Raw genomic sequence first — 46,059 nt, forward strand, 5'->3', positions numbered from 1 at the left:
ACTCAAGGGAAAATGTAGTAATAACCACAACATTTTCGCAGAATACTCAATCCGAGTGGTGGTCGCCCGGACGCATCAGTAGGATAGGCCACCGTCACGGGCCATATCAAAGGCCCAATTTGCATAGCCCGACGCAACTCTGCGTCGGTGAATCAGGAATTCCATATGGACCGCGTGCGAAATTTACTGGAACAGATCCAGAGTCGCCTTGCAGAGCTGAACAAGGCCGAACGTAAGGTCGCCGAGGTGATCCTGCTCAACCCGCAGCAGGCCACCCGCTTCAGCATCGCCGCCCTCGCCCAGGCCGCCTCGGTGAGCGAGCCGACGGTCAACCGTTTCTGCCGTTCGTTCGGTGTCAGCGGTTACCCCGAACTCAAGCTGCAATTGGCCCAGAGCCTGGCCAGCGGCGCGGCGTATGTCAGCCGCGCGGTCGAAGCCGATGACAATCCCGAGGCGTACACGCAGAAAATTTTCGGCAGCGCCATCGCCTCGCTGGACAGCGCTTGCCAGGCGCTGGACCCGAACCTGATCAGCCGCGCCGTCGACCTGTTGATCCAGGCCCGACAGATCCACTTCTTCGGCCTCGGCGCTTCAGCCCCGGTGGCACTGGATGCGCAGCACAAGTTCTTCCGCTTCAACCTCGCGGTGACTGCGCATGCCGATGTGCTGATGCAGCGGATGATTGCTTCGGTGGCGCACACCGGTGAGCTGTTCGTGATCATTTCCTACACCGGGCGTACCCGTGAGCTGGTGGAAGTGGCGCGGATCGCCCGGGAGAACGGTGCTTCGGTGCTGGGCCTGACCGCGGAGAACTCACCGCTGGCCAAGGCCAGCACCCTGAGCCTGAACATTCCGCTGCCCGAAGACACCGACATCTATATGCCGATGACCTCGCGGATCATTCAGTTGACGGTGCTGGATGTCCTGGCAACGGGGATGACTTTACGCCGTGGCGTGGATTTCCAGCCGCATCTGCGCAAGATCAAAGAAAGCTTGAACGCCAGCCGGTACCCGGTGGGTGACGAGTTCAATTGATCAAGAATCTCGGCTGACTGGTCCGCCCTTTTCGCGAGCAAGCCCGCTCCCACAGAAGATCTGTTTTGAACATAAATTCAATGTTCACTGAAGATCCAGTGTGGGAGCGGGCTTGCTCGCGAAGGCATCAGCCGACTCACCACCCAACTAGGCCGCCGCCCACGCCTGCAAACTCAAATGCGCCTTCTCCCCCGGCGCCAAGTGCAAGCTGTCGGTGCCACCCGCCGCTGCTTCTACGCAGACGAACTCGGAAATCTCGTCCCAGCTCACCCCGAGCAACGGCCGCGCGCCGGGATGCCACACGACGGTGTCGCCACTGTCGCCGGTATCGATGCACAACTCGCGCTGCCAGGCGTGATCCTTGAGCTGCAATTCGCCGTCATGCTGGAACACCCGCTGACAACCGCCCTCCACGCGCAATTCACCTTCCTGCTGGCAAGCCTGGCGATTCAACTGATCATAACCCTGCGCGCCTTCGAGCCCAGACAGCGCTATCTCACCGACGTCGCCAATACGCCAATAAGCATGCAAAGCCTGGCTCAACTGGCATGGCATGTCGTCCTGATGCTCGGTGCTCAGGCGTAATTCCATGCGCTCGCCCAAGTGCGCGTGCAGATCAACCTGCCAGTCGCACAGCTGCAATCGCCAATGCAGACGCACGCCATCCTCGGCGCTGCTGCTGTCGAGCAGTTTCCAGTCAAGCAACCGTGCCCAGCCGTGCGACGGCCAGGCGTTTTCGCTCGGATGACGGCCGTACCACGGCCAGCACACCGGCACACCACCACGGATCGCTCCGACATGCGGCCACTTTGCCGCGCACCACAACCACGGCTTCTGCCCACGGGGCTGGAAATGCAGCAACTGCGCGCCCTGCCGACTGAACACCGCCTGACACAGCGGATGATCGATCACCAACACGTCGCGCATCTGATAGCGCTCCCAAGCGAACACCGGTCGCTCGCGCAGGGATTTGAAGAAGCGTTGCAGCGGATGCTCAGGCATTGGCCACGGTCCAAAAATTACGGGCTGCGCCAGCCCTGCAAAAAAAAGCGGACAGCCTGGGCTGCCCGCAAATATGCGCACATAGAGAGGAGCTTATCGCAGACGCGTCAGAACGTAGACTGAATTTTCAGACCAGCGACCAAAGCGTTATCGACTTCATCCACACCGCCCGGATGGGTGATGTATTGCAGGTTGGGACGTACGGTCAGCCAGTTGGTGACATGGATGCCGTAGTTGAGTTCGTAGTTGTATTCGGTTTCACGAATCGGCGAGAACGCGGCGTTGTCGTAATCGGACACACCGTTGGCAGCGTTCAGCAGTTCAGCATTGCGCTTGACGTCCTTGTTGACGTGGATACGCGCAGCGCCAATACCGATGTCATCTTTCGGACGCGCATCGAACGGGCCTTTGTAGACAAACATCACCGACTGGTAGTTGTCGATGAAGTTGGTGTCCTTGTCGTGGAAAGTCGCGTTGGCAGCGATGTTCAGACCGCGAGTCGCATCACCGTTGTGGCTGGTGAGTTGCTGTTGCGCAACGAACCAGTAACCGCTTTTGCTGTTGTGCGACTTGTAGTCATCACCGGTGGTTGCCGCATCGAGACCGTTGACGTCTTCGCGAACGTCGTCGGCATCGGCCGTGCTCTTGTAGTAACCGACGCGGTATTCGCCCGGCAGGCTGTTGACCTTCGGCGACCAGACCAATTCAACCGGCAGCACGGTACCTTTGGTGCCGCTGCCGCTGAGCTTGAAGCCGTTGCCGTGTTCCAGTTGCGACGGGTTCTGGTTGTACGCACCGATTTGCGCGTAGAGCTCGTCGTTGATGTTGTACTTCACACGGATCGCGGCCTGGCTGACGGGCCAGTTGTACCAGATGTTGGTCGCCCAGTTACCCACTTGCGAACCGCAGAACGCCAGGTTCTGGAAGTCGCACGGGAAGGTGTTGAAGTCTTCGCCTTCGCCGAAGTAACCGGCCTTGACGTCGAGCTTGTTGTCGAAGAACTGGTGCTGGATCCACAACTGGGTCAGACGCACCATGTGGCCACGGCCGTAGACTTCCTGCGAGGAGCTGAGGGTGCCGGCACGCGGATCGCCAACGCGGTCGTTGGAGATGTTGTAGCCGTTACGGTTGGTCAGCTGGATCTTCGCTTGGGTGTTATCCCAGCCCCACAGTTTCTGCAGGTCGAGGGCCACGCCCAGACCGAACTGGTCGGCGTAACGCGCGGTCTTGTCGTCGTTGTAGCCACCGTTCAGGTTGGCGCCCATCTCGCCAACGTAGTCGGCCTTGATGTCGATACCCTGCTCGATCAGCTTGGTGCGCTCACCGCCCCAGTCGCCGGTCATCCACTTGGAGTCGGAGCTGAACGCATCCGCCGCCATCGCATTACCGGCCAGCACCAGTGCAGCTGCCGCAGAAACCTGGCAGATCAACCGGGCATTGACGTGTTTCTTTTTCATCCCTACATCCTCGTCTTTATTGTTATTAACTGTTTTTATCTAACGCGGTTTACATAAAGTGCGACGAATGACAGGCCATTCACCGCGTTTGCCCTTGTGGGAGCGGGCTTGCTCGCGAAGGCGTCGTGTCAGTCAATACATGTGTTGCCTGACACTCCGCATTCGCGAGCAAGCCCGCTCCCACATTTGTTCTTCAGCGGCCTTTGAACTGCGCCACATTCGCCGACCGGGTTTCTGTCTGCACCTGGCCCGCAACGCCCAGACGCTCACCGGTATTGGCATCGAACAACAACACTTTCGATGGATCGAACTGCAGCGTCAGGCTTTCGCCTACCTGCGGTGCCACGTCCGGCGCCAGTCGGCAGCAGACCTTGGTGTCGTTCAAGTTGACGAACACCAGGGTGTCCGGACCGGTCGGTTCAGTGACCTGCACTTCAGCACGAATGCTCGGCAGGCCATTGCCCTCGCCGTTCGCCAGCACAATCTGCTCCGGGCGCAGGCCGAGGATCACTTCGCGGTCTTCAAGACCGGCGTCCTGCATGCTCATCGGCAACTCGCAACGCGCCTGGCCGCTGTCGAGCAGCGCCAGCAGGCGCCCGTCCTTGCGCTGCAAGCGCAGCGGAATGAAGTTCATCGGCGGCGAGCCGATGAAGCTGGCGACGAACAGGTTGGCCGGATCGTTGTAGATATCCTTAGGTGTGCCGAACTGCTGAATGATTCCGTCTTTCATCACCGCGACTTTATCGCCCAGGGTCATCGCTTCGATCTGGTCGTGGGTCACGTAAACCGTGGTGGTTTTCAGACGCTGATGCATCAGCTTCATTTCGGTGCGCATCTCGACACGCAGCTTGGCGTCGAGGTTGGACAGCGGTTCGTCGAACAGGTAGATCTTCGGCCGCCGCGCCAGCGCACGGCCCATCGCCACGCGCTGTTGCTGCCCGCCGGAGAGCTGGCCCGGCTTGCGATTGAGCAAGTGTTCGATCTGCAGCAGCTTGGCCACGCGCGCGACTTCTTCGTCGATCGCTGCCTGCGGCATCTTGCGGATCTTCAGACCGAACTCGATGTTCTCGCGCACGCTCATGGTCGGGTACAGCGCGTAGGACTGGAACACCATGGCGATGTCACGATCCTTGGGGCTCATACCGCTGACGTCCTGATCGCCGATCATGATCGCGCCGCCGGTGATGGTTTCCAGGCCGGCGATGCAGTTCATCAAAGTCGATTTGCCGCAACCCGACGGGCCGACGAGAATCAGGAATTCGCCGTCCTTGATCGACAGTTCGATGTTCTTCAGGGTGTCCGGCAGGCCGGCCCCGTAGGTCTTGTTTACGTTGCGAAGTTCAAGCGTAGCCATGATTACCCCTTGACCGCGCCGGCCGTCAGCCCGCGCACGAAATACTTGCCTGCGACCACATAGACCAGCAGGGTCGGCAAGCCGGCGATCATCGCCGCTGCCATGTCCACGTTGTATTCCTTGGCGCCGGTACTGGTGTTGACCAGGTTGTTCAGCGCCACGGTGATCGGTTGCGAATCACCGCTGGAGAACACCACACCGAAGAGGAAGTCGTTCCAGATCTGGGTGAACTGCCAGATCAGGCAGACCATGATGATCGGCGTCGACATCGGCAGGATGATCCGGCGGAAAATCGTGAAGAAACCGGCACCGTCCAGACGCGCAGCCTTGACCAGCGCATCGGGAATGCTCACGTAGTAGTTGCGGAAGAACAGCGTGGTGAACGCCAGCCCGTAAACCACGTGCACGAACACCAGGCCGGTGGTGGTGCTCGCCAGGCCCATCTTGCCGAGGGTGAACGAGGCCGGCAGCAGCACGGTCTGGAACGGCAGGAAGCAGCCGAACAGCAGCAGACCGAAGAACAACTGCGAACCACGGAAGCGCCACATCGACAGCACATAACCGTTCAACGCACCGATGGCGGTCGAGATGATCACGGCCGGAACGGTGATCTTGATCGAGTTCCAGAAGTAGCCGTCAACCGTAGCCCAGGCCTTGACCCAGCCGATGCCGCTGACCACGGTCGGCCAGCTCAGCAGGTTGCCGGTGCTGATGTCTTCCGGGGTCTTGAAGCTGGTGAGCAACATGACCACCAGCGGTACCAGATACAGAATCACCGCGAAAATCAGCACCGCGTAGATCGCGATGCGGCTGAAGCTGATCGCAGGTTTGGCAGCGAGACTAGTCATTGCGCTTGGTCCTCAGCTCGGAATACAGGTAAGGCACGATGATCGCGAGGATCGCACCGAGCATCAGAATCGCACTGGCCGAGCCCATGCCCATCTGGCCGCGACTGAAGGTGAACGAATACATGAACATCGCTGGCAGGTCGGAGGAATAACCCGGGCCACCGGCGGTCATCGCAGCAACCAGGTCGAAGCTCTTGATCGCAATGTGCGCCAGAATCATTACCGCACTGAAGAACACCGGACGCAGGCTTGGCAGCACCACTTTCCAGTAGATGCGCGGCATGCTCGCGCCGTCGATCTGCGCGGCACGAATGATCGACTGATCAACGCCACGCAGGCCGGCGAGGAACATCGCCATGATGAAGCCCGAGGCTTGCCAGACAGCGGCGATCACCAGGCAGTAGACCACGCGATCGGGGTCGATCAGCCAGTCGAGACGGAAGCCTTCCCAGCCCCAGTCACGCAACAATTTGTCCAGGCCCATGCCCGGGTTGAGCAGCCATTTCCATGCGGTACCGGTAACGATCATCGAGAGCGCCATCGGGTACAGGTAAATGGTGCGGATAAAGCCTTCGCGACGGATGCGCTGGTCGAGAAACACTGCCAGCAACACACCGATTACCAACGTGATGCCGATGAACATGCCGCCGAACACGGCGAGGTTCTTGCTCGCCACCCACCAGCGATCGTTGTCGAACAACCGCGCGTATTGCGCCAGACCGGCCCATTTGTAGTTGGGCAGGAAGGTCGAGGTGGTGAACGACAGAATGAACGTCCAAAGGATGTAGCCATAGAAGCCCACCAGCACGATGAACATGCTCGGCGCCAGCACCAGTTTCGGTAGCCAGCGCTGCAATGCATCGAACGGCGAGGCCTTGCTGAACACAGCAACAGAACTCATGGGGAAATCCAGTACGAAGATAGAAAATTCACACGCACTCCCCTTGTGGGAGTGAGCTTGCTCGCTCCCACAAGGGCTGCGGTGTTGATGCTTATTTAGCTGACTGCACCGCCGCGCCGAGTTTCTTCGCTGCATCGGCCGGGTCGGCTTTCGGGTCGTTGATGTAGTTGGTCACGACATCAAAGAACGCGCCTTGCACCGCCAGCGTGGTCGCCATGTTGTGCGCCATGCTTGGTTGCAGGCCGCCGGACTTGGCGTCCGCGAGGAAGTCCTTGGCAGCGGTCTGTGCGCAGGAATCGAAGCCGAGCTTGTCCATGTTGTTCAACATGTCGTTGCGCACCGGGATCGAGCCTTTGTTGATGCTGAAGACCTTCTGGAAGTTCTCACCCAGCACGACTTTGGCGATGTCCTGCTGACCGGCCGCAGTGCCCGCGTCCTTCTGCTTGAACACGGCCAGCGAGTCGATGTTGTAGGTGAACGCTTTGTCGGTGCCCGGGAACGCTACGCACTCGTAGTCCTTGCCGGCGACTTTCTTGGCCGCGGTCCATTCGGACTTGGCCCAGTCACCCATGATCTGCATGCCGGCCTTGCCGTTGATGACCTTGGCCGCTTCGAGGTTCCAGTCCTGACCTTTGCCGTCAGCGTCCATGTAGGTCGCGACTTTCTTCAGTTCGGTCAGCGCCTTGACCATTTCCGGGCCGGTCAGCGCTTTGTTGTCGAGGTCGACCAGGGCTTTCTTGTAGCCGTCGACACCCATGACCGAAAGCACCACGGCTTCGAACACGGTGCTGTCCTGCCAAGGCTGACCGCCGTGAGCCAGCGGAATGAAGCCCGCAGCTTTCAGCTTGTCGCCGGCTGCGTAGAACTCTTCGAGGGTGGTTGGATTCTTGGTGATCCCGGCTTTCTTGAAGACTTCCGGGTTGATCCACAGCCAGTTCACACGGTGAATGTTCACCGGAACCGCCACGTAATCACCTTCGTACTTCACGGTGTCGGAGACTTTCTTGTCGAGCAGGCTGTCCCACTTTTCCGACTTGGCGACGTCTTTCAACACGTCGGTATCGAGCAGGCCGGTCGACGCCCATTCCTGGATATCCGGGCCTTTGATTTGCGCAACGCCCGGCGGGTTACCGGCAACGGCGCGGCTTTTCAGCACGGTCATGGCAGTTGCCCCGCCACCACCGGCGACAGCGCCGTCCTTCCAGGTGAAACCGTCTTTTTCAACTTGAGCCTTGAGCACATCGACGGCGGCTTTTTCGCCACCGGAGGTCCACCAGTGCACGACTTCGACCGAACCTTTGGATTCGGCAGCGGAAACACTGAGCGGCAGGATTGCGAGCGGGAACAGGGAGGCGACAGAAATGACAGTAGCGAGGCGAGAAATCGCATTCATTCGAGATGTACCTTTCTTGTTGTTATGCATTGCAAGTCTGGTGCTTGCGCTGCACGGAGTTTAAACAGAGCGTTTCCGTTCGCAGGTAACGAAGGGACGCGTAAATGTCACGACATGGTTACACAGGACTGCCGCAGGATAACTGCGCCAAAGCCTTGGCCATGCTTGGCGCAAGCGGCAATCGTGGAATCAGTACCGCTTGCCAGGCGTGATACAGGTCAGGCTTGCCCGGCCAGATATCGGCACTTGGCTGGTTTTGCGGATCGAGTTCGTGATGCCAGCTGCCGTTGCAGCGGTCGATGAAATTCGTCTCACAGAATTCCCAAAACAGTCGGTACCAGGTTTCGTACTGCGCATCGCCGGTGCGTTTGAGCAAAGCGCTGGCGGCGGCGCTGGCTTCGGCATGCGTCCAGTGCAGGCGATGGCGGACGACGGCCTGGTTATCCCAGTCGAGGGTGTAGACGATGCCTGGCGCGCCATCGACGTTCCAGCCGTGGCGGCAATTGTTGTCGAACAGTTTTTGCGCATCAATGGCCAACCAGCCCGGTGTGAGCATGCCGGCCTGCACCCGCGCTGCTTCAAGATGCAGCAGCAATCGGGCCCATTCGAAACCATGGCCCGGCGTGGTGCCGTACGGACGGAAACCGTCGGCAGGATTATCCTGGTTGTACTCGCGCAGCGGCTGCCAGTCACGATCGAAGTGTTCGATGACCCTGTAATCATTGGCCGCAGCGTGGCCGTGAATCACTCGCTCGACGATGCGCTGGGCGCGCACCAGCCAGCGTGGGTCTTCGGTGACATCTGCCAGCGCAAGGAAAGCTTCAGTGGCGTGCATGTTGCTGTTGGCGCCGCGGTAGGCTTCTTCTTCGCTCCAGTCCTGGTTGAAGAATTCGCGCATGGCGCCCTCTTCTTCGCTCCAGAAATACGTGTCGATAATGTCGATCGCGTCATCGAGCAAGGCTTGGGCATCGGGCCGTTGTGCGACCACGGCGGAACTGGCGGCGAGTGCGACAAAGGCATGCAGGTAGGCGTTCTTGCCAGTGTTGCCATCGCGATGCCCGGCAACTGCGAACCAGCCGCCGTGCAGCGCATCACGCAGCGGCCCGCGCAGGGCGGCGATGCCGTGATCGACCAGTTCGGCAAACCCTGGCAGGCCCTGGATATGGGCCATGGCGAAGCTGTGGGTCATTCGCGCGGTGTTCATGGTTTCGGCTTGCGCGTGCGCCGGCAGATGGCCGCGTTCGTCGAGATTGCCAAAGCCTTCGGGCAGTTTCGCAGCCTTGGCAAAGTCCAGCAGACGCAGGCCTTCGGCGGCGAGCCATTGCTGGTGGGCAGGGGCATTCAGCCAACTGCTGAAGTCTGGGTGAAAGGTGTCCATGCAATGACCCTTTTTTGTTGTTAGGACTGCGGGCAGTCTAAACAACAGGCCGGGGTGGGCTTGTAACGAAGGGGACGGGGTTTGTCACTGACCCGTGACATTTGTATTGATGCATCTGACGCCTTCGCGAGCAAGCCCGCTCCCACACTCGATTGCATTCCATCAGGCGGAGTGCGGGCGAATGTGGGAGCGGGCTTGCTCGCGAAGAACGATACCGCGATCTAACTAATCAGCGCTGCGCGGCAACTGCAGGGTCACCCGCAACCCACCCTCACGCAGGTTCTGCAACGTCACTTCGCCGCCATGGCTATGGGCAATATTGCGCGCAATGCCAAGGCCCAACCCATAGCCCTGCTGCTGCCCCGCCAGGCGGAAGTGCGGTTCGAACACTTGCTCCAACCGTTGCTGCGGCACGCCCGGCCCCTCATCGTCGACATGCAAAACAAACGCGCTGTCATCGTCATCGATGTGCAGGTGCGCGTTCTGTCCATACTTCAAGGCGTTGTCGATCAGATTGCCGATGCAGCGCTTGAGCGCCAGTGGTTTGCCCGGATACGCCGACAGCGCGCGGCCATGCTGAGTGACGCGGCCATTGCCGTTTGGCGCCAGATACGGCTCGACCAGGCAATTGAGCACATGGTTGAGATCCACCGGCTCGATGTTCTCGTGGATGTCTGTGTCTTTCACGCATTGCAGCGCGCCTTTGACCAGCAGCTCCAGCTCATCCAGATCACGGCCGAACTTGGCTTGCAGCGTTTCGTCTTCGAGCAGTTCGACGCGCAAGCGCAAGCGCGTGATCGGCGTGCGCAGGTCATGGGAAATCGCGCTGAACAACTGGCTGCGCTCGGTCAGGTAACGGCTGATGCGTTCGCGCATGGTGTTGAACGCACGGCCCACTTCGACCACTTCACTACCGCCACCCTCGGCGACGGGTTCAACGTCGGCGCCCAGCGACAGATCCCGCGCTGCTCGCGCCAGACGCTTGAGCGGCCGGCTCTGCCAGTGCACCAGCAAACCGATGAACAACAACAGAAAGCCGCTGGTCAGGACGATAAACCACACCTGCTGCGCTGGCAGGCCTTGCTCTTCCAGACTGGTGTAGGGCTCCGGCAGCAGCGAGGCGATGTACAGCCATTCCCCCGGTGCCATTTGAATCTGCGTCACCAGTACCGGCGGATTGACCGGCTCGAGCGTCAGCGCGTAATGCGCCCACGAGCGCGGCAATTCATCAAGTTTCAGCCCGGCGTTGAAAATCCGCAGGTCTTCGGGGCTGACGAAGGTCACCGAAATATCCGTGTCATGGCCGAGGGTCTGGCGCAGCACTTCATCCACCGCTTGCATCACCGCTGCTTTACGCGGCGTCACCGGCAGCACGTCCATGCCCAGCGGTTTGTCATTCAGTGTCACGACAAATCGGGTGCCGCCCATGCTGCGCAATTGATCAAGTACCAGCGGCCGGTAGGCCACCGGCAGGGAGCGAAAATAGCTGACGCTGGCGGTCATCGAATGCGCCAGGCTGCGGGCGCTGGTGACCAGACCTTCCAGCTGCGTCGCGCGCAGTTGCGAGACCCAGATCACGCTCGACAGCGTCTGCGCGAACAGCACCGCCAACAGGGTCAGCAGTAACATCCGCCCGAGCAGGGAACGCGGTACCGGAATGCGCCTGACGAACTTGCGCAGCGACTCAGTGAGCATTGCCGGCAACCACATTGGCTGCCAACTGATAACCGCTGCCACGCACGGTACGAATCAGCCGTGGCGGTTTTTCGGTGTCGCGCAGGCGCTGGCGCAAACGGCTGACGGCCATGTCGACGATGCGATCAAGCGGCATCAGATCGCGGCCACGGGTGGCGTTGCCGATGGTGTCCCGGTCGAGGATTTGCTGCGGGTGGTCGAGAAACAATTTCAGCAGGGCGAAATCGGCACCGGAGAGGATCACTTCCTCGCCGTCGGTGTGGAACAGCCGATGACTGACCGTGTCCAGACGCCAGTCGTCGAAGACCAGCACTTCGCTGCCGCTGCGTTCGTGTGCGAACTGTGCGCGGCGCAGCAGGGCCTTGATCCGCGCTTGCAGTTCACGCGGGCTGAACGGTTTGCCAAGGTAATCGTCAGCACCGAGCTCCAGACCGATCACCCGGTCGGCCTCGTCGGAGCTGGCGGTCAGCATGATGATCGGCACCTGCGCCTGACGCGGATGTTGGCGCACCCAGCGGCACAGGCTGAAGCCGTCTTCGTCGGGCAGCATGACGTCGAGAATCACCAGATCGCTCGGCGCCTCGTTGAGCGCCTGACGAAAACCGGCGCCATCGGCGGTGGCCCGCACCTGAAACCCGGCGCGGGTCAGGTAGGTTTCCAGCAACTCGCGTATTTCCTGGTCGTCATCGACCAACAATATCGACTTGTTGACTGAGCTCACTTCGAAGGCATCCTTGTTGTTGGAGTTGGGGCGGATTATGCCTTAAGCGCTGATTTTACAAACACCACAAAACCACTGTGGGAGCGGGCTTGCTCGCGAACGCGGTGTGTCAGGCACCTTGAATGTCTCTGACGCACCGCTTTCGCGAGCAAGCCCGCTCCCACAATTCAGACCGTATTTCAGGCCCGGATTGCCTGATCCAGAGCCACACCCGCGCCCATTAGGCCGGAGTACGGCGCCGTCACCAGCCACACCGGGATGCCTTTGAAGTAATCGCTCATGCAGCCCTTGTCGGCGAAACAGCGGGCAAAGCCGCTTTCGAGGAAAAAATCGGCGAAGCGTGGAATCACCCCGCCGACAATAAACACCCCGCCGCGCGCGCCGGTGGTGAGCACGTTGTTGCCGGCAACGCGGCCGAGCCAGCAGCAGAACTGCTCGAGCACCTCCAGGGCAATCGGGTCACCGGCAAGGCCTGCTGCGGTGATCGCTTCCGGCGTTTCAAGCGTCGGCTCATGGCCATCCACCGCACAGATCGCCCGGTACAGCCGAGGCAGGCCGCCGCCGCTCAACGCAGTTTCCGCGCTGACATGGCCGATCTCGTTGTAGATGTGTTGCCACAGCTGCGTTTCGCGCGGGCTGCTCAGCGGCAGGTCGACGTGGCCGCCCTCGCCCGGCAATGCCGCGAAGCGACCTTCGCCGAGGTCGAGCAGGGTGCCAACCCCCAGGCCGGTGCCCGGGCCGATCACCACCGCCGGGCGCAACGCCTCCGGCGTGCCTTCGCAGACCACGCGGAATTCGCCCGGCTGCAAACGGGTCATGCCCAGCGCCATCGCCGAGAAGTCGTTGGTCAGCAACAACTGCTCGACCTGCAAGGTCTTGCAGAACGCGCTGCGACTGAGCCGCCAGTGATTGTTGGTGAATTTGAATTCATCGCCGCTCACGGGGCCTGCCACCGACAGGCACACCGAACCGATCGAACCCGGCGCCAGACCCAGCCCGCTCAGATACAAGGCGATTGCCTCTTCCGGGCTGGCAAAGTCGGCCGTGGCCAGCACCTGAACCGATTGCAGTTGCTGGTTTTGCCACAACGCGAATCGCGCGTTGGTGCCTCCGATGTCACCGACCAAAGCCAGTTTCAATTAAGCGTCTCCAGGGCAGAAGTGAAGGCGCTGGCGCCCTGCTCCGCCGAGCTGAAGGCCATGCGCATGAAGCCGAACAGTTCGCGACCGCTGCCGATGTTGTTGCCCAACAGGCCCTTGGCAGGTTCGCGTGCTGCAAATTCGGCGGCGTCGACCTTCAGTTCCAAGGTGCCTTTGACGCCATCGACGCGGATGATATCGCCCTCTTGCACTCGCGCCAAAGCACCACCGACATAAGCTTCGGGGCTGACGTGAATCGCCGCCGGGATTTTCCCCGACGCGCCGGACATGCGCCCGTCAGTCACCAGCGCCACTTTGAAGCCGCGATCCTGCAGCACGCCGAGGAACGGCGTCATCTTGTGCAGCTCGGGCATGCCGTTGGAGCGCGGGCCCTGGAAGCGCATCACCGCGACGAAATCCTTTTCCAGCAGACCGGCCTTGAACGCATCGGCCAGATCCTGCTGATCCTGGAACACCATCGCCGGTGCTTCGACGATCTGGTTTTCCAGTGCCACCGCCGAAACTTTCATTACGCCGCGACCGAGGTTGCCTTCCATCACCCGCAAGCCGCCCTCTTGCGAAAACGCACGGGACACCGGACGCAGAATGTTTTCGTCGAGGCTGTCGGTCGGGCCTTCGCGCCAGACCAGCTCACCGTTATCAAGGAACGGTTCTTTGGTGTATTTGCTCAAACCGTGGCCGAGCACGGTGTTGACGTCTTCATGCAGCAGGCCGGCGCCGAGCAGTTCGCGGATCAGGAACGACATGCCGCCTGCGGCCTGGAAGTGGTTGATGTCGGCTTTGCCGTTCGGGTAGACGTGGCTCAGGGTCGGCACGACTTCGGAGAGGTCGGCCATGTCCTGCCAGGTCAGCTGAATGCCCGCCGCCATGGCGATGGCCGGCATGTGCAGGGTGTGGTTGGTCGAGCCGCCGGTGGCGTGCAGGGCAACGATGGAGTTGACCAGCGCCTTCTCGTCGACGATTTCGCCGATCGGCATGAAGTTGCCATTCTGCTTGGTCAGGCGCGTGACCTGATGCGCGGCTTCGCGGGTCAGGGCGTCGCGCAGCGGCGTGTTCGGGTTGACGAAAGAGGCGCCCGGCAAGTGCAGGCCCATGACTTCCATCAGCAACTGGTTGGTGTTGGCGGTGCCGTAGAAGGTGCAGGTGCCCGGGCTGTGGTAGGACTTCATCTCCGATTCCAGCAACTCTTCGCGGGTTGCCTTGCCTTCGGCGTATTTCTGGCGGACGTCGGCTTTTTCCTTGTTGGAAATCCCCGAAACCATCGGCCCGCCCGGGACGAAAATGGTCGGCAGATGACCGAAGCGCAACGAGCCCATCATCAGCCCCGGCACGATCTTGTCGCAGATGCCGAGCATCAGCGCACCGTCGAACATATTGTGCGACAGCGCCACCGCAGTCGACATGGCAATCACTTCGCGGCTCGGCAGGCTCAGTTCCATGCCCGGCTCGCCCTGGGTCACGCCGTCGCACATCGCCGGGGTGCCACCAGCGAACTGGCCGACCGAGCCGATCTCGCGCAGGGCGTTCTTGATCTGTTGGGGGAACACTTCGTACGGCTGGTGCGCCGAAAGCATGTCGTTATACGAAGACACAATGGCGATGTTCGCCGAGTTCATCATCCGCAGGCTGTGCTTGTCTTCGCTGCCGCAACCGGCCACGCCATGGGCGAAGTTGGCGCATTGCAGCTTGCCGCGCATCGGCCCGTCGCTGGCGGCGCCGCGAATCAGTGCAAGGTAAGCCTGACGCGTGGCGCGGCTGCGGGCGATAAGCCGTTCGGTGACCTCAAGAACGCGGGGATGCATGTGTAGAACTCCAGGCTAACGGATGTGGCGACCTGATTGTCTATGCTGATCAAACGCCGTTGTGGTTGGAATGACAGACGGTTTTTTTGACCATTCGGACCAGTTGATTCAGGTCACTCGTTGTAGATAAAACAAAATATTGCCACTAAAAAGGCTTGTTTTCTATTTTTATGCGAATAATCTTGTAATTCCAACAACAAAACGACGGCGGCGCTGTTCCATGACTCTTCGAATCGCAATCAATGGTTTTGGCCGCATCGGCCGTAATGTCCTGCGCGCACTGTATACCCAAGGCTATCGTCAAGACCTGCAGATCGTCGCGATCAACGATCTGGGTGACAGTTCGATCAATGCCCACCTGCTCAAATACGACACCGTCCATGGCACTTTCGACGCCGAAGTAGCGCACGATAATGAAAGCCTGACGGTCAATGGCGACCGCATCGCGGTCAGCGCCATTCGCAACCCGGCCGACCTGCCATGGGCCGCAGAAAAAATCGACGTGGTGTTCGAATGCACCGGTCTGTTCACCGACCGTGCCAAAGCCGCCGCGCATATCAGCGCCGGCGCGCGCAAGGTGATCATTTCAGCACCGGCCAAAGGCGCCGATGCCACTGTGGTTTATGGTGTCAACCACGACATCCTGCGCCAGTCGCACCAGATCATTTCCAATGCATCGTGCACCACCAACTGCCTGGCGCCGGTCGCGCAAGTGCTGCACCGCGAGCTGGGCATCGAAAGCGGTCTGATGACCACCATCCACGCCTACACCAACGACCAGAATCTCACCGACGTTTATCACAGCGACCCGTATCGCGCCCGTTCCGCCACGCAGAACATGATCCCGAGCAAGACCGGCGCGGCCGAGGCGGTAGGCCTGGTACTGCCGGAACTGGCCGGTAAACTGACCGGCATGGCTGTGCGCGTCCCGGTGATCAACGTGTCGCTGGTCGACCTCACCGTGCAACTGAAGAAAGAAGCCAGCGCCGACGAAGTCAACGCGCTGCTGAAAGCGGCGAGCCAGCATTCGAAAATTTTGGGTTACAACACGTTGCCGCTGGTTTCCAGCGACTTCAACCACAACCCGCTGTCGTCGATCTTCGACGCCAACCACACCAAAGTCAGCGGCAAGTTGCTCAAAGTGCTGGCCTGGTACGACAACGAATGGGGCTTCTCCAACCGCATGCTGGATAACTGCCTGGCGTTGTGCAACGCGGAATAAGCGGGCGCTCCTTGATTTGAGGCACATCCCCGTAGGAGCTGCCGAAGGCTGCGATCTTTGCTTTTGACTTTCTAAAAACAAGAGCAAAAGATCGCAGCCTGCGGCAGCTCCTACAGGGGGCCGGTTCGATCCTGAGCTTACCGTTCTCTGACAAATCAGCACTTGACCATTCAGCTGGATGATAAGCATTATCATTCGCTCGAAATGGATCAGGTTCTCCCGTGAGTCAACTGCGCTTCAACCACGTCTTCCTCGCCCAGCGCACTTCCCTGCTGCGCACGCTGGAACGGATGGTCAACAATCACAGCACCGCTGAAGACCTGTTGCAGGAGACCTACCTGCGCGTGACCCGGGCGTTGAGCGAGCGGACCATTGATCACCTTGAACCCTTTGTTTTCCAGACCGCGCGCAATCTGGCGCTGGACCATTTGCGTGCGCGCAGGATTCACGCGCGGACCATGGTCGATGACGTGCCGCAAGAGGTGGTGCAAAGCATCGCCGCGCCGGCCAGCAGCGCCGAAGACGCCGCCCACGCGGAACAACTGCTGGAGCGCCTGAACGTGAGCCTCAGTCAACTCAGCCCGCGCCAACAGCAGATCTTCATCCTCAGCCGCCTGCACGGGCACAGCTATCAGGAAATCGCTGATGAACTGCATGTTTCACTGAGCACTGTGCAGAAAGAATTGAAACTGATCATGTCGATCTGCATCGGCGTTGCCGAACGACATAACAGCAGCGGCAAGCTTTGAGCTGCAAGCAAGTAAAAACAAAAAGCAGCAAAGCATCCGGCTTGCAGCTGGCAGCCTGAAGCTGGAAACTGCTTCGCCAGAAGCCCTGAGGAAACACCGTGACGGACACCCATCGCTCGCCTTCGCCTGATCCGGCGCGGGACGCTGCAGCTGCAATGGACCAGGCGCTGGACTGGCTCATCGTGCTCGGCAGCCCGGACGAGGAACAGACTCGGCAATTTCATGCCTGGCTGGCGGCTGATCCGTTGAATGCCGAAGCGTTCGCCAAGGCTCAGGCCATCTGGGACGGCCCGCAGGTTGCGCTGTGCGCCGAAGCCCTGGCGGCAAAACCGGCGAGAGTCAGCTTTCTCCAACGCCTGCGCCCGCACTGGAAACCGCTGGCCACGGCGGCGGTGCTGGTGCTCGGCCTGTTCAGCTTCAGCAACCTGCCGATGCGCCTGCAGGCCGATCATCTGACCGTGGTCGGCGAACGCCAGCGCCTGCAATTGGAAGACGGCTCGAAGGTTCTGCTCAACACCAATTCGGCTTTTTCCAGCACCATCAACGATCAGCAACGCGTGGCCCGGTTGTTTCAGGGCGAAGCGTTTTTCGAAATAGCCAGCGGGCGCAATCAACCTTTGGAGATCGACGCCGGCCCGGTAACCGCCAGCGTTCATGACACCGCATTCGCCGTGCGTTATCTGGACGGCGTCGCGCAGGTCAACGTGCAGCGCGGCGATGTCGATCTGCGCGCTACCCACGACGATGCCCGCGTGCGCCTGCGCGCCGGGGAAAGCATCCGCATCGGCCCCAACGGCTTTGATCGCCCGGCCAAGCTCGACGTCAACGCCGATCTGGCCTGGGTTGAGGGCCGCCTGGTGTTCGAGAACTGCCCGCTGAATCAGGTGCTGGCCGAGCTGCGCCGCTACTACCCGGGCTGGATCATCAACAACAACGAGCAACTGGCCGACGTCGCCGTCACCGGCAATTATCGTCTCGACCAGCCGCTCGACGTGGTCCGTTCCCTCGCCCACATCACCTCGGCGCGCCTGCAGGAATTCCCCGCGCTGGTGATCCTGAACTAAATGAGAATTATTTTTACTCGATAGCCAACGGCAGTTCGTCTCGTTATAGCCAATGCAATTGATTCGCATCTAATCATGCCGATCAGCACCTATAAAGATTCGTGCGACACGGAGCGCTATCGATGTCCTCACGCCTTACCCGCCAGACCGCTTCCCCTTCCCGCGTCCTCTCGCTACTGACGGCGGCCATCCTCATGGCCGGCACCGCACCGCTGCTGGCGGCCACCGAGCAACCGGCGCGCAACATGGGCGATTACGCGTTCGCCATCAATCAGCAACCGCTGGTTTCCGCGCTGAATGCCTTCACCGCTGTGACCGGTTGGCAGGTCGGCTTGCCGGCAGAATTGGGCCGGAACGTTTCGTCGCCGGGCGTGCGTGGTTCGCTGCCGCCGGAAAAAGCCCTCGAGCGCCTGTTGGTGGGGACCAACCTGAGCTTTCGCAAGCTGAGCAACAACAATGTCGTGCTGGAAAAACGCAACGGCAGCGGCACGCTGAATCTGGATCAGGTGACCATCAGCGCCACCCGCCAGGAGCAGTCGGTCAACAGCGTGCCTTCGACGGTCAGCGTGCATGATCGCCAAGAACTCGACCGCAACAACGTCAACACCATCAAGGATCTGGTGCGCTATGAACCGGGTGTTTCCGTTGGCGGCGCCGGTCAGCGCGGCGGCATCAGCGGCTACAACATTCGCGGTATCGACGGCGACTGCATCCTGACCCAGGTTGATGGCGTGGAAATCCCCAATGGTTTCTTCAGCGGCCCGTACGCCAAGAGCCAGCGCAATTACGTCGACCCGGAAATCGTCAAACGCGTGGAAATCCTCCGTGGCCCGGCTTCGGTGCTGTACGGCAGCAACGCCATTGGCGGCGCAGTCAGCTATTACACGCTGGACGCCGACGACATCATCAAGCCGGGCAAGGACGTCGGCGCACGTCTGAAAAGTGGTTACAGCTCTGCCGATGACAGCTGGCTGAAATCCGCCACCGTCGCCGGGCGCAGCGGTGAGTTCGACGGTTTGCTGCATTACAGCCAGCGCGACGGTCACGAAACCGAATCCTTCGGCGGCAACAACGGTACCGGTCTGGAACGTACCGCCGCCAACCCGGAAGATGTGCGCGCGACCAACGTCCTGGCCAAGCTCGGCTGGAACTACAACGACGATTCGCGCCTTGGCCTGACCTACGAAAAGTACAAGGACGATCGTGACACCGATCAGAAAAGCGCGTACGGCGGACCGTATGCCGACGGCGGCCCGACTATTCCGACCAGCATGCTGCCCGGCGGCATGTATCAGTGGCGCACCGGAAACGACACCGTCACCCGCGAACGCTTCGGCATCGAACATGCGTTCGCTCTCGACAGTCTGCTCGTCGACAACGTGAAGTGGAGCCTCAACCACCAGATCGCCAAAACCGACCAGAGCACAGAAGAGTATTACTACCCGATCATCCGTCAGGTATTGCGTACTCGCGACACACTCTACGAAGAAAAACAGTGGGTGTTCGACGCGCAACTCGACAAGGCTTTCGCCATCGGTGACACCGATCACCTGCTGACCTACGGCACCACCATCAAGCAGCAGAAAGTCACCGGTTCACGCAGCGGCGATGGTAAATGCCTGGCGGTCGGTGCTGGCTGCAGGGCGATTGGCGCGACCAGTGCGGCCGATGTATTGGCCAAGGCCAGCGATTTCCCCGATCCGACCATCAACACTTACAGCCTGTTCGCTCAGGACCAGATCAGTTGGAACGACTGGACCTTCCTGCCGGGCCTGCGCTACGACTACACCCAGCTCAAGCCGCACATCACCCAGCAATTCCTCAACACCGTGAACGCCGACGGCAAAGGTACGGTCAGCGACAAGAACAAGACCTGGCACAAAGTCTCGCCGAAATTCGGCCTGACCTATGCCCTGACGGAGAATTACACCTGGTACGGCCAGTACGCCGAGGGTTTCCGTACGCCCACGGCCAAAGCGCTTTACGGGCGTTTCGAAAACAGCGTCACCGGCTACACCGTTGCGCCAAATTCCGGCCTTGAGCCGGAGAAAAGCAAAGGCTTCGAAACCGGCCTGCGTGGCAACTTCGAGCAGGGTTCCTTCGACGTCGCGGTGTTCTATAACAAGTACCGCGACTTCATCAATGAGGACGCGGTCAAGCCGGGCGACGATCAGTTGAAGTTCCAGAGCAACAACATCAAGCGCGCCACCATCAAGGGCGCGGAAGTCAAAGGACGCTTGAACCTGGATGCGTTCGGCGCGCCGCAAGGCCTGTACACCCAGGGCTCGATCGCCTACGCCTACGGGCGCAACAATGACACCGGCGAGCCGATCAACAGCGTCAACCCGCTGACCGGCGTGTTCGGCCTCGGTTACGACCAGGACAACTACGGCGGCCTGCTGAGCTGGACAGTGGTGAAGAAAAAGGACCGCGTCGACGACAGCAACTTCAAGTCCCCGGACGGCGTCAGCAGCCAGTTCAAGAGCCCGGGCTTCGGCGTTCTCGACCTGGCCGGCTATTACAAAGTCAGCGACGACGTCACCGTCAGCGGCGGCATCTACAACCTGAGCGACAAGAAATACTGGCTGTGGGATGACGTGCGCGGTTACGACAGCGTCGGCGAAGCTTCGGTGACGCAACCGGCCAACCTTGATCGACTGACCCAACCGGGACGCAACTTCGCGATCAACCTGATCTGGGACATCTGATCCGTACGACCTCACTGCGCTTATCGCCGCGCAGTGAGGTTTTTTTACTGTCTGGCACTCGCCCGAACGTCTTGTTATCAAGCGCCTCATTTATCAAGGACACCCCCATGACTGCCTCGGAAAAAGCCCTGCGTTCGCAACGCCTGAACCAGATCACTCATGAGCCGCACAGCAAGCTCGATGCGCTGGTCAAAGCCCACGCGCCCTTCGAAACCCGCGCCAGCTTCGCCCGTTTTGTCGTTGCGCAGTACCTGTTCCAGGCGGAACTGGTCGAGCTGTACAACGATGCCGAACTGACCGCGATCATTCCTGACCTGCCGGACCGTTGCCGCGCCGAAGCGGCCAAGGCTGACCTTGCCGACCTTGACACCGAAATCCCGGCGCCGGCGGCCGGCGCCGTGAAGAACCCGAGCAAGGCGCGCGCGCTGGGCTGGCTGTTCGTCTCAGAGGGCTCCAAGCTCGGCGCGGCGTTTCTGATCAAACGTGCGGTGGCGCTGGAGCTGAGCGAAAGCTTCGGCGCGCGTCATCTCGGCGAACCTGCAGGTGGCCGAGCCGAAGGCTGGAAAAGCTTTGTGCGCACCCTCGATGCACTGCAATTTACCGCTGAAGAAGAAGCCGAAGCCGAACAAGGTGCGCTCGATGCGTTCAATCGCTTTACCGTGCTGCTGGAGCAGGCTTACGCCACAGAAGCCGAACCTGCCTGAGAGCTACGCATAACCGGTGTAGGAGCTGCCGAAGGCTGCGATCTTTTGATCTTCACAAGCAACATCAAAAGATCGCAGCCTTCGGCAGCTCCTACAGGAGTCTGCGTAAGTCTGTAAGATCCCCGTTCCGCTTCGGAAGCCGCCGCTGAGCCATGCCCGCACCCGCCCCCTCAAAACTTGCCCGCCTTCTGTTCGGCCTGCTCGCCTACGTCAGCCTCGGCATTGGCCTGATCGCCATCGTCGTGCCCGGTCTGCCGACCACCGAGTTCATCCTTCTTGCCGCGTGGGCGGCGACTCGCAGTTCGCCGCGCCTGAGTGCCTGGCTGGAAAACCATCGCCTGTTCGGGCCGATCTTGGGCAACTGGCGCAACGGCAGAATCATCGCGCGCAAGGCCAAGGTCAGCGCCACCGTCAGCATGCTGCTGTGCGCAACATTGATGCTGGTGCTGCTCGACCACGGCTGGCCGATCTATCTGGCGATTGCCGGCATGGCGCTGGGCAATCTGTGGATCTGGTCACGCCCGGAGAACCTTCCCGCGGCACACTGAAACATCCCTGTAATTAATCGCCTTTTCAGCACAATCCCCTGCGCAAACGTTTAGCACTGACCGTTCGTCGGCAGCGGCCTCATGCCGTCTCGTTGCGCGCCGATGAGCAGACATGGCGCTGAATGGATTTGGCGAACCGGGTAGTTCATTTGCCCGACAGTCACTTTTCTTATCCATTTACGAGACGCCCGATGTTCGACTCTCTCTCCATTCGCCTGAAAATCGTCCTGCTCTCCGGCCTGTGCCTGCTCGGAGTGGTGGCGCTTATTGTCAGCATGAACATTTACCAGACCAACCAGAACGACGTACTGGTCAGTCAATCCAGCAACCAGCTGCTCACCGCCAGCGTGCAAAACCTGCTGCAGGCCAAAGCCGCCGAACAAGCGGTGCGGGTGCAGAAAACCTTTGGCGAAAGCCTGTTGGTGGTCACCGCCCTCGCCGACCAGATCAAGGACCTGCGGACGATGGCGGCCAAGCGTTCGCTCGAAGCCGGCGCAGTCCGCGAAGAGTTGAACCAGCACCTGAAAACCGCCTTCGAACGCAACGATAAAGTGCTGGGCATCTGGCTGGCCTTCGAACCCGACGGCCTTGACGGCAAGGACAACGAATTCGTCGATGACACCGCGCGCCAGTCCAACGAAGCAGGGCGCTTCGCCACCTACTGGAGCCGCGCCGGCGGCGCCGCGCTGAATACGATCATGGTCGAAGACGACCTGACCAAGACCACCCTCAGCGTCAGCGGCACCCCCTACAACAGTTGGTACACCTGCCCTCGCGACAACAAGCGCACCTGCCTGCTCGATCCGTATGCCGATACCGTCGGTGACAAGGAAATGCTCATGACGACCATTTCCGTGCCCGTGATGGTCGACGGCAAGGCGATAGGCGTGGTCGGTGTCGACATCGCCCTCGACGCCCTGCAAGCCGCCGCGGTCGACTCGCAACGCAGCCTGTTCAACAACGCAGGGCACATGCTGATCGTTTCCGGCAGCGGGGTGCTGGCGGCCGACAGTGCTGACGCAACGCGGGTCGGCAAAAAAATCAGCGACACCCTCGGCGCCGACGGCAAGGATGTGTTGCAACTGGTGGGCAGCGGCACAGCGAAAATTCTTGAACAGGGCGATTTGATTCGTGCGGTTTACCCGGTCGATCCGATCGGCAATTCGCGCGCCTGGGGCGTGGTCATCGACCTGCCCGAGCACGTGCTGCTGGCCGATTCGGTGAAGCTGCAAGCGGTGCTCGACGATGCCCAACAGACCGGCGTGATCACCGCCCTGCTGGTGGCTGGCGTGGCTGGCCTGGTCGGCCTGCTGCTGATCTGGCTCACCGCCTCCGGCGTCACGCGTCCGATCAACAGCGTCGCCGACATGCTGAAAAACATCGCCAGCGGCGAAGGCGATCTGACCCAGCGCCTGAACTACAGCAAGAAAGACGAACTGGGCGAACTGGTGAACTGGTTCAACCGCTTCCTCGACAAGCTGCAGCCGACCATCGCACAGATCAAACAGAGCATCACCGAGGCGCGCGGCACGGCCGATCAGTCGTCGGAAATTGCCCGCCAGACCAGCGAAGGCATGCAGGTGCAGTTCCGCGAAATCGATCAGGTCGCCACGGCCTCCAACGAAATGAGCGCCACCGCCCACGACGTCGCCAACAGTGCTTCGAACGCGGCCAACGCCGCCAAGGGTGCTGATCAGTCAGCGAAGGACGGCATGGCGATCATCGAGCGCAGCACTCGCGACATCAATCAGCTGGCCGATGAAGTCAGCAAAGCAGTGACCGAGGTCGAAGCGCTGGCGGTCAACAGCGAGCAGATCGGTTCGGTGCTGGAAGTGATTCGCAGCATCGCCGAACAGACCAACCTGCTGGCCCTCAACGCCGCCATCGAAGCCGCCCGCGCCGGCGAGAGCGGTCGCGGCTTTGCCGTGGTCGCCGACGAAGTGCGCAACCTTGCCAAGCGCACGCAGGATTCAGTGGAAGAAATCCGCATCGTCATCGAACGCATCCAGACCGGCACGCGCGGCGTGGTCGCGACCATGCACTCGAGCCAGACCCAGGCGCACAACAACGCCGGGCAGATTCGTCACGCCGTCGATGCGCTGGGCAGGATCAGCGACGCGGTGACGGTGATCAGCGACATGAACCTGCAGATCGCCAGCGCCGCCGAAGAGCAGAGCGCGGTGGCCGAAGAGGTCAACCGCAACGTCTCGGCGATTCGCACCGTGACCGAGACCCTGACTGAACAAGCGACGGAATCGGCCGCGATCAGCAGCCAGCTCAACAGCCTGGCGAGCCAGCAGATGAAATTGATGGATCAGTTTCGCGTGTAGTTCCCCTCTGATCGTTCCCACGCTCTGCGTGGGAATGCAGCCCGGGACGCTCTGCGTCCCAAGCGAAAGCCGGAACGCGGAGCGTCCCTTGAGGCATTCCCACGCAGAGCGTGGGAACGATCTTGCGGGTGTCTTTTGCACTATCATCGCCCTCTCGCTCCGGAGGGTTTTCGATGACTGATTTGCTCACCTCCCTGCAAGCCGCACTCGGCTTGCCGACCACGCCAATCGCCTTCAATGGCCGTGGCGCCCTGCCCTCGGCGTTCGCCGTCACCGATCTGGCCTGCGCCAGCATTGCGGCTGCCGGTCAAGCAGTCGGCGAATTGCTTCATCAGCAAACCGGGCAATTGTCGGCCGTTGCGGTCGACCGCCGTCTGGCCTCGTTCTGGTTCTCCACCTCGCTTCGCCCGATCGGCTGGCAGGTTCCGCCGCTGTGGGATGCGATCGCCGGCGACTATGCGAGCCGGGATGGCTGGATCCGTCTGCACACCAACGCCCCGCATCACCGCGCCGCCGCTGAACGCGTGCTCGGCGCCTGCGCCGACCGCGCCGCAATGGCGGCGAAAGTCGCCCAGTGGGCGAGCGCAGATCTCGAGCAGGCGGTGGTCGACGCCAAGGGCTGCGCCGCCGAGATGCGCAGTTGGCCGCAGTGGCAGCAGCATCCGCAGGGGCTGGCGGTGAATGCCGAACCGTTGGTGGATTTCATTGAGCAGACCGACGAAAAACGCGTCGTATGGCAAGGCTCGATCGCTCGCCCCCTGGCCGGGATCAAGGTGCTCGACCTGACCCGCGTCCTCGCCGGCCCCACCGCCAGTCGTTTTCTCGCTGGCCTCGGCGCCAACGTGCTGCGCCTCGATCCGCCGAGCTGGAATGAACCCGGTGTGGTCCCGGAAATGACCGTCGGCAAACGCTGCGCGCGGCTGGATCTGCAAGTGCCAGCGGATCGCGCAGTGTTTGAGGGCTTATTAAAAGATGCCGACATTCTCCTGCACGGTTATCGCGCCGATGCGCTGGAACATCTCGGGTTTGGTGTTGAACGCCGTCGGCAACTGGCACCGGGGCTGATCGACGTCTGCCTCAATGCCTACGGCTGGAGCGGCCCCTGGCGGAATCGCCGAGGCTTCGACAGTCTGGTGCAAATGAGCAGCGGCATCGCCGAGGCCGGACAGCGTTGCACGCACAGCGATAAACCGACGCCACTGCCGGTGCAGGCGCTGGACCATGCGACCGGTTATCTGATGGCGGCGAGTGCGCTCAGATTGCTGACGGCGCGATTGGCCAACGGTCGCGGGGGTTCGGCGCGGTTGTCGCTGGCGCGTACGGCGAAACTGTTGATCGAGCATGGGCCGGGGATGCTTGATCCGTTGCGGGCCGAAGACGCGCTGGATCAGGATCCGGCGATTGAACAGACCGCGTGGGGCCCGGCGCGGAGGTTGCGCGTGCCGGTGCAGATCAGCGGGACGGCGGTGCAATGGAATTGGCCGGCCGCCGACTTGGGGTCACATCAAGCGCAGTGGTGATTTTGAGGCCGCCTTCGCGAGCAAGCCCGCTCCCACATGGATTAGCGTAGTCCTGTGGGAGCGGGCTTGCTCGCGAAGGGGCCGGAGCAGCCAAAGCAACACTCCGATCACAGACTCAAAACCCCGCTATACAACCCATAAGCCGCCAGCCCCGCCCCAATCACCACGCAGGCAAAAATCCCTTTTTCCACTGTGGTAAAAACCGGCTGGCCCTGTTCATGTTTGGCCTTGGCAAACAGAATCACCCCCGGCGCATACAGCAGCGCCGACAGCAGCAGATATTTCACTCCCCCGGCATACAACAACCACACCGCGTAAACCAATGCGATACCGCCTATCAGCAAATCCTTGGTGCGCTCGGCCGAGGCGTGTTCGTAAGTTTCGCCGCGCCCGCTGAGCAGCACTGCGTAGGCCGCCGACCACAGGTACGGCACCAGAATCATCGACGAAGCCAGATAGATCAGGCTGGTGTAAGTGCCCGCCGAGAACAGCGTGATCAGCAGGAAAATCTGGATCATCGCGTTGGTCAGCCACAGCGCGTTGACCGGCACATGGTTCTTGTTTTCCTTCTTGAGAAACGCCGGCATGGTCTTGTCCTTGGCCGTGGCGAAAAGAATTTCCGCGCACAGCAAGGCCCAGGACAACAACGCGCCCAACAAGGAAATTGCCAACCCGATGCTGATCAGCAACGCGCCCCACGGCCCGACGATGTGCTCAAGCACCGCTGCCAGTGAAGGGTTCTGCAGGTTGGCCAGTTCCGGCTGGCTCATGATCCCCAGCGACAGCACATTGACCAGCACCAGCAGCGCCAGCACGCCGATAAAACCGATGACCGTGGCGCGGCCGACGTCGCTGCGTTTCTCCGCGCGGGCCGAGTAGACGCTGGCGCCTTCGATGCCGATGAACACGAACACGGTGACCAGCATCATATTGCGCACCTGGTCCATTACCCCGCCGAAGTTCGGGTTGCTGCGGCCCCAGATGTCGCGGGTGAAGACGTCAGCCTTGAACGCCACGGCCGCGATGACGATGAACATGATCAGCGGCACGACCTTGGCCACGGTCGTCACCTGGTTGATCAGCGCCGCCTCCTTGATCCCGCGCATCACCAGAAAATGCACTGCCCACAACAGCACCGAGGCGCAGCCGATGGCGATCGGCGTGTTGCCCTGGCCGAACACCGGAAAGAAATAGCCGAGGGTGCTGAACAGCAAGACGAAATAGCCGACGTTGCCCAGCCAGGCGCTGATCCAGTAACCCCACGCCGACGAGAAACCCATGTAATCGCCGAATCCGGCCTTGGCGTAGGCATAGACGCCCGAGTCCAGTTCCGGTTTGCGATTGGCCAGGGTCTGAAAGACGAACGCCAGCGTCAGCATGCCGACCGCGGTGATGCCCCAACCGATCAGGATCGCCCCGGCGTCGGCGCGCGCGGCCATGTTCTGCGGCAGCGAAAAAATTCCCCCGCCGATCATCGATCCCACCACCAGCGCGATCAACGCACCAAGGCGCAGCTTTTGCGTCGGTTGCGACATGCAGATCTCCTTGAAGAGCCGCTGTTGTTTATTTGTAACAACAGCTGACTAAAAAGCTAAGAGTAGATGACGTTTATCAGGTAATGCCGAGGTGCGCACACTTATATATAGCTGATGACGATAACGCGTAGCACGTTAAGTCGGTTTTGTGCGCTGATCCTGATAATTCAATTCTGTACTGAAAACAGATGACGGACATTTGCCAAACGCGCAAAAGCAACTAGCGTCATAGTTCGAAAGCATTAATAGCTATTCCCAATCACGTTACCAAAACGGCTCTGTCTCGGGCCTTTCAGACAACAGCGTTATGCCCGCAACGGGTGGATAAGTCATTCATTAACAATGGAATGTGGCCATGCACTGATCCAAGTCAGCTATTCGAACAGACAACAGTATTAGGCTGTGAGCTCTCCTTTCCTGCAATGGAGTCATGCAAATGTCTGAAGCGCCCGGAAAACTAAGACTCGGTGCACTGGTTGCACTGGTAGTCGGTTCAATGATTGGCGGCGGGATATTTTCGTTGCCACAAAACATGGCTGCCAGCGCCGACGTCGGTGCCGTGCTGATCGGCTGGGCCATCACCGCCGTCGGCATGCTCACCCTCGCTTTCGTCTTTCAGACCCTCGCCAATCGCAAGCCTGATCTGGACGGCGGTGTCTACGCCTACGCCAAGGCCGGATTCGGCGACTACATGGGTTTCTCGTCGGCCTGGGGTTACTGGATCAGCGCCTGGCTGGGCAACGTCGGCTACTTCGTTCTGCTGTTCAGCACCCTCGGCTACTTCTTTCCGATCTTCGGCGAAGGCAACACGCCGGCGGCAGTGATCGGCGCGTCGCTGCTGCTGTGGGGCGTGCATTTCCTGGTGCTGCGCGGGATCAAGGAAGCGGCGTTCATCAACCTGGTGACCACCGTCGCCAAGGTCGTGCCACTGGTGCTGTTCGTGCTGATCGCCATCTTCGCATTCAGACTGGACATCTTCACTGCCGACATTTGGGGCGTGAAAAACCCCGATCTGGGCAGTGTCATGAATCAGGTGCGCAACATGATGCTGGTCACCGTCTGGGTGTTCATCGGCATCGAAGGCGCGAGCATTTTCTCCGCCCGTGCCGAGAAACGCTCGGACGTCGGCAAGGCCACCGTGATCGGTTTCATCACCGTGCTGCTGTTTCTGGTGCTGGTCAACGTGCTGTCGCTGGGCATCATGACCCAGCCGGAACTGGCGAAACTGCAGAACCCGTCGATGGCCGCCGTGCTTGAACACGTGGTCGGTCACTGGGGCGCGGTGTTGATCAGCGTCGGCCTGATCATCTCGCTGCTGGGGGCGTTGCTGTCATGGGTGCTGCTGTGTGCGGAGATCATGTTCGCCGCCGCCAAAGACCACACCATGCCGGAGTTTCTGCGCAAGGAAAACGCCAACCACGTGCCGGTCAACGCCCTGTGGCTGACCAACGCAATGGTGCAGGTGTTCCTGATCATCACGCTGTTTTCGGCCAGCACTTACCTGTCGCTGATCTACCTCGCCACGTCGATGATTCTGGTGCCGTACCTGTGGTCGGCGGCCTATGCGCTGCTGCTGGCGGTACGCGGCGAGAGCTACCAAGGGTTTGCCGCCGAGCGACGCAAGGATCTGATCATCGGCGGTATCGCCCTGATCTATGCGGTGTGGTTGTTGTACGCCGGCGGGGTCAAGTACCTGCTGCTGTCGGCCCTGCTCTATGCGCCCGGCGCGATCCTGTTCGCCAAGGCCAAGCTGGAACTCAAACAACCGGTTTTCACCAACGTCGAGAAGCTGATTTTCGCCGCAGTGGTCATAGGCGCCGTGGTGGCGGCCTACGGTCTCTACGATGGCTTCCTGACGCTGTAACCCCTGATTGATTGTCATCTGGAGGAACACAGAAATGACCACGGAAAAAGTGAAGTACGGCGTCCATTCCGAAGCCGGGAAACTGCGTAAAGTCATGGTTTGCTCCCCAGGTCTGGCCCATCAGCGGCTGACCCCGAACAACTGCGATGAACTGCTGTTCGACGACGTGCTGTGGGTGGCGCAGGCCAAGCGCGACCACTTCGATTTCGTCACCAAGATGCGCGAGCGCGGCATCGACGTGGTGGAAATGCACAACCTGCTGACCGACATCGTCGCCATTCCCGAAGCGCTGGACTGGATCCTTGAACGCAAGGTGACGGCCGATTCAGTGGGCCTGGGCCTGATCAGTGAAGTGAAATCCTGGCTGAAAAGCCTCGAGCCACGACACATCGCCGAATTCCTGATTGGCGGCGTCTCGGCCGATGATTTGCCGGACAGCTTCGGTGGCAAGACCATCCAGATGTTCCGCGACTTCCTCGGCCACTCCAGCTTCATCCTGCCGCCGCTGCCCAACACCCAGTTCACCCGCGACACCACTTGCTGGATCTACGGTGGCGTGACGTTGAACCCGATGTACTGGCCGGCGCGCCGTCAGGAAACCCTGCTGACCACCGCCATCTATAAATTCCATCCGCAATTCACCAACGCCGAATTCGAGATCTGGTACGGCGACCCGGACAAGGATCACGGCAACTCCACGCTCGAGGGCGGCGACGTCATGCCGATTGGCAACGGCGTAGTGCTGATCGGTATGGGCGAACGCTCATCGCGTCAGGCCATCGGCCAACTGGCGCTGAACCTGTTCAAGAACAAGGCGGTGGAAAAAGTCATCGTCGCCGGCCTGCCGAAATCCCGCGCAGCGATGCACCTGGACACGGTGTTCAGCTTCTGCGATCGCGACCTGGTGACGATCTTCCCGGAAGTGGTCAACCAGATCGTCGCCTTCACCCTGCGCCCTGACGAAAGCAAACAGGGCGGCATCGACATCCGCCGCGAGGAAGGCAGTTTCCTCGACACCGTCGCAGCGTCGCTCAACCTGCCGAAACTGCGCGTGGTGGAAACCGGCGGCAACAGCTTCGCCGCCGAACGCGAGCAATGGGACGACGGCAACAACGTGGTGGCGATGGAGCCCGGCGTGGTTATCGGTTACGACCGCAACACTTACACCAACACCCTGCTGCGCAAGGCTGGCGTGGAGGTCATCACCATCAGCGCCGGCGAACTCGGTCGCGGCCGTGGCGGCGGCCACTGCATGACCTGCCCGATCATCCGCGACCCGATCGATTACTAAACGACCGTCTCCCCGGCCGCACTTATCCCGTAGCGGCCGGGCCGATTACCGAATCCAAGGAGAATCATCATGGCGTTTAACATTCACAACCGTAATCTGCTCAGCCTGGAACACCACACCCCCCGTGAGCTGCGTTACCTGCTCGACCTGTCCCGCGATCTGAAACGCGCGAAATACACCGGCACCGAGCAACAACATCTGAAGGGCAACAACATCGCCCTGATCTTCGAAAAAACCTCGACCCGCACCCGTTGCGCGTTCGAAGTCGCGGCCTATGACCAAGGCGCCAACGTCACCTACATCGACCCGAACTCTTCGCAGATCGGCCACAAGGAAAGCATGAAGGACACCGCCCGCGTGCTCGGGCGCATGTACGACGCGATCGAGTACCGTGGTTTCAAACAGGAAATCGTCGAGGAACTGGCCAAGTTTGCCGGCGTGCCGGTGTTCAACGGCCTGACCGATGAATATCACCCGACCCAAATGATCGCCGACGTGCTGACCATGCGTGAACACGCCGACAAGCCGATCCACGAAATCAGCTACGCCTACCTGGGCGACGCGCGCAACAACATGGGTAACTCGCTGCTGCTGATCGGCGCCAAACTGGGCATGGACGTGCGCATTTGCGCGCCGAAAGCGCTGTGGCCGCTCGACGATCTGGTGGCGCGCTGCAAACAGTACGGCGAGGAAAGCGGTGCGCGCATCACCCTCACCGAAGATCCGAAAGAAGCGGTCAAAGGCGTTGACTTCATTCACACCGACGTCTGGGTATCGATGGGCGAACCGGTCGAGGCCTGGGCCGAGCGCATTCAGCAACTGCTGCCGTATCAGGTCAACGCCGAGCTGATGAAAGCCACCGGCAACCCGCGCACCAAGTTCATGCATTGCCTGCCGGCCTTCCACAACAGCGATACCAAAGTCGGCAAGCAGATTGCCGAGCAGTATCCGCACCTGAAAAACGGCATCGAAGTGACCGACGACGTGTTCGAGTCGCCGGCCTGCATCGCCTTCGAGCAAGCGGAAAACCGCATGCACACGATCAAGGCGATTCTGGTCTCGACCCTGGCTGATCTCTAACTGGCTGAAGATGATCGTTCCCACGCTCCGCGTGGGAATGCATCCCGTGACGCTCTGCGTCACAGCGCACGCAGAGCGTCCGTGGCGGCATTCCCACGCAGAACGTGGGAACGATCAATACGAAAAGGACATGCACCATGCGTATCGTCGTAGCCCTGGGCGGTAACGCCCTGCTCCGCCGTGGTGAGCCGATGACCGCTGACAACCAGCGCGCCAACATCCGCATCGCCACCGAGCAAATCGCCAAGATCCATCCCGGCAACCAACTGGTCATCGCCCACGGCAATGGCCCGCAAGTCGGCCTGCTGTCATTGCAAGCGGCAGCCTACACGTCCGTCACCCCGTACCCGCTGGACGTGCTCGGCGCCGAAACCGAAGGCATGATCGGCTACATCATCGAACAGGAACTGGGCAACCTGCTCGACTTCGAAGTGCCGTTCGCCACCTTGCTGACCCAGGTCGAAGTCGACGCCAACGACCCGGCGTTCAAGAACCCGACCAAGCCGATCGGCCCGGTTTACGACAAGGCCGAAGCAGGAAAACTCGCTGCCGAGAAAGGCTGGGCAATTGCCCCGGACGGCGACAAATACCGTCGTGTGGTCGCCAGTCCGCGGCCGAAACGCATCTTCGAAATCCGCCCGATCAAGTGGCTGCTCGACAAGGGCAGCATCGTGATCTGCGCCGGGGGTGGCGGGATTCCGACCATGTACGACGAGAACCGCAATCTCAAAGGGATTGAGGCGGTGATCGACAAGGATCTGTGCTCCTCGCTGCTCGCCGAGCAACTGGAAGCCGACCTGCTGGTGATCGCCACAGACGTCAACGCGGCTTTTATCGACTATGGCAAACCAACCCAGAAAGCCATCGCCCAAGCGCACCCGGACGAACTCGAACGCCTCGGTTTCGCCGCCGGCTCCATGGGGCCGAAGGTGCAGGCAGCCTGCGAATTCGCGCGCCATACTGGCAAGGTTGCGGTGATCGGTTCGCTGGCCGATATCGAAGCCATCGTTCAGGGCACCGCCGGTACGCGGGTCAGCACGGCGAAGCCGGGGATCAGCTACCGATAACAATAAACACCGGAGCAGGCTCAAGGCCTGCTTCGCTCCCATGCCTTGAAAGGAGTAGCTCAATGGCCCAGTTCGAACCCGGTCATCTGCACATCGAGCGGCACGCGTTGACCGATGATGACGTCAATTACAACGTCAGCCTCGACTATGAAGTGTTCACCGACCCGCAGAAAGGCAAGGGGATTCAGTTCATCCTGCACGGCAGCATGCAGGGCAAGGACATGAAGGAGACGTTTTTCCTGCCCAAGGAAGAGGCCTACAACTTCGCCCGCGATGTCACGCGCATTGCCGAGAAATACGGAATTCCCAAGACCCACAGCCAGATCGGCTCGGTGCACAAGCACTACGACCTGATGTTTGAAGACATTCGGCAGAAGTTGAATATGCACTCCGGGGATCCGGTCAATCCCGAGCATTTCGAATAACCCGAGTCCACCACAACCTCCTGTGGGAGCGGGCTTGCTCGCGAAGTCGGTGTATCAGTAACGAAAATATCGACTGACACACCGCCTTCGCGAGCAAGCCCGCTCCCACAGAGCATTGTGTTGTGACGAAAGTCGCCGCAGATTTCATCATTAGCCCGCCCCAAGGCATACTTGCCCCCCTCCGCACTGCAGATCACTGAACCGCCCCATGCGTATCCACGTCAGCTTCATCGACCGCGTCGGCATCACCCAGGAAGTCCTGGCTATCCTCGGTGGGCGCAATCTCAATCTGGATGCGGTGGAGATGATCCCGCCGAACGTCTACATCGACGCGCCGACCCTCAGCCCGCAAGTGCTCGAAGAACTCAAAGATGCGCTGTTTCGCGTACTTGGCGTGGAAGCGGTGACCGTGGTCGATATCCTGCCTGGCCAGCGTCGGCACTTGCAGCTCGATGCGTTGCTCGCGGCGATGACCGACCCGGTGCTGGCCCTCGACAGCGCCGGCAAGGTGCTGCTGGCCAACCCGGCGCTGATTGCCTTGTACGGTCGCGAACCGGCCGGGGAAAGTGTCGCGCAATTGTTCAACGATCCGGCACTGCTCGACACCTTGCTCGAACAGGGCTTTCGCCTGCCGCTGCGCGAGATCACCGTCAACGGCCAGACCCTGTTACTCGACGCCACGCCGATCACCGACGCCGGCGCCCTGCTGACTCTCTATCAACCGAACCGCATCGGCGAACAGCTATCGGCACTGCATCATGATCACGCCGAAGGCTTCGACGCCCTGCTCGGCGAGTCCCCGGCGATTCGCACACTCAAGGCCCGTGCGCAACGGGTCGCGGCCCTTGATGCGCCGTTGTTGATCCAAGGCGAGACCGGCACCGGCAAAGAACTGGTGGCTCGCGCCTGCCACGCCATCAGTGCGCGGCACAGCGCTCCGTTTCTCGCACTCAACTGCGCGGCACTGCCGGAAAACCTTGCCGAAAGCGAACTGTTTGGCTACGCCCCTGGTGCCTTCACTGGCGCGGCGCGCGGCGGTAAACCGGGGCTGATGGAGCTGGCCAACCAAGGCACGGTCTTTCTCGATGAGATCGGCGAGATGTCACCGTACTTGCAGGCTAAATTGCTGCGTTTTCTCAACGACGGCAGCTTCCGCCGTGTGGGCGGTGATCGCGAAGTAAAGGTCAACGTGCGCATCCTCAGCGCGACCCATCGCGATCTGGAGAAAATGGTCAGCGAAGGCCTGTTCCGCGAAGACCTGTTCTACCGCCTCAACGTGCTAAACGTCGAAGCGCCACCGCTGCGTGAACGTGGTCAGGACATTCTGCTGCTGGCGCGGTATTTCATGCAGCAGGCCTGTGCACAGATCCAGCGCCCGGTCTGTCGCCTGGCTCCGGGGACGTATCCGGCGCTGCTCGGCAATCGCTGGCCGGGCAATGTGCGGCAATTGCAGAACGTGATTTTCCGTGCCGCGGCGATTTGCGAGAGCAGCCTGGTCGATATCGGTGACCTCGACATCGCCGGCACCTCGGTGGCTCGGCAGGCCGACTCCGACGTTGAAAGCCTCGAACAGGCGGTTGAATCGTTCGAAAGAGAACTGCTGGAAAAGCTCTACGTCAGCTACCCCTCGACCCGGCAACTGGCGAGCCGCTTGCAAACCTCACACACCGCCATCGCCCATCGATTGCGCAAATACGGCATTCCCAATAAACCGTAAGCCGAACGCGGACAAACATGTGGGAGCGGGCTTGCTCGCGAATGCGGTCGATCGTTCGACACTAATGTCGACTGATCTGACGCCTTCGCGAGCAAGCCCGCTCCCACAGGGGTTTGAAATTTGTTCAAAAGCGACCTCCACTGTACCGAAAGCGCTACAGCGGAACGATATCGCTACACCCGCCTATGACCAGCGCTGTGCAACGCTTTGATCCCGCTCAGCTTTTTTCCCCGCCCCAAGCTGTAGCGATTTCGCTACACCGCACACAAGCCTGAAAATTACAAAATCCATCAAGTTATTGATTTATATAGATAAATCAACCTTGGCCGCATTCTTGCTACCTGACTCTTCATCTATAAAGGGCTTCCCGCCCCCAAGCTTTCCACCGCGTCCACCGGACGAGTCTGGCCCCCTGAGGAGTTTCCATGAGCGAGTTGCGTTTTACTGAAGATCACGAATGGCTGCGCACCGAAGCCGACGGCAGTGTCACTGTTGGCATCACCGCTTTCGCGCAGAACGCCCTGGGCGACGTGGTGTTCGTGCAACTGCCTGAGCTGCAGGCTTACGAAAAAGGCGCTGAAGCCGCCACCGTGGAATCGGTGAAAGCCGCCAGCGGCGTGTACATGCCGCTCGATGGCGACGTGCTGGAAGTCAACCCGGCGCTGCAAGACGCTCCGGAGCTGGTCAACGAAGATCCGCTGGGCGAAGGCTGGTTCTTCCGCTTCCAGCCAAGCGACGCCGCCGCTGTCGGCAAACTGCTCGATCAGGATGCCTACGACCGTCTGATCAAAGCCCAAGCCGAAGCCTGAGGAAATACGCCATGACCGCCATCAATCTCGGCACCGCCAACGAATTCATCGCCCGTCACATCGGCCCGCGCGCCGGTGACGAGCAAGCGATGCTCAACAGCCTCGGCTTCGATTCACTTGAAGCCCTGAGCGCCAGCGTCATTCCGGAAAGCATCAAGGGCACCAGCGTGCTCGGCATGGACGACGGCCTCAGCGAAGCCGATGCCCTGGCGATGATCAAGTCCATCGCCGGCAAGAATCAGCTGTTCAAAACCTACATCGGCCAGGGCTATTACAACTGCCACACGCCGTCGCCGATTCTGCGCAACCTGCTGGAAAACCCTGCCTGGTACACCGCTTACACGCCGTACCAACCGGAAATTTCCCAGGGCCGTCTCGAAGCGCTGCTGAATTTCCAGACAATGATCAGCGACCTCACCGGCCTGCCGATCGCCAACGCATCCCTGCTCGACGAAGCCACCGCTGCTGCCGAAGCCATGACTTTCTGCAAACGCCTGAGCAAGAACAAGGGCAGCCACCAGTTCTTCGCCTCCATCCACAGCCACCCGCAAACCCTGGACGTGCTGCGCACCCGTGCCGAGCCCCTGGGCATCGACGTGGTCGTGGGCGATGAACGCGAACTGACTGACGTGACGCCGTTCTTCGGCGCGCTGCTGCAATACCCGGCGAGCAACGGTGATGTGTTCGACTACCGCGAACTGACCGAGCGTTTCCACGCCGCCAACGCTCTGGTGGCTGTGGCCGCAGACCTGCTGGCCCTGACGCTGCTGACCGCGCCGGGCGAGTTCGGCGCTGACGTCGCCATCGGTTCGGCGCAACGCTTCGGCGTGCCGCTGGGCTTCGGTGGCCCGCACGCTGCTTATTTCTCCACCAAAGATGCGTTCAAACGCGACATGCCGGGCCGGCTGGTCGGTGTCTCGGTTGACCGTTTCGGCAAGCCAGCCCTGCGTCTGGCAATGCAGACTCGCGAGCAACATATCCGTCGCGAGAAGGCCACTTCGAACATCTGCACCGCGCAGGTGCTGCTGGCCAACATCGCCAGCATGTACGCCGTGTATCACGGCCCGAAAGGCCTGACCCAGATCGCCAACCGCGTGCATCACTTGACCGCGATTCTGGCCAAGGGCCTGACCGCGCTGGGCCTGAGCGTTGAACAGCAAAGCTTCTTCGACACCCTGACCGTAGCCACCGGCGCGAACACCGCCGCGCTGCACGAGAAGGCTCACGCTGCGCAGATCAACCTGCGCGTCATTGATGCCGAACGTCTGGGCCTGTCGGTCGACGAAACCACCACGCAAGCCGATATCGAAGCCCTGTGGAGCCTGTTCGCTGACGGCAAGACCCTGCCGGATTTCACCGCGCTGGCCGCTTCGGTGCAGAGCACCATTCCTGCCTCGCTGGTTCGCCAGTCGCCAATCCTCAGCCACCCGGTGTTCAACCGTTATCACTCGGAAACCGAGCTGATGCGCTACCTGCGCAAACTGGCGGACAAAGACCTGGCGCTGGATCGCACCATGATCCCGCTGGGCTCGTGCACCATGAAACTTAACGCCGCCAGCGAAATGATCCCGGTGACCTGGGCCGAGTTCGGCGCGCTGCACCCGTTCGCCCCGGCCGCGCAAAGCGCTGGCTATCAGCAACTGACCGATGAACTGGAAGCGATGCTCTGCGCCGCCACCGGTTACGACTCGATCTCGCTGCAGCCGAACGCCGGTTCGCAAGGTGAATACGCAGGTCTCCTGGCGATCCGCGCCTACCACCAGAGCCGTGGTGATGAACGCCGCGACATCTGCCTGATCCCGTCGTCGGCCCACGGCACCAACCCTGCCACCGCGCAAATGGCTGGTATGCGCGTCGTGGTCACCGCTTGCGATGCCCGTGGCAATGTCGACATTGAGGACCTGCGCGCCAAAGCCCTCGAGCACCGCGAACACCTCGCCGCACTGATGATCACCTACCCGTCGACCCACGGCGTGTTCGAAGAAGGCATCCGCGAAATCTGCGCGATCATTCACGACAACGGCGGCCAGGTGTACATCGACGGCGCCAACATGAACGCCATGGTCGGTCTCTGCGCACCGGGCAAGTTCGGCGGCGACGTCTCGCACCTGAACCTGCACAAAACCTTCTGCATTCCTCACGGCGGTGGCGGCCCGGGCGTCGGCCCGATTGGCGTCAAGTCGCACCTGACCCCTTTCCTGCCGGGCCACGGCCAGATGGAACGCAAGGAAGGCGCAGTTTGCGCGGCACCGTTCGGCAGCGCGAGCATTCTGCCGATCACCTGGATGTACATCCGCATGATGGGCGGCGCCGGTCTGAAGCGCGCTTCGCAACTGGCGATTCTCAATGCCAACTACATTTCCCGTCGCCTCGAAGAGCACTATCCGGTGCTGTACACCGGCAGCAACGGCCTGGTGGCGCACGAGTGCATCCTCGATCTGCGTCCACTCAAAGACAGCAGCGGCATCAGCGTTGATGACGTCGCCAAGCGCCTGATCGACTTCGGTTTCCACGCCCCGACCATGTCGTTCCCGGTCGCTGGCACGCTGATGATCGAGCCGACCGAAAGCGAATCCAAAGAAGAACTGGACCGCTTCTGCGACGCGATGATCCGCATCCGCGAAGAAATCCGCGCAGTGGAAAACGGCACGCTGGACAAGGACGACAACCCACTGAAAAACGCCCCGCACACCGCAGCGGAACTGGTGGGCGAATGGACTCATCCATACAGCCGTGAGCAAGCGGTGTACCCGGTGGCGTCGCTGGTTGAAGGCAAATACTGGCCACCGGTCGGTCGTGTCGACAACGTCTTTGGTGATCGCAACCTGGTCTGCGCCTGCCCGTCGATCGAAAGCTACGCTTAAGGGAATGAGGGGCGGGTTTGCCTGCCCCGATTTTCAGCAACACCGCAGATCCAAATGTGGGAGCGGGCTTGCTCGCGAATACGGTGTGTCATGCAATATTGATGGCGACTGATACACCGCATTCGCGAGCAAGCCCGCTCCCACCGCAGATCTGTACCCAGCCTAATGCTTGCGCCAATTCCCATAACAAGAAACCGGAGAAACACTCATGTCGTTAAGCGTGTTCGACCTGTTCAAGATTGGCATCGGCCCCTCCAGCTCCCACACCGTCGGCCCGATGCGGGCGGCGGCGCGGTTCGTCGAAGGTTTGCGCCGTGAAAACCTGCTGACCGCCACTGCCAGCGTGCGCGTCGAGCTGTACGGTTCGCTCGGCGCCACCGGCAAGGGACATGGCAGCGACAAGGCCGTGTTGCTCGGCCTCGAAGGCGAGCACCCGGACACCGTCGACACTGAAACTGTCGCGGCGCGCCTGCAGGAGATTCGCGGCAACGGCCGACTGAATTTGCTGGGCGAGCACAGCATCGCCTTCAACGAGAAAGAGCATCTGGCCATGATTCGCAAACCGTTGGCCTACCACCCCAACGGCATGATCTTTCGCGCCTTCGATGCGGCGGGGCTGCAGGTTCGCAGCCGTGAGTACTACTCGGTGGGCGGTGGTTTTGTCGTCGATGAGGATGCGGCCGGTGCCGACCGCATCGTCGAAGATGCCACGCCACTGACCTTCCCGTTCAAAAGTGCCAAGGACTTGCTTGGCCATTGCAGCACCTACGGTTTGTCGATCAGCCAGATGATGCTGACCAACGAAAGCGCCTGGCGCCCGGAAGCAGAGACTCGCGCCGGGCTGCTGAAGATCTGGCAGGTCATGCAGGATTGCGTCGCCGCAGGATGCCGCAACGAAGGTATTTTGCCCGGTGGCCTGAAAGTGAAACGTCGGGCCGCAGCGCTGCATCGGCAGCTGTGTAAAAACCCGGAATCAGCATTGCGTGACCCGCTGTCCGTGCTCGACTGGGTCAACCTTTATGCATTGGCGGTCAACGAGGAAAACGCCAACGGCGGCCGCGTGGTGACTGCGCCCACCAATGGCGCGGCGGGGATCATTCCGGCGGTGCTGCATTACTACATGCGTTTTATCCCCGGGGCGAATGACGACGGCGTCGTACGTTTTCTCCTGACTGCTGCGGCCATCGGCATTCTTTACAAGGAAAACGCGTCGATCTCCGGCGCCGAAGTCGGTTGTCAGGGTGAAGTCGGTGTGGCCTGCTCCATGGCGGCCGGCGCCCTGTGCGAAGTGCTTGGCGGCAGCGTTCAGCAAGTCGAGAACGCTGCGGAAATCGGCATGGAACACAACCTCGGCTTGACCTGCGACCCGATCGGTGGCCTGGTGCAAGTCCCGTGCATCGAGCGCAACGCGATGGGTTCGGTGAAAGCCATTAATGCGGTGCGCATGGCCATGCGTGGCGACGGCCAGCATTTCGTTTCCCTCGACAAAGTCATCCGCACCATGCGCCAGACCGGCGCCGACATGAAAAGCAAATACAAGGAAACCGCCCGTGGCGGTTTGGCAGTCAACATTATCGAATGCTAATTAGCCCCCTCTCCCTGCAGGAGAGGATTGGGATGAATCAAGGAGTCCCGTATGACCACCGAACACCTGTCGAAAACCCCGCTGCACGCGCTGCACCTCGAACTCGGCGCACGCATGGTGCCGTTCGCCGGCTACGACATGCCCGTGCAATACCCGCTCGGCGTGATGAAAGAACACCAGCACACCCGCGAACAGGCCGGGTTGTTCGACGTCTCGCACATGGGCCAGATCCGCCTGACCGGCGCCGATTCTGCCAAAGCCCTGGAAACTCTGGTGCCGGTGGACATCATCGACCTGCCGGTAGGCATGCAGCGTTATGCGATGTTCACCAACGAAACCGGCGGCGTTCTCGACGACCTGATGGTCGCCAACCTTGGCAACGACGAACTGTTCCTGGTGGTCAATGCCGCCTGCAAGGATCACGATCTCGCGCATCTGCAACAACACATCGGCGATCAGTGCACCATTACGGCGCTGTTCGAAGAGCGCGCCCTGCTCGCCTTGCAAGGTCCGGCAGCCGTTACGGTGCTGGCGCGTCTTGCGCCGGACGTGGCGAAAATGACTTTTATGCAGTTCCAACGCGTGACGCTGCTCGGCGTTGATTGCTTTGTCAGTCGTTCGGGCTATACCGGTGAAGACGGCTTCGAAATCTCGGTACCGGCCGCTGAAGCGGAAAAACTCGCCCGAGCCTTGCTCGCCGAGTCAGAAGTTCAGGCCATCGGCCTCGGCGCCCGCGACTCGCTGCGTCTGGAAGCCGGTCTGTGCCTGTATGGCCATGACATGAACACCGAGACCACGCCGATCGAAGCCAGCCTGCTCTGGGCGATCTCCAGGCCACGCCGCGCCGACGGCGCCCGGCCCGGCGGCTTTCCGGGCGCAGAGCACATTTTCGCGCAGCAACAAAATGGCGTCGCACGCAAACGCGTCGGCCTGCTGCCACAGGAACGTACTCCAGTGCGCGAAGGTGCAGAGATCGTCAACGAGGCTGGCGAAATCATCGGGAATGTCTGCAGTGGCGGCTTCGGTCCGACCTTGGGCGGGCCATTGGCGATGGGTTATCTCGACAGCGCTTACGTTGCGCTCGAAACACCGGTATGGGCCATCGTACGTGGGAAAAAGGTGCAAATGCTTGTAAGCAAAATGCCATTTGTTCCACAACGCTACTATCGCGGCTGATCGACTGTTTCTATAAGTAACGCGATTGCGTCATGCATGCACTAATGTGTAACGCAATCGCCATAAAACAGTGCGTTTTTTTACATCTGTTTCGTATATGAACGTTGCTTATAACTTTTGAAAAAAATAGAACCCTACATTCATCTAAGAACGCACTAGTGAACTGACAAACTGCCATGAAGCGCAGTGAAACCGGGCCCTTCGCAGGGCTTGTTTTTTCTCCCGTAGTTGGCGTAGAGTTTGTCCACTGTGTTTGCATGGGTCAGCTTGGAATCGTGACCTGGGCAGTAGCCTACAAGTTAGCTACATCCCGCTCGACGTCTTCTTACTCCTTGCAACCAGCTCCAGTACTCTTTCATGTGAAAGGGGCTGTCATCAATTTATGCGTCAAAGGAAATAAGAAATGTCCACACGTCAGAGCGGTACCGTCAAGTGGTTTAACGACGAGAAAGGTTTTGGTTTTATCACTCCAGAAAGCGGTCCGGATCTGTTCGTACATTTCCGCGCCATTCAGGGCAACGGCTTCAAAAGCCTGAAAGAAGGCCAGAAAGTGACTTTCGTTGCTGTGCAAGGTCAGAAAGGCATGCAGGCTGACGAAGTACAAGCTGAAGCCTGATTTCTGCTACGAAAAAGCCCCTGATATTGATATCAGGGGCTTTTTTGTGCGCGCGAGTCCGTAAAATGCCATTTCCTTTCGCCCTCAGAGGCTGCCATGTCGAAAAACCTGCTCACCCCACAGGGCGACTTTCCTGCTGTTGGCCTCGGCCGCCGTCTGGCCGCGATGTTCTATGATTTTCTATTGTGTACCGCACTGCTGATCGTCACTGGCTTCGTTTACAAACTGATCCAGGCCGCGATCATTGGCGAAGAACGTCTGCGGGCGATGACCGATGCCGGCCAGCTCGATGGCGACCCGCTCTACTCCACGGTGCTGCTGTTGGTGCTGTTCGGTTTCTTCGCCAAGTTCTGGACCCATGGCGGGCAGACACTCGGCATGCAGGTGTGGGGCATTCGCGTGCAGAACGCCAATGGCACGGCGATCAGCCTGTGGCAGGCGCTATTGCGCTTTATGGTGTCGATCGCGTCGTGGCTGTGCGCGGGGCTGGGGTTCTTCTGGTCGCTGTATGACAAGCAGAAGCGCACCTGGCATGACATCTATTCAGATACCCGCGTGGTGCGGATCCCGAAGAAGAGTAAATAATTTCCAGACAGCGAATACCAATGTGGGAGCGGGCTTGCTCGCGAAGGCGCCGTATCAGTCACTTCAATGGTGACTGATACACCGCTTTCGCCAGCAAGCCCGCTCCCACATCTGAATTGCGGTGCCTGAAAATCAGGCGTTACCGGCCAGTTTCATCCGTGCTGCCTGGGTGAAATCCAGCATTCGCTTCAACGGTCGAATCGCCTGCGGAATCAACGCCGGGTCAACGAAGATCTCGTTCGTGCCTTCCTTCAAGCTCTTCAGCGTGCGCTCAAGGGTGTTCATGGCCATCCACGGGCAATGTGCGCAACTGCGGCATGCCGCGCCGTTACCGGCGGTCGGCGCCTCGATGAAGACCTTGTCCGGGCACAGCTGCTGCATCTTGTAGAAGATGCCACGGTCGGTAGCGACGATCAGGGTCTTGTTCGGCAGGCTTTGCGCGGCGGCAATCAACTGACTGGTCGAGCCGACGGCATCGGCCAGTTCGATCACCGAAGTCGGCGACTCCGGATGCACCAGAATCGCCGCGTCCGGGTACAGCGCTTTCATGTCTTCAAGCTGCTTGGATTTGAACTCTTCGTGAACGATGCAGGCACCGTCCCACAGCAGCATGTCGGCACCGGTCTTGCGCTGAATGTAAGTGCCCAGGTGCTTGTCCGGGCCCCAGATGATCGTCTCGCCGTTGTCCATCAGGCTTTCGACGATTTCCAGTGCGCAGCTCGAAGTCACCACCCAGTCGGCACGCGCCTTTACCGCTGCAGAGGTGTTGGCGTAGACCACCACGGTACGCTCCGGATGCTGATCGCAGAACGCCGAGAACTCGTCGACCGGGCAACCAAGGTCCAGAGAGCAGGTTGCCTCCAGCGTTGGCATCAGCACGCGTTTTTCCGGGTTGAGAATTTTTGCCGTCTCGCCCATGAACTTCACGCCGGCGACCACTACGGTCTTGGCCGGATGGGCATTGCCGAAGCGAGCCATTTCAAGGGAATCGGAAACACAGCCGCCGGTTTCTTCGGCCAAGGCCTGAATCACCGGATCGCAATAGAAGTGGGCCACAAGCACCGCGTCCTGAGCCTTGAGCTCGGCGGCGATGGCGGAACGGTAGTAAGCCTCCTCCTCTGCCGTCAGCGGTTTGGGCTGTTTGGCATCGAGGTGGGCTTGAACCAGAAGGCGTTCGGAAATCTGCGTCATGTTCGCAAGACCTGCAGGCGCATTCGCGCGAAAGTCGAGTATACACCCGGCTCCGGACCGCTAGAGGGTACCGCCGGGAGAGTGAGTATCATCAGGCACGGACAGCGTTGAAGTTGCGCAAGGCTACAGAATATCCCGTTGATACAAAAGATGATTCTGACCTGTGTCAGGTTGGGCGACGGAGAAAAACGGAGGTCAGAATTGCAGGCAAAAAAAAACCCGGAAATCCTCACTTTCGTGGGCCTTCCGGATTTTCTAAACCGCCAAATATGGTGGGTCGTGTGGGATTCGAACCTACGACCAATTGGTTAAAAGCCAACTGCTCTACCAACTGAGCTAACGACCCGCTGTGTGGTGGCGCGTATAATACTGATTTTTAAGGACTATTCAACACTTTTTTTGAAAAAGATCAAAAATAAGGAGTTGGATCGCTCACACCCGCCGCCGCAAAGCCTTCAGCACGCAGGCGGCAGCTGTCGCATTTGCCGCAAGCGCGGCCGTCATCGTCTGCCTGATAGCAGGAAACAGTCAGGCCATAATCAACGCCGAGCTTCACGCCGGCCTGGACGATCTGCGCCTTGCTCAGGTTCTGCAGTGGCGCCTGAATGCGGAAGCCGTTGCCTTCAACGCCCGCCTTGGTTGCCAGATTGGCCATGCGCTCGAACGACTCGATGAACTCCGGGCGGCAATCCGGGTAACCGGAATAATCCACCGCATTCACGCCAATAAAGATATCCCGTGCGCCGAGCACTTCCGCCCAACCCAATGCCAACGACAGGAACACAGTGTTTCGCGCCGGCACGTAAGTCACCGGAATGCCTTCGCCCAGCTCTTCCGGAATATCGATGCTGGTGTCGGTCAGCGCCGAGCCGCCCATGCCATTGAGATTCAGCCCGATAACCTTGTGCTCGACCACACCCAGATCGCGCGCAACGCGGGCGGCGGCGTGCAATTCGGCATGCGAGCGCTGGCCGTAATCGAAGCTCATGGTGTAGCAGGCGTAGCCTTCAGCGCGAGCCATCGCCACGACAGTCGCCGAGTCGAGGCCGCCGGACAGCAGGATGACTGCGCGTTTTTCGGTAGTGTTCAGTAGTTGATTCATTTCAGCGTCCTGGCTCGTCGTTCCAAAGATATTTATGCAGCTGCAATTGCAGGCGTACCGGCAGATTGTCCGCCACCACCCAGTCAGCCAGCTCCCGAGCATTCAGGTCGTGGTGACTTGGCGAAAACAGCACTTCGCCGGCGCGCTGATCAAGACCGTACTGGATCAGCTTGGAAACCGCCCAGTCATAGTCCTCGCGCGAGCAGATGACAAACTTCACCTGATCGTTGCGGGTCAGCAGTTCGATGTTCTCGTAACGGTTGCGATGAGCTTCTTTCGAGCCCGGCGTTTTCAGATCGACTACGCGACTGACTCGCGGATCGACGGCCGAAACGTCGAGGGCGCCGCTGGTTTCCAGCGAGACCTCGTATCCGGCATTACATAACCGTTCAAGCAAAGGGATGGCGTTCGGCTGGGCCAGCGGCTCACCGCCGGTGACACAGACGTAGCGCGGACGATATCCGGCCACTTGCTCAAGAATATCGTCGAGGGTGCGCACGGTGCCGCCGCTGAACGCATAAGCGCTGTCGCAGTATTGGCAACGCAACGGGCAACCGGTCAGGCGCACGAAAACTGTGGGCAGCCCGGCAGTCCGAGTTTCCCCCTGCAACGAGTAGAAAACTTCGGTGATTCTCAATGTGTCTTGCATAGTCGCCACGGGCGTAACAGCTAAACAGGCTGTCCGCCTCCGTCAGGCACTTCAGGCAATCCCGCCAACGCGTAGACCGCAAGAAGCGTGTTTCAGAAAAAGGGCGTGAATTCTAACGAAAAAACCCGCGACTAGCGCGGGTTTCTTCAAAACACGGATAAACAGGCTTACATGCGCTGCAGATCACGCTGAGCCAGCTGTGCGGCGGACGTACCCGGATATTGGGACACCACCTGCTGCAGAATGCCTTTGACCTTGTCGGTGTGACCGAGGCGGCGCTCTACGTCAGCCAGTTTGTACAGCGAGTCCGGCACTTTGTTGTGCTTGGGATACACCTGCGAAACCTTGGCAAAGGCCTGACCCGCACCTTGCAGATCACCTTTGGCCAGATTCACTTCGCCGAGCCAGTACTGGGCGTTGCCCGCATATTGGCTGTTCGGGTATTTGCGCAGGAAAGCCGCGAAGGCCTGGCTGGCCTTGTCGAAATCCTTGGCTTTGATCAGGTCGAAAGCGGCATCGTAATACAGCTTTTCCTTGGCCGGATCAGCCGGTTCGCTACCCGCAGCAGGGGCTTGGGACGCCGAAGCGGCACCTGCGGCAGCACCGGCAGCAACACTTGCATCGCCACCGGCAGAAGAATTCTCGGGAGTCGCGGCTGGTGCAACGCCGGATCCTATGCGCCGATCAAGATCCTGGTATCGCTCCAGGGATTCCTGCTTCATGCGCGCAACCTGATTCTGCAGTTCTTCGATCACGCCCTGTTGGCGCGAGATCTGATCCTGCATCTGTTGCAATTGGTTGAACAGCATGCCTTGTGCCGAGGCAGGGGCCGAAGCCGCTCCCCCGGCATAGGCGCCGTTCGTACCGTAACCCGCAGGCGGATAACTGCTCCCGCTATTATTATAACCGGAG

Annotated in this window: 36 protein-coding genes, 1 tRNA gene and 2 pseudogenes; 22 read left to right on the forward strand and 17 right to left on the reverse strand. The window is 60.3% G+C overall.

The window, feature by feature from the left end:
* Positions 1–174: 174 nt before the first annotated feature.
* Positions 175–1,035: a MurR/RpiR family transcriptional regulator gene (locus tag ACIGDJ_RS15580; protein ID WP_172604568.1), complete on the forward strand. Its 861-nt coding sequence runs from the start codon at positions 175–177 to the stop codon at positions 1,033–1,035.
* 147 nt (positions 1,036–1,182) lie between these two features.
* Here the strand turns inward: ACIGDJ_RS15580 and ACIGDJ_RS15585 are convergent, their stop codons facing one another.
* From ACIGDJ_RS15585 to edd, 11 genes are all read right to left on the reverse strand, one after another.
* Positions 1,183–2,037: a D-hexose-6-phosphate mutarotase gene (locus ACIGDJ_RS15585; protein ID WP_101155817.1), complete on the reverse strand. Its 855-nt coding sequence runs from the start codon at positions 2,035–2,037 to the stop codon at positions 1,183–1,185.
* Between the two features lie 107 nt (positions 2,038–2,144).
* Positions 2,145–3,494 (reverse strand): carbohydrate porin, encoded by a 1,350-nt coding sequence (locus ACIGDJ_RS15590; RefSeq protein ID WP_016773536.1) that lies wholly within the window; start codon positions 3,492–3,494, stop codon positions 2,145–2,147.
* A gap of 193 nt (positions 3,495–3,687) precedes the next feature.
* Positions 3,688–4,848: an ABC transporter ATP-binding protein gene (locus tag ACIGDJ_RS15595; protein WP_041479770.1), complete on the reverse strand. Its 1,161-nt coding sequence runs from the start codon at positions 4,846–4,848 to the stop codon at positions 3,688–3,690.
* Positions 4,849–4,850: 2 nt separating this feature from the next.
* A complete protein-coding gene (locus ACIGDJ_RS15600; protein WP_090285550.1) occupies positions 4,851–5,696 on the reverse strand; it encodes a carbohydrate ABC transporter permease in 846 nt (281 codons plus the stop codon).
* Positions 5,689–6,597, reverse strand: coding sequence for a carbohydrate ABC transporter permease (locus tag ACIGDJ_RS15605; protein ID WP_042607263.1), 909 nt, complete (start codon positions 6,595–6,597; stop codon positions 5,689–5,691). The genes ACIGDJ_RS15600 and ACIGDJ_RS15605 overlap by 8 nt, the downstream gene beginning before the upstream one ends.
* A 91-nt stretch (positions 6,598–6,688) precedes the next feature.
* Entirely contained in the window at positions 6,689–7,990 is a 1,302-nt protein-coding gene (locus ACIGDJ_RS15610) for an ABC transporter substrate-binding protein (RefSeq protein ID WP_208940063.1), read from the reverse strand.
* A gap of 118 nt (positions 7,991–8,108) precedes the next feature.
* Positions 8,109–9,368: an AGE family epimerase/isomerase gene (locus ACIGDJ_RS15615; RefSeq protein WP_397479162.1), complete on the reverse strand. Its 1,260-nt coding sequence runs from the start codon at positions 9,366–9,368 to the stop codon at positions 8,109–8,111.
* Positions 9,369–9,593: 225 nt separating this feature from the next.
* Positions 9,594–11,063, reverse strand: a complete 1,470-nt coding sequence (locus ACIGDJ_RS15620; RefSeq protein WP_397479163.1) for an ATP-binding protein — start codon at positions 11,061–11,063, stop codon at positions 9,594–9,596.
* The gene (locus tag ACIGDJ_RS15625; RefSeq protein ID WP_016773529.1) at positions 11,053–11,784 is read right to left on the reverse strand and encodes a response regulator; all 732 of its coding nucleotides are present in this window, start codon (positions 11,782–11,784) and stop codon (positions 11,053–11,055) included. The genes ACIGDJ_RS15620 and ACIGDJ_RS15625 overlap by 11 nt, the downstream gene beginning before the upstream one ends.
* A 179-nt stretch (positions 11,785–11,963) precedes the next feature.
* Complete coding sequence (locus ACIGDJ_RS15630) at positions 11,964–12,923, reverse strand: glucokinase (RefSeq protein WP_101155803.1); 960 nt, start codon at positions 12,921–12,923, stop codon at positions 11,964–11,966.
* Positions 12,920–14,746 (reverse strand): phosphogluconate dehydratase, encoded by a 1,827-nt coding sequence (gene edd / locus ACIGDJ_RS15635; RefSeq protein ID WP_101155801.1) that lies wholly within the window; start codon positions 14,744–14,746, stop codon positions 12,920–12,922. Before edd ends, ACIGDJ_RS15630 begins: the two co-directional genes overlap by 4 nt.
* A gap of 220 nt (positions 14,747–14,966) precedes the next feature.
* Here edd and gap point away from each other — a divergent pair, with 220 nt between their 5' ends.
* From gap to ACIGDJ_RS15680, 9 genes and pseudogenes are all read left to right on the forward strand, one after another.
* Entirely contained in the window at positions 14,967–15,968 is a 1,002-nt protein-coding gene (gene gap / locus ACIGDJ_RS15640) for a type I glyceraldehyde-3-phosphate dehydrogenase (RefSeq protein WP_016773526.1), read from the forward strand.
* Between the two features lie 221 nt (positions 15,969–16,189).
* Positions 16,190–16,717: an RNA polymerase sigma factor gene (locus ACIGDJ_RS15645; RefSeq protein ID WP_101155799.1), complete on the forward strand. Its 528-nt coding sequence runs from the start codon at positions 16,190–16,192 to the stop codon at positions 16,715–16,717.
* Positions 16,718–16,815: 98 nt separating this feature from the next.
* Positions 16,816–17,781 (forward strand): FecR family protein, encoded by a 966-nt coding sequence (locus ACIGDJ_RS15650; RefSeq protein WP_397479165.1) that lies wholly within the window; start codon positions 16,816–16,818, stop codon positions 17,779–17,781.
* A 122-nt stretch (positions 17,782–17,903) separates the two neighbouring features.
* On the forward strand, positions 17,904–20,489 hold the full coding sequence (locus ACIGDJ_RS15655; RefSeq protein ID WP_397479166.1) for a TonB-dependent receptor: 2,586 nt from the start codon (positions 17,904–17,906) through the stop codon (positions 20,487–20,489).
* A 107-nt stretch (positions 20,490–20,596) separates the two neighbouring features.
* Positions 20,597–21,193, forward strand: a complete 597-nt coding sequence (locus tag ACIGDJ_RS15660) for a biliverdin-producing heme oxygenase (RefSeq protein ID WP_397479167.1) — start codon at positions 20,597–20,599, stop codon at positions 21,191–21,193.
* Between the two features lie 152 nt (positions 21,194–21,345).
* Positions 21,346–21,741, forward strand: a complete 396-nt coding sequence (locus ACIGDJ_RS15665) for a YbaN family protein (RefSeq protein ID WP_101155789.1) — start codon at positions 21,346–21,348, stop codon at positions 21,739–21,741.
* A gap of 464 nt (positions 21,742–22,205) precedes the next feature.
* Positions 22,206–23,165 (forward strand): annotated as a pseudogene (locus ACIGDJ_RS15670) (chemotaxis protein); the annotation flags it as partial.
* A gap of 378 nt (positions 23,166–23,543) precedes the next feature.
* Positions 23,544–24,071: pseudogene (locus ACIGDJ_RS15675) on the forward strand (methyl-accepting chemotaxis protein); the annotation flags it as partial.
* A 173-nt stretch (positions 24,072–24,244) separates the two neighbouring features.
* Positions 24,245–25,591 (forward strand): CoA transferase, encoded by a 1,347-nt coding sequence (locus tag ACIGDJ_RS15680; RefSeq protein WP_397479168.1) that lies wholly within the window; start codon positions 24,245–24,247, stop codon positions 25,589–25,591.
* A 107-nt stretch (positions 25,592–25,698) separates the two neighbouring features.
* Here ACIGDJ_RS15680 and arcD (ACIGDJ_RS15685) read toward each other — a convergent pair whose 3' ends face one another.
* Positions 25,699–27,126, reverse strand: coding sequence for an arginine-ornithine antiporter (gene arcD, locus ACIGDJ_RS15685; protein WP_397479169.1), 1,428 nt, complete (start codon positions 27,124–27,126; stop codon positions 25,699–25,701).
* Between the two features lie 436 nt (positions 27,127–27,562).
* Here arcD (ACIGDJ_RS15685) and arcD (ACIGDJ_RS15690) point away from each other — a divergent pair, with 436 nt between their 5' ends.
* From arcD (ACIGDJ_RS15690) to ACIGDJ_RS15745, 12 genes are all read left to right on the forward strand, one after another.
* Positions 27,563–28,990, forward strand: coding sequence for an arginine-ornithine antiporter (gene arcD, locus ACIGDJ_RS15690; RefSeq protein WP_397479170.1), 1,428 nt, complete (start codon positions 27,563–27,565; stop codon positions 28,988–28,990).
* A gap of 34 nt (positions 28,991–29,024) precedes the next feature.
* Entirely contained in the window at positions 29,025–30,281 is a 1,257-nt protein-coding gene (gene arcA, locus ACIGDJ_RS15695) for an arginine deiminase (RefSeq protein WP_397479171.1), read from the forward strand.
* Between the two features lie 69 nt (positions 30,282–30,350).
* The gene (locus ACIGDJ_RS15700) at positions 30,351–31,361 is read left to right on the forward strand and encodes an ornithine carbamoyltransferase (RefSeq protein ID WP_101155777.1); all 1,011 of its coding nucleotides are present in this window, start codon (positions 30,351–30,353) and stop codon (positions 31,359–31,361) included.
* 137 nt (positions 31,362–31,498) lie between these two features.
* Positions 31,499–32,428, forward strand: coding sequence for a carbamate kinase (gene arcC, locus ACIGDJ_RS15705; protein ID WP_101155775.1), 930 nt, complete (start codon positions 31,499–31,501; stop codon positions 32,426–32,428).
* Between the two features lie 62 nt (positions 32,429–32,490).
* The gene (locus ACIGDJ_RS15710; RefSeq protein ID WP_101155773.1) at positions 32,491–32,853 is read left to right on the forward strand and encodes a DUF5064 family protein; all 363 of its coding nucleotides are present in this window, start codon (positions 32,491–32,493) and stop codon (positions 32,851–32,853) included.
* A 208-nt stretch (positions 32,854–33,061) separates the two neighbouring features.
* Complete coding sequence (locus tag ACIGDJ_RS15715; RefSeq protein WP_397479172.1) at positions 33,062–34,570, forward strand: sigma-54-dependent transcriptional regulator; 1,509 nt, start codon at positions 33,062–33,064, stop codon at positions 34,568–34,570.
* Positions 34,571–34,995: 425 nt separating this feature from the next.
* Positions 34,996–35,379: a glycine cleavage system protein GcvH gene (gcvH, locus tag ACIGDJ_RS15720; protein ID WP_039758162.1), complete on the forward strand. Its 384-nt coding sequence runs from the start codon at positions 34,996–34,998 to the stop codon at positions 35,377–35,379.
* 11 nt (positions 35,380–35,390) lie between these two features.
* A complete protein-coding gene (gene gcvP, locus ACIGDJ_RS15725) occupies positions 35,391–38,243 on the forward strand; it encodes an aminomethyl-transferring glycine dehydrogenase (protein ID WP_101155768.1) in 2,853 nt (950 codons plus the stop codon).
* A 208-nt stretch (positions 38,244–38,451) separates the two neighbouring features.
* Entirely contained in the window at positions 38,452–39,828 is a 1,377-nt protein-coding gene (locus ACIGDJ_RS15730) for an L-serine ammonia-lyase (RefSeq protein ID WP_397479173.1), read from the forward strand.
* A 51-nt stretch (positions 39,829–39,879) separates the two neighbouring features.
* A complete protein-coding gene (gene gcvT, locus ACIGDJ_RS15735; protein WP_397479174.1) occupies positions 39,880–41,004 on the forward strand; it encodes a glycine cleavage system aminomethyltransferase GcvT in 1,125 nt (374 codons plus the stop codon).
* 403 nt (positions 41,005–41,407) lie between these two features.
* Entirely contained in the window at positions 41,408–41,620 is a 213-nt protein-coding gene (locus ACIGDJ_RS15740; protein WP_003227496.1) for a cold-shock protein, read from the forward strand.
* A 96-nt stretch (positions 41,621–41,716) separates the two neighbouring features.
* Positions 41,717–42,205 carry an RDD family protein gene (locus ACIGDJ_RS15745; protein ID WP_101155760.1) on the forward strand — a complete coding sequence of 163 codons (489 nt, stop codon included), beginning with the start codon at positions 41,717–41,719 and terminating at the stop codon, positions 42,203–42,205.
* Between the two features lie 132 nt (positions 42,206–42,337).
* Here the strand turns inward: ACIGDJ_RS15745 and nadA are convergent, their stop codons facing one another.
* From nadA to ybgF, 5 genes are all read right to left on the reverse strand, one after another.
* Positions 42,338–43,396, reverse strand: coding sequence for a quinolinate synthase NadA (nadA, locus tag ACIGDJ_RS15750; protein WP_016773509.1), 1,059 nt, complete (start codon positions 43,394–43,396; stop codon positions 42,338–42,340).
* Positions 43,397–43,666: 270 nt separating this feature from the next.
* Positions 43,667–43,742 (reverse strand) — tRNA-Lys (locus ACIGDJ_RS15755).
* Positions 43,743–43,805: 63 nt separating this feature from the next.
* Positions 43,806–44,498 carry a 7-cyano-7-deazaguanine synthase QueC gene (gene queC / locus ACIGDJ_RS15760; RefSeq protein ID WP_101155758.1) on the reverse strand — a complete coding sequence of 231 codons (693 nt, stop codon included), beginning with the start codon at positions 44,496–44,498 and terminating at the stop codon, positions 43,806–43,808.
* A 1-nt stretch (position 44,499) separates the two neighbouring features.
* Complete coding sequence (queE, locus tag ACIGDJ_RS15765; RefSeq protein ID WP_101155756.1) at positions 44,500–45,147, reverse strand: 7-carboxy-7-deazaguanine synthase QueE; 648 nt, start codon at positions 45,145–45,147, stop codon at positions 44,500–44,502.
* Positions 45,148–45,314: 167 nt separating this feature from the next.
* Positions 45,315–46,059 (reverse strand): tol-pal system protein YbgF (gene ybgF, locus ACIGDJ_RS15770; protein WP_397504569.1); only part of this gene is annotated, 745 nt, incomplete at its 5' end.

Origin of the sequence: Pseudomonas sp. NPDC079367 (assembly GCF_044542195.1) — a bacterium.
In the GTDB taxonomy this organism is placed as follows: domain Bacteria; phylum Pseudomonadota; class Gammaproteobacteria; order Pseudomonadales; family Pseudomonadaceae; genus Aquipseudomonas.

Excerpts from the sequence above, each read along its gene's own strand:
- ACIGDJ_RS15585 (WP_101155817.1), bottom strand. The coding sequence starts at position 2,037 with ATGCCTGAGCATCCGCTGCAACGCTTCTTCAAATCCCTGCGCGAGCGA.
- ACIGDJ_RS15590 (WP_016773536.1), bottom strand. The coding sequence starts at position 3,494 with ATGAAAAAGAAACACGTCAATGCCCGGTTGATCTGCCAGGTTTCTGCG.
- ACIGDJ_RS15595 (WP_041479770.1), bottom strand. The coding sequence starts at position 4,848 with ATGGCTACGCTTGAACTTCGCAACGTAAACAAGACCTACGGGGCCGGC.
- ACIGDJ_RS15600 (WP_090285550.1), bottom strand. The coding sequence starts at position 5,696 with ATGACTAGTCTCGCTGCCAAACCTGCGATCAGCTTCAGCCGCATCGCG.
- ACIGDJ_RS15605 (WP_042607263.1), bottom strand. The coding sequence starts at position 6,597 with ATGAGTTCTGTTGCTGTGTTCAGCAAGGCCTCGCCGTTCGATGCATTG.
- ACIGDJ_RS15610 (WP_208940063.1), bottom strand. The coding sequence starts at position 7,990 with ATGAATGCGATTTCTCGCCTCGCTACTGTCATTTCTGTCGCCTCCCTG.
- ACIGDJ_RS15615 (WP_397479162.1), bottom strand. The coding sequence starts at position 9,368 with ATGGACACCTTTCACCCAGACTTCAGCAGTTGGCTGAATGCCCCTGCC.
- ACIGDJ_RS15620 (WP_397479163.1), bottom strand. The coding sequence starts at position 11,063 with ATGCTCACTGAGTCGCTGCGCAAGTTCGTCAGGCGCATTCCGGTACCG.
- edd (WP_101155801.1), bottom strand. The coding sequence starts at position 14,746 with ATGCATCCCCGCGTTCTTGAGGTCACCGAACGGCTTATCGCCCGCAGC.
- gap (WP_016773526.1), top strand. The coding sequence starts at position 14,967 with ATGACTCTTCGAATCGCAATCAATGGTTTTGGCCGCATCGGCCGTAAT.
- ACIGDJ_RS15655 (WP_397479166.1), top strand. The coding sequence starts at position 17,904 with ATGTCCTCACGCCTTACCCGCCAGACCGCTTCCCCTTCCCGCGTCCTC.
- ACIGDJ_RS15660 (WP_397479167.1), top strand. The coding sequence starts at position 20,597 with ATGACTGCCTCGGAAAAAGCCCTGCGTTCGCAACGCCTGAACCAGATC.
- ACIGDJ_RS15665 (WP_101155789.1), top strand. The coding sequence starts at position 21,346 with ATGCCCGCACCCGCCCCCTCAAAACTTGCCCGCCTTCTGTTCGGCCTG.
- ACIGDJ_RS15680 (WP_397479168.1), top strand. The coding sequence starts at position 24,245 with ATGACTGATTTGCTCACCTCCCTGCAAGCCGCACTCGGCTTGCCGACC.
- arcD (WP_397479169.1), bottom strand. The coding sequence starts at position 27,126 with ATGTCGCAACCGACGCAAAAGCTGCGCCTTGGTGCGTTGATCGCGCTG.
- arcD (WP_397479170.1), top strand. The coding sequence starts at position 27,563 with ATGTCTGAAGCGCCCGGAAAACTAAGACTCGGTGCACTGGTTGCACTG.
- arcA (WP_397479171.1), top strand. The coding sequence starts at position 29,025 with ATGACCACGGAAAAAGTGAAGTACGGCGTCCATTCCGAAGCCGGGAAA.
- ACIGDJ_RS15700 (WP_101155777.1), top strand. The coding sequence starts at position 30,351 with ATGGCGTTTAACATTCACAACCGTAATCTGCTCAGCCTGGAACACCAC.
- arcC (WP_101155775.1), top strand. The coding sequence starts at position 31,499 with ATGCGTATCGTCGTAGCCCTGGGCGGTAACGCCCTGCTCCGCCGTGGT.
- ACIGDJ_RS15710 (WP_101155773.1), top strand. The coding sequence starts at position 32,491 with ATGGCCCAGTTCGAACCCGGTCATCTGCACATCGAGCGGCACGCGTTG.
- ACIGDJ_RS15715 (WP_397479172.1), top strand. The coding sequence starts at position 33,062 with ATGCGTATCCACGTCAGCTTCATCGACCGCGTCGGCATCACCCAGGAA.
- gcvH (WP_039758162.1), top strand. The coding sequence starts at position 34,996 with ATGAGCGAGTTGCGTTTTACTGAAGATCACGAATGGCTGCGCACCGAA.
- gcvP (WP_101155768.1), top strand. The coding sequence starts at position 35,391 with ATGACCGCCATCAATCTCGGCACCGCCAACGAATTCATCGCCCGTCAC.
- ACIGDJ_RS15730 (WP_397479173.1), top strand. The coding sequence starts at position 38,452 with ATGTCGTTAAGCGTGTTCGACCTGTTCAAGATTGGCATCGGCCCCTCC.
- gcvT (WP_397479174.1), top strand. The coding sequence starts at position 39,880 with ATGACCACCGAACACCTGTCGAAAACCCCGCTGCACGCGCTGCACCTC.
- ACIGDJ_RS15740 (WP_003227496.1), top strand. The coding sequence starts at position 41,408 with ATGTCCACACGTCAGAGCGGTACCGTCAAGTGGTTTAACGACGAGAAA.
- ACIGDJ_RS15745 (WP_101155760.1), top strand. The coding sequence starts at position 41,717 with ATGTCGAAAAACCTGCTCACCCCACAGGGCGACTTTCCTGCTGTTGGC.
- nadA (WP_016773509.1), bottom strand. The coding sequence starts at position 43,396 with ATGACGCAGATTTCCGAACGCCTTCTGGTTCAAGCCCACCTCGATGCC.
- queC (WP_101155758.1), bottom strand. The coding sequence starts at position 44,498 with ATGAATCAACTACTGAACACTACCGAAAAACGCGCAGTCATCCTGCTG.
- queE (WP_101155756.1), bottom strand. The coding sequence starts at position 45,147 with ATGCAAGACACATTGAGAATCACCGAAGTTTTCTACTCGTTGCAGGGG.